The sequence below is a fragment of the Streptomyces sp. NPDC085524 genome (genome assembly GCF_044541755.1).
Lineage (GTDB): Bacteria > Actinomycetota > Actinomycetes > Streptomycetales > Streptomycetaceae > Streptomyces.
Genome location: NZ_JBITTH010000005.1, coordinates 277,722 through 333,239, shown reverse-complemented (window position 1 = coordinate 333,239; position 55,518 = coordinate 277,722). Strand labels below are relative to the sequence as shown.

Genomic DNA, 55,518 nt, shown 5'->3' with positions numbered 1-55,518 from the left:
GTGTGCGTGCAGCCTTCCGCCGTGCAGGGGAAGGTCACGTCGTCGATGTACGGGCGGTGCGGGTCCAGGGCGGACAGGTCCGTGCCCGTCAGCTCGGACAGCTCGGCGCGCGAGCCGACGCAGGTGAGGTGGTTCTCCTCGCAGCGCCAGATCGGGAGCGGGGTGCCCCAGTAGCGGTTGCGGGACAGCGCCCAGTCGATGTTGTTGTTCAGCCAGTCGCCGAAGCGGCCCTGCTTGACCGAGTCCGGGAACCAGTTCGTCTTCTCGTTCTCCCGCAGCATCGCGTCCTTGACGGCGGTGGTGCGGATGTACCAGGACGGCTGCGCGTAGTAGAGCAGGGCCGTGTGGCAGCGCCAGCAGTGCGGGTAGCTGTGCTCGTAGGCGATGTGCTTGAAGAGCAGGCCGCGGGCGTCGAGGTCGGCGGTCAGCTTCTCGTCGGCCTTCTTGAAGAAGACGCCGCCGACCAGCGGGACCTCCTCCTCGAAGGTGCCGTCGGGGCGGACCGGGTTCACGACGGGCAGGCCGTACGCGCGGCAGACCGCGAGGTCGTCGGCGCCGAAGGCGGGGGACTGGTGGACCAGACCGGTGCCGTCCTCGGTGGTGACGTACTCGGCGTTGACGACGTAGTGGGCGGGCTCGGGGAACTCGACCAGGGAGAACGGACGCTCGTACGTCCAGCGCTCCATCTCCTTGCCGGTGAAGGTCTGCCCGGTGGCCTCCCAGCCCTCGCCGAGGGACTTCTCCAGCAGCGGCTGGGCGACGACCAGCTTCTCGGAGTCCTCGCCGCCGGTGCGGCGGACGACGACGTAGGTGACCTCGGGGTGCGCGGCGACCGCCGTGTTGGACACCAGGGTCCAGGGGGTCGTCGTCCACACCAGCAGCGCGGCCTCGCCGGCGAGCGGGCCGGAGGTCAGCGGGAAGCGGACGTAGACCGAGGGGTCGACGACGGTCTCGTAGCCCTGGGCCAGCTCGTGGTCGGAGAGGCCGGTGCCGCAGCGCGGGCACCAGGGGGCGACGCGGTGGTCCTGGGTCAGCAGGCCCTTGTTGAAGATCTCCTTCAGCGACCACCACACGGACTCGATGTACTCGGGGTCCATCGTCCGGTAGGCGTCGTCCAGGTCGACCCAGTAGCCCATCCGGGTCGTGAGCTCGGTGAACGCGTCGGTGTGGCGGGTCACGGACTCGCGGCACTTGGCGTTGAACTCGGCGATGCCGTACGCCTCGATGTCCTGCTTGCCGTTGAAGCCGAGCTCCTTCTCGACGGCGAGCTCGACGGGCAGGCCGTGGCAGTCCCAGCCGGCCTTGCGGGCCACGTGGTAGCCGCGCATGGTGCGGAAGCGGGGGAAGACGTCCTTGAAGACGCGGGCCTCGATGTGGTGGGCACCGGGCATGCCGTTCGCGGTGGGCGGGCCCTCGTAGAAGACCCACTCGGGGCGGCCCTCGGACTGCTCCAGGGTCTTGGCGAAGATCTTGCTCTCGCGCCAGAAGTCGAGGACCCCGTGCTCAAGGGCGGACAGGTCGACCTGGGCGGGTACCGGGCGGTACTGCGGCGGTGTGGTCATGAGGCTGAACTCTTCCTCCGGCGGTGTGTCACTTCCGTCCGGAGGGACGAGAACACCGAGTGCTCCCGCGGTACCACCCTCCTTGGCCCCCGAACGCGCCGGCGACCCCCTCATTGGGGTGCGAAGCCGGTTCTACCGGCCCGGCGGCTCCCTGCGGGATCCGTGCGGGCTTTCTTCCGGCGGCTCCGGGGTGATCCTTCACATCGCGCTCGCCCCCGGGCTCTCACCGTCCCCGGGTCGCTCCTGGCTGCGTCCGACGCTACTCGTCCCCATCCATGCCTCTCGCTGGGCCCAGTGTACGGGCCCGGGGGGCCGTCGGCAGACCGGTTTACGGGGGTCCGCGCGGGTGTCTGCGCGGGGGTCCGCCGGGAGGTTCGTACGGACCCGCCCGCGCGGCCCGCGCAGGCGCCGGGGATGCCCCGAACGGGCTGACGCGTCCGAGGGGATCCAGGTGGGGCGGGTGGGGCGGATTACCGGGCCGCCTGCTGGGCACAACGGATGCAGGTTGGCCTTGACGGAAGCGTGCCCCGTTGCCGCGGGACTGGAGTCGATTTATCGTTCCGGCACGACTCGCGAGCAAAGATCACAGTATGTGAAGGGGCCGCGGCCATGGTGGCGAAAAAGACCGCCGGGAGTACCGCCGGGAGCACTGCCGGGACGGCTGCCGCGACGGCCGCCGCCGGGGAGGCGCCGGCCAGGAAGGCCGCGAAGAAGAGCGCTGCGGCCGGGAAGGCCGCGGCCAAGAAGACCGTGGCCGCGAAGACGGCTTCCGCCGGCAAGGCGGCGGCTGCCACCGCCAGGAACACGCGCGCCGTCAAGACGACGCGGAAGGCCCCGGCCAAGAAGGCCGGAGCCGAGGGGGCGGCGCAGGCCGCGAAGAAGACGGGAGTCCGGAAAGTGGTTGCCAAGAAGAGCACCGGTGCGGCCAGGAAGACGGCCGCGGCCGCCACGAGCGGACTGCCCAAGGTGAAGGTCGCCGCGGTCACCGAACCGGGCGGGCTCGCCGTACGGCCAGGGGAGGACCCCTGGACGCCGGAGGAGGTCGCGGAGGCCCGCAGCGAGCTGTCGGCGGAGATCCTGAGGCTGCGCGCGGAACTGGACGCCTCGGAGGTGGCCATCTCGGGCCTCATGCGGGACTCGGGCGACGGCGCGGGCGACGACCAGGCCGACACGGGCACCAAGAACATCACCCGGGAGTCCGAGCTGGCCCTCGCGGCCAACGCGACCTCGATGCTGGAGCAGACCGAGCGGGCCCTGGAACGCATGGACGCGGGCACCTACGGGCTCTGCGAGAACTGCGGGAAGCCCATCGGCAAGGCGAGGATGCAGGCCTTCCCGCGGGCCACGCTGTGCGTGGACTGCAAGCAGAAGCAGGAGCGGAGGCACTAGGGGCTGTCGTCGAACTCCCGTCGTCGCCCGGAGGGCGGCCGCCGGGCCGGGGCGGGCGGCCGGAATCGGGGCGGGCCGCGGAGGGCGGCCCGACGGCGGCCTGACGTACCCTCGTGTCTGGTCAGCAACCTGGTTCGAGCTAGTTCGAGGGACTCACGTGGCAGAGGCGGAGAGCATCATCGGTACGCCGGAGGTCGGGGACGATGCCCAGCCGGAGACCGCGGAGCCCAGGGGGCGCCGGCGGATCGTCGCGCTGCTCGTCGTGGCGGTCCTCGCCTACCTGCTGGACCTCGGCAGCAAGATGGTGGTCGTGGCGAAGCTGGAGCACCAGCCGCCGATCGAGATCATCGGCGACCTGCTGAAGTTCGAGGCCGTCCGCAACGCGGGGGCCGCCTTCGGCTTCGGCGAGGCCTTCACGATCATCTTCACCTGCATCGCGGCCACCGTGATCGTGGTGATCGTGCGGTTGGCGCGCAAGCTCTACAGCCTGCCGTGGGCGATCGCGCTGGGCCTGCTGCTCGGCGGTGCGCTGGGCAATCTGACCGACCGGATCTTCCGCTCGCCGGGTGTCTTCCGGGGTGCCGTCGTCGACTTCATCGCCCCGGCCCACTTCGCGGTGTTCAACCTCGCCGACACGGCGATCGTGTGCGGCGGCATCCTGATCGTGCTGCTGTCGTTCAAGGGCCTGGACCCGGACGGCACCGTCCACAAGGACTGACAAGGCATACTCGACGGGTGAGTACCAATCCCGAGATCCGCACCCTGCCCGTTCCCGATGGCCTCGAAGGCGAGCGCGTCGACGCCGCCATCGCCCGTATGTTCGGATTTTCCCGAACGAAGGCGGCCGAACTCGCGGCCGAGGGGAAGGTGGCGGTCGACGGAAGCGTCGTCGGGAAGTCCGAGCGCGTGCACGGCGGCGCCTGGCTCGAGGTCGAGATGCCCGCGCCGCCGCGCCCCGTCGAGGTCGTCGCCGAGCCGGTCCCGGGCATGGAGATCGTCCACGACGACGACGACATCGTCGTCATCATGAAGCCGGTGGGCGTCGCCGCCCACCCGAGCCCCGGCTGGACCGGCACCACCGTCATCGGCGGGCTCGCCGCGGCCGGCTACCGGATCTCCACCTCCGGCGCGTCCGAGCGCCAGGGCATCGTCCACCGCCTCGACGTCGGCACGTCCGGCCTGATGGCCGTCGCCAAGTCGGAGCGGGCGTACACCTCGCTGAAGAACCAGTTCCGCGAGCGGGTCGTGGACAAGCGCTACCACGCTCTGGTGCAGGGCCACCCGGACCCGATGAGCGGCACGATCGACGCGCCGATCGGCCGGCACCCCAGCGCGGACTACAAGTGGGCCGTGACCCAGGACGGCAAGGCCTCGGTCACCCACTACGACCTGATCGAGGCGTTCCGCGCGGCCTCGCTGCTCGACATCAAGCTGGAGACCGGCCGCACGCACCAGATCCGCGTGCACATGTCCGCGCACCGGCACCCCTGCGTCGGCGACCTGACGTACGGCGCGGACCCGACGGTGGCGAAGCGGCTGGGCCTGACCCGGCAGTGGCTGCACGCGGTGCGGCTCGGCTTCGAGCACCCGGCCGACGGGCAGTGGGTGGAGTTCGAGAGCCGCTACCCGGCGGACCTGCAGCACGCGCTGGACTTGATCCGCGCGGAGAGCGAGTGACCTCGGCGTCGGCGTCGTCGTCGGTCGGCTTCGAGGTGCGGGTCGCCTCCGGGGAGGCCGACATGGCGGCCTGCTTCGCGGTGCGGACCGAGGTGTTCGTGGTCGAGCAGTCCGTGCCGGAGTCGATCGAGTACGACGCCTACGACGCGGGCGCGGTGCACGTGCTGGCCGTGGGCGCGGACGGGCTCCCGCTGGGCACCGGGCGGCTGCTGCACGGTCCCGAGGTCCTCGCCAAGACCGGTTCGGCGGACGTCGGTTCGCTGGGGCGGCTGGCCGTGCGGAAGGCTGCGCGCGGGCTGGGCGTGGGGGTGGCGCTGGTACGGGCCGTCGAGGCGGAGGCCGTTGTCCTGGGGCTGGCTGCGGTGGATCTTGGTGCGCAGACGCATGCGCTCGGCTTCTACGAGCGGCTCGGGTACGTGGCCTACGGGCCGGAGTTCGAGGACGCGGGCATGCCGCACCGGGCGATGCGGCGCGCCCTGCCGTAACCCTGCGGGTGCCCTGCGGGGCTCGTCCCCTACCCGCCCTTCCACCGTTCCCCGGGGCACCGCCCCGGACCCCGCACGGGCGCTGCGCGCCCGTCGCCTCGAACGCCGGCGTTCGAGGCCCAACCGGAGGCAAACCCGAGCCCCGCCTGGTGATTGAGGCGCGGGGGCCGGGGCGGAGCCCAGGGGGCTTGCGCGGCGGGGCTCAGTCTCCCGCGGCGAGCGGTGCGGCAGGGTGTGGGGGATGGATCAGCTTGCCCTGCTGTTCGTGCTGCTGCTCGGGGCCGTCGTCACCGTGCCGTTCGGGGACCGGCTCGGGCTGCCCGCGCCCGTCCTGATGACCATCGGCGGAGCCGTCCTCGCGCTGGTGCCCGCCGTGCCCAACGTCGACATCCCGCCCGAGTACATCCTGCCGCTCCTGCTGCCGCCCCTGCTCTACGCCTCCGCGCAGCGCACCTCCTGGCGGCAGTTCGCCGCCAACAAGCGGCCCATCTTCCTGCTGGCCGTGGCCCTGGTCTTCGTGACCACCGCGGCCGTCGGCTTCGTCGCGCACGCCGTCGTGCCCGGGCTCCCGATCGCCGCCGCCATCGCGCTCGGCGCGCTCGTCGCGCCGCCCGACCCGGTCGCCGCCACCGCCGTGGCCGGATCGCTCGGGCTGCCCCGCCGGATGGTGTCGATCCTGGAGGGCGAGGGGCTCTTCAACGACGTGACCGCCATCGTGCTGTACCACGTGGCCATCGCCGCCGCGGTCAGCGGGAGCTTCTCCTGGTCGGACGCGCTCGGGGAGTTCGTGCTGTCGGCCGTGGTCGCCGTGGCCGTGGGGCTGGCCCTGGGATGGGCCACCAACCGGCTCATGGGGCGGCTCGACGACGCCACGCTGCAGATCGGTCTGACGCTGCTCGTGCCGTTCGTCTCGTACGTGGTCGCCGAGGAGCTGCGGGGTTCGGGGGTGCTGGCCGTGCTGACGACGGCCCTGTTCCTCGCTGAGTACGCGTCCGACGCCGATGACGTGCTGGGGCGGCTGGCCGGGCACACCTTCTGGGAGGTCGTCGACATGCTGGTCACCGGGGTGGCGTTCGGGCTGATCGGGCTGGAGCTGCACAACGTCATCACCGCGGCGACGGGCCGTCCGCGGGAGCTGGCCGGGTGGGCCGCCGCCGTCGTCGGGGTGGTGGTCGGGGTGCGGCTGCTGTGGCTGCTGCCGGCCGGCTGGCTCGCCAAGCGGCTGCACTCGCTGCGCGACCTCGACGAGGAGATCCCGCTGAGCTGGCGGGAGAGCGTGGTGATGTGGTGGGCCGGGATGCGCGGGGTGGCCTCGGTGGCGCTCGCGCTCGCGATCCCGTTCAAGACGGATGCCGGTGACCCCTTCCCGGCACGGGACGAGATCGTCTTCATCGCCTTCGCGGTGATCATGACGACCCTGGTCTGCCAGGGGCTCACCCTGCCGTGGCTGGTGCGGCGGCTGGGGGTGGAGGCCGACGCGGACGCGGAGGCGGAGAGCCGGCGGCGCCTCGCGATCCGCGCCGCGAAGGCCGCGAAGCGGCGGCTGAAGGAGATCCAGGAGGTCGAGGAGCTGCCGGAGGACCTGGTCGAGCTGCTGCAGCGCCGTGCGTACGACGTGGGGGCCCGGATCAGCCCCGACATGGTCGACGAGGAGCGGCGGGAGGCGTACGCGAAGCGGGTGGAGCGGCTCCGGGACATCCAGCGGATCCAGCGCGAGATGATGTCGGCCGCCCGGCACGAAGTGCTGTCCGCGCGCAGCGAGCCCGGCGCCGACCCGGAGATCGTCGACCGGGTGCTGCGCCACCTCGACGTACGGAGTCTGCGCAGCCCGTAGGCCTCGCGTTCCGCTCAGCTCCGGCGCAGCAGTGCGCGCAGGAGTCGGACGTAGGGGCTCCAGCGGGCGGGGCGGGCGAGGGTGCCGGAGCAGGCGAGTTCCGCGCGGTCCAGGCAGTCCTCCAGCAGGGCGTCGTGCAGCGGGCGGTAGACGAGCGGCCAGGTCAGGCGGGCCGGGCCGGTGACGCGCATCGCGATGGTGTGGTGCAGCACGGTGCGGTCCCCGTCGACCGGCAGCACGGCGAGCTCGTGGAAGCCGTGGAAACCGCGCGGCCCGGTGAAGGCGCAGCGGATCCAGGTGCCGGGGACGTACGCGGTGATCGTGTAGCGGACCGGGCCGTGGCCGCCGGCCGAACCGACCGTCAGGCCGCGGTCGAAGCGCACCGCGGGCCAGTCCGCATGCGGCCAGAGCCGGTCCGCCGGGCCTGCGGAGATCGTGTCGATCAAGGTCCCCACCTCGCTGCTCTTGGCCGTGAGCAGGCGTTCGTGCACGTTGTGGACGGCCATGCGGCCTCCCTCCCCGGGTTATTGGAGATTGTCCTCCAATAATTTGGAGAGTACTCTCTGATTCATGGCCAGACCACCCCGCTTCGACAGCGACCAGATCCTCGATGCCGCCGTCCGCCTCGCGGCCGCCTCCGGACCGGGCGGCGTGACCATGTCCGCCGTCGCCCAGGCGGTCGGCGCGCCCAGCGGATCCGTGTACCACCGCTTCTCCGGACGCCCCGCCCTCCTCGCCGAGGTGTGGCTGCGGACCGTCGAGCGGTTCCAGGAGGGCTGGTTCTCGGCGGTCGACGGCGATCCCGACCCGCGCCGGGCCGCCCGTGCCGCTGCCCGGCACGTGGTCTCCTGGAGCCGCGCCCATCCGCAGGAGGCCTCGCTCCTCCTCCACGGGCCCGAGGAGTTCGGCCGCTCCGAGTGGTCCGAGGAGCACCGCGCCCGGGCGGACGCCGGCAATGCCCGGGCCTTCGCCGCCCTGCGCGGACTCGGCACGGCCCTCGGCGCCGCCGGGGCCGTGGACCGGGAGCGGGTCGCCCTGGCCGTGATCGACCTGCCGCTCTCCCTGGTCCGCCGGCACCTGCGGGCGGACGACGCGATGCCCGCGTACGCCGAGCAGCTCGCGGAGGAGTGCGCCGACGGGCTGATCGAGGTGGGCCCGAAGCCCTAGACCTGGTAGCGGTCCGGGGCGAAGAGGTGGAGGTTCGCCGCGATCCAGTCCGAGGTCCGGCGCAGGCCCTCGGGGAGGGAGACCTGCGGCTTCCACCCCGCCCAGTCGAGGGCGCGCGAGTTGTCCGAGAGGAGCCGGTGGACCTCACTGCCGGAGGGGCGCAGGCGGGCCGGGTCCACCACCACCTCCGCCTCCCGGCCGGAGGCCGTGATCAGTGCCCGGGCCAGGTCGCCGATGGAGATCTCCTGACCCGTACCGAGGTTGACCACCTCGCCCAGCGCCCGGTCGCACTCCGCCACCGCGAGGAAGCCCTCGGCCGTGTCCGTCACGTACGTGAAGTCCCGGGTGGGGGTGGTCGAGCCGAGGCGGACCTCCCGGGCCCCCGCGTGCAGCTGCGCCAGGATCGCGGGGACGACCGCGCGGGCCGACTGGCGCGGCCCGTAGGTGTTGAAGGGGCGCACCACCGTCACCGGGAGTTCGAAGGCGTGGTGGAACGAGAGCGCCATCATGTCCGCGCCGATCTTCGAAGCGGAGTACGGGGACTGCGGCTGCAGCGGGTGGCTCTCGGAGATGGGCGCGGTGAGGGCCGTGCCGTAGACCTCGCTGGTGGAGGTGTGGACCAGGCGGCGCACGCCGTGGCGGCGGCAGGCCTCCGCCACGTTCTGCGTGCCCGTCACGTTCGTCTGCACGTACGCGCCCGGCGAGGCGTAGCTGTACGGGATGCCGATCAGGGCCGCCAGGTGGAAGACGGTGTCGCAGCCCGCCACCGCGTCGCTGACCCGGCCCGCGTCGCGGACGTCGCCCGCCCACATCTCCACCGGGCCGTCGGGGTCGCCGAGGTAGCGGGCCAGGTGGCCCTTCTCGGCGTACGGCTTGTAGTGCACGAAGGCGCGCACCCGCGCGCCGCGCGCCACCAGCAGGTCGACGAGGGTGGAACCGATGAAGCCCTCGGCTCCGGTGACGAGGACGGTGCGGTCGGTCCAGGTGTTCATGCGTGCTCCAGGGTCGGGAGGGGGAGGGGGAAGCCGGCCACGCGGAGGACCTCCGCGGCCAGCAGTTCGGCGGCCCGCGCGTGCGGGCCGGGGTCGGCGGCGCCGGCCATCGCCGACAGCCGGGCCGGGTCGGCCAGCAGCGCGCCGATGAGCCCGGCGAGGCGTTCGGCGGTGGTCTCCGCGTCGGGCAGCAGCAGCCCGGCGCCCGCATCGGACAGCACCCGCGCGTTGTGGGTCTGGTGGTCACCCGGGGCGTACGGGTAGGGGACGAGGACGGCAGGGACGCCCGTCGCCGCCAGCTCCGCCACCGTCGCCGAACCCGCCCGGCACACCACCAGGTCGGCGGCCGCGTACACCAGGTCCATCCGGTCCAGGTACGGCACGGCCCGCGCGATCCGCTGCCCGCCGGACGCGGCGAGGCCGGCCACCGTGTCCGGCAGGGCCGCCGGGCCCGTCTTGACCAGCAGCTGTACGTCGTCCCGCTGCTGCCAGAGCCCGGCCAGCCCGGCCGCGGCCCTGGTCAGCCGGACCGCCCCGAGGCTGCCGCCGTTGAAGACGACCAGGCGGCGCCCGTCGGGCACCCGCAGCGCCCGCCGCGCCTCGGTGCGCAGCGCGGCCCGCTGCGGCCGGGACAGCTCCGCGAGCCCGGACAGGGCCGCGGAGATCGGCATCCCCGTGGTCACCGCCCCCGCCCCGCCCGCCAGGTCCTCCCGGCTGCGGTCGAAGGCCACCGCCACGTGCGGCGTGAGCCGGGCCGCGAACCGGTTGGCCCGCCCCGGCACCGCGTTCGACTCGTGGATCACCGCCGGCAGGCCCGCCAGCCGGGCGCCCAGCACGGCGGGCGCGCTCGGATAGCCGCCCATGCCGACGACGGCGTGCGCACCCTGAGCCCGGATCACGGCCCGGGCCTGCTGCGCCGAACGCAGCAGCGCGGCGGGCAGCAGGTACCGCTTCGCGCCCAGAGCCGGGTCGAAGGGGATCATGTCGACGGTGTGCAGGCGGTAGCCGGCGCCCGGGATCAGCTCGGTCTCCAGACCCCGCTCGGTCCCGATGAACGAGACCGCGGCGCCCGGGACGGCCGCGCGCAGCGCCTCGGCGAGGGCGAGCCCCGGATAGATGTGGCCACCGGTGCCGCCCGCACCGATCACGACGGAGAGTGTGGTTCGAGTGGTCATGGCCGCACACTCCCGGTGTGCCCTAAGAAGGTTCTAAGAGGTTCACATCAGCGGGTTTGGCAGGCTTTGCCTCATGAGCGCGCAGCGGATTCTGGTGGTCGACGACGAGCCCGAGGTACGGGCCGCCGTGGAGGACGGCCTCGCCGTCGAGGGGTACGAGGTGAGGGGCGCGGCGGACGGGCTGGCCGCGCTGTCCGAGGTGGCGGCCTGGGAGCCGGACGCCGTCGTCCTGGACGTGATGATGCCGGTGCTCGACGGGCTCGGGGTGTGCCGGCAGCTGCGCGCGATGGGGGACCGTACGCCCGTACTCGTCCTGACCGCGCTCGATTCCGTCAGCGAACGGGTCGACGGGCTGGAGGCCGGGGCCGACGACTACCTCGTCAAGCCGTTCGCGCTGGACGAGCTGGTCGCCCGGGTGCGGGCGCTGCTGCGGCGGGCCGCGCCCGAGCCGGCCGGCGCCGCCCCGCTCGCCTTCGGGGACCTCGAACTGGACCCGGCGACCCGCACCGGGCGGCGGGGCGGGCGGCCGCTGGAGTTCAGCCGCACCGAGGCCGCGCTGCTGGAGCTGCTGCTGCGGCACCCCGGACAGGTGCTGCCGCGCGAGCTGATCCTGGAACTGGTGTGGGGGCGGGACTTCGGACCGGACTCCAACTCCCTCGCCGTGTACGTCGGCTACCTGCGCCGGAAGCTGGAGGCGGCGGGCGAGCCGCGGCTGGTCCACACCGTGCACGGGGTCGGCTACCGGCTGGACGCGGTGTGAGCGGGGGCCGGCGGCGGCTCGGGGGCGTCTGGCGCAGGCGGCGGCCGCTGCGGACGAGGCTGGCGCTGGCCGTCACCGCGGCGGTGGCCCTGGTGGCCGTCGGGGTGTGCGCGGCCGCGTACCTCGTCGTACGGTCCGCGCTGTACGAGCAGCTCGACCTCAGCCTGACCCAGTCCGCCCGGCTCGCCGCCCAGCGCAACCCGGGCGAACCGCCGGGCACCCTCGCGGGGGAGTGCCGGTTCCTGGCCGCCCCCGCCTGCGCGGAGGTGGTGCCGGCCGACCCGGCCCAGGACCCGCGTCCGCCGGGGCAGCTCCCCGTGGCCCCCGCCGCGCGGGAGGTCGCGGCCGGGAAGCGGGCCCCGTACTACACGGACATCACGGTCGCCGGGCACCCCGCGCGGATGCTCACCACCGACTACGCCAAGGGCCGGGCCCTGCAGGTGGCCCTGCGGGCGGACACCGTCCGGGCGGGGATCGAAGAGGCCTCCTGGTGGCTGCTGCTGACCGCGGCGGCCGGGGTGCTGCTGGCCGCGGTCCTGGGGTACTGGGTGTCCCGGACGGGGCTCGCCCCGGTGACCCGGCTGACCGCGACGGCCGAGCGGATCGCCGCGACCAGGGATCCCCGGCACCGGATCGAACTCCCCCCGCCCCTGCCCGGGGCCCTCGGGAGGGAGGACGAGATCACGAGGCTGGCCGGGAGCTTCAACACCATGCTCGGCGAGCTGGAACAGTCCGTCACCGCGCAGCGGCGGCTGGTCGCCGACGCCTCGCACGAACTGCGGACCCCGCTGACGGCCCTGCGGACCAACGCGGAACTGCTGGCGCGGGCCGACCGGCTGACCGACGCCCAGCGGGAGCGGGCGTCTGCCGCGCTGGGGCGGCAGCTGCGGGAGGTGACGGGGCTGGTCAACGACCTGATCGAACTGGCCCGGGACGAGGAGCCGACGCCGCTGGTCGAGCAGGTACGGCTGGACGCGCTCGTGGAGCGGTGCGTGGAGGGGGCGCGGGCGCACTGGCCGGAGGTGCCGTTCGCCGTGCGGACGGAGGCGGTGGTCGTCGCCGGGGTGCCGGCGCGGCTGAGCCGGCTGCTGTCGAACCTGCTCGACAACGCGGCGAAGTTCAGTCCCGGGGGGCTGCCGGTGGAGGTGGAGCTGGTGGTCCCCGACTCCGGCGTGCCGGAGCTGACCGTACGGGACCACGGGCCGGGGATCGCGGCGGAGGACCTGCCGTACGTCTTCGACCGGTTCTACCGGGCGGGGGCGGCGCGGGCCCTGCCGGGGTCGGGGCTGGGGCTGGCCATGGCGCGGCAGATCGCGCGGGCGCACGGTGCGGAGCTGGTCGCGGAGGCGGCTGCGGGGGGCGGGGCGCTGTTCCGCGTGCGGTTCGGTGCGGGTGGCGGCTGAGCGCCCCGCCCGGGGCTCCGCCCCGCACCCCGCGCCTCAAACGCCGGCGGGGCTGGATTTCGGCTGCTGCCGTCTGCGCCCTCCGGCCCGTCCGGCGTTTGAGGACCGGGGGTCCGGGGCGGAGCCCCCGCCGGGTCCGGGCGGAGCCCGGGGAACGGTGGAAGGGCGGGGCGGGGAGCGGCTCCGCGCAGCGGCACCCCGGGGCGGCCCGCACGCGAGGGGGCCGCCGGGGCCGGGCGCGCGGCGGGGCACCTCCTCGGCCGTCGAACGTTTCCAGGGGTCGGAGGGTGGAGGGCGGTTGCGTTCGACGCCCTGCGGGGGCGCCCGGCCGCACACCCGGCCCCGGCGGTGCGGGGTCAGGTGCCCGGGGTGGGGTCGGGGGCCAGGCGGGGGAGGGCGTCGGGGTGGTGGGTGGCGAGCCAGGAGATCAGGCGTTCGCGGATCGTGCAGCGCAGCGTCCAGACGTCGGCCGCATCCTTCGCGGTGGCCGTCGCCCGGATCTGGATGGTGTGGGGTGTGGTGTCCGTCACCACCAGGGCCCAGGCGCGGCCGTCCCACTCCGGGATGCCGGGCAGGAGCGCCTCCAGGTGGTCCCGCAACAGCGGCACCGGCGCGCTGTGGTCGAGGTGGAGGAAGACCGTCCCGGTCATCTCCGCGCCGCCGCGGGACCAGTTCTCGTACGGCTTGCTCGTGAAGTACGACACAGGCATCGTGATGCGGCGCTCGTCCCAGGTGCGGACGGTGAGGAAGGTCAGGGTGATCTCCTCGACCGTGCCCCATTCCTTGTCGACCACCACCGTGTCGCCGATGCGGACGGTGTCGCCGAAGGCGATCTGGAGGCCGGCGAAGATGTTGCCCAGCGAGGACTGCGCCGCGATGCCCGCCACGATGCCGAGGACGCCCGCCGAGGCCAGCATCGAGGCGCCGACCGCCCGCATCTGGGGGAAGGTCAGCAGCATGCTCGCGACGGCGACCACGATCACCACCGCGCTGACCACCCGGTGGATCAGCGTGACCTGGGTGCGTACCCGGCGGACCCGGGCCTCGTCCGCGGTCGCCGCGGCGTACCGCGCGTACACCGAGTCGACGGCGGCCGTCACGACGCGGACCGCCAGCCAGGCCACCGAGGCGATCAGCACCAGGTTGAGGAAGCTGCCGACGGCGAAGGCGTGGTCGGGAAGGATCCCGGCCTGCCGGTAGGCACCCCTGAGCAGCGAGGCGCAGAGCACCACCTGGAAGGGCAGGCGGCAGTGGCGCAGCAGGCCCCAGAGCGGGGTCTCGGGGTGCCGGGCGGCCATCCGCCGGAGCACCAGGTCGGCCGCCCAGCCCGCGATCAGGGTGACCGCCAGCGAGCCGCCGATGACCGCCGCGGGACGCAGAACGCTCTCGATCTCCATGGGGGAGAACGTATCGGGAAGGCACCCCGGCGAACTGGCACGATGGGGGCATGAACATCATGCTTTTCCACTCGACGTACGGGCTGCGGCCCGCGGTGCACGCGGCGGCCGACCGGCTGCGCGCGGCCGGGCACCAGGTCCAGGTGCCGGACCTGTTCGAGGGGCGCACCTTCGAGACCGTCGAGGAGGGCATGGCCCACCGGGACGAGATCGGCCGTGACGAGCTGCTCAAGCGCGCGGTGCTGGCCTCCGCGCCCCACTCCGACCAGGGTCTGGTGTACGCGGGCTTCTCCTTCGGCGGTTCCGTCGCCCAGCACCTGGCGATGGCCGACGAGAAGGCGCGCGGCCTGCTGCTCCTGCACGGGACGGCGGACCTGGAGGAGGACGCGGCGGTGGACGAACTGCCCGTCCAGCTGCACATCGCGGACCCGGACCCCTTCGAGCCGCACGACTGGCTGACCGCCTGGTACCTGCGGATGCAGCGGGCCGGGGCCGACGTGGAGGTCCACAGCTACCCGGGCGCCGGGCACCTGTTCACCGACCCGGGGCTGGACGACTACGACGCCGAGGCCGCCGAGCAGACCTGGAAGGTCGCGCTGGCGTTCCTGGATTCCCTGTAGGAAAGAGGGTGCGGGGCACGGGCCGGCGTTCGCCGGTCCGTGCCCCGCACCGTGTTACGCGGCTGGGGTTCAGCCCGCCCGGTAGGCGGTCCAGCTGCTGCTCATGCGGGCCACCTGGCCGGCGGTGAACTGGTACATGCAGGAGTCGTACGTGTAGTCCATGAAGTTGTGGATCGGGTCCGCGCCGGGCTTGCTGGCGCAGCTGTCACGGCCGGTCGGGCACTCGTAGGCCGCGCTCTTCTCGGCCGGGGTGTCGGAGACGTAGTCGCCGTTGCCGTTACAGCCGCCCTGGAAGGTGTGGTAGAGCCCCATCCAGTGGCCGACCTCGTGGGTCGCGGTGTCGCCCTCGTTGTAGTTGGTCGCGGAGCCGCCCGGCAGGGAGGTGTCGAGCACGACCACGCCGTCCATGTTGGGGGCGGAGTTGTAGGAGCTCGGGAAGGTCGCCCAGCCGAGCAGTCCGCCGCCGAGGTTGGCGGTGTAGAAGTTCAGCGCGCCGGCGCCGCCCTTGCGCAGGGTGGTCTTCATGTCCTTCTCGGCCTGGGAGCCGGAGGTCAGGTTGTACCAGGTGGCGTTGTCCGTGTAGTCGGTGGCCGCCAGGGTGAACTGGAAGTTCGTGTTCACGTTCCCGGTGCCCTGGCCGCCGTAGGCGGCGTTGAGGACCGCCAGCTGGTTGTTGATCTGGGTGGACGTCAGCTTTCCGGTGGTGCCGGAGTGCACCACGTGGAAGTACACCGGGATGGTCGTGACGGCGGCCTCGGCGCCGGCCAGGCCGCGCTGCGGCTGGTTCTTCAGGGCCTTGTCGAGCTTCGCCTTGAGGTCGGCGTCCATGGCCTTGGCCTGGGCGTCGGTGAGCTCGTTGGGCTCGGCCGCGTGCTGCTCCTTGGGGCGGGCGGTACGGGCGTTGGCGGCGACGCCGGAATCCTGGGCGCACGCCTCGGCGGGGGTCTTGGCGGCGGCCAGGGTGGTGGGGGCGGCGAGCGGGGTGAACGCCAGGGTTCCGGCCAGCACCGCCGTGCCCATCAGGCGGCGGCGAAGAAGGGGGGATATGCGGGCAACAGCGCGCACGTGTGCTCCTCGCGTGGGGGGTTTGGCGTGAAGACGATCTCTCCACGTTGGCGGGAAGCTTATGTGTTCATGACATGCAGGGGTCAAGACCCTTACGTAAAAGATTTGTTGCTTGTCATGACAGGGGGGCGCCTGGTCTGCACCAGACGCCCCTCTGTGGCGTAAAATTGACGGTCAGTCAGTTAATTTGTCCGGAAAGTCTGTGGAGCCGGCCGGATCAGCGGACCGGCTGCCACACCCGCTCCACCTTCTGGGTCCCGTTGAGCGTCCGGTACGAGCGCTCCCACGCGGACGTGGCGTCCTGGCGCCGCTTGTCCGAAACGGCGTAGTAGTCCATCTGCGAGCGCTCGGCCGTCACGTCGAGGACGCCGTAGCCGTGGGAGTCCATGTCCAGCCACTTCACGTGCCAGTTGGCGGCCTTGATGGCCGTCTCCGCCACCAGCGAGGCGGTGTCCGCCGGTACGTGCAGGATGTCGTCGATGTTGTCGGAGGTCACCGAGGTGACGACGAACTCCGTGGCGGCCGTGCCCGAACCCGGGTACGTGGCCATGTTGACCGGCACCTCGTTCGCCCACGCCATGTGGATGTCGCCGGTCAGGAACACCGTGTTCTTGATGTTCCGGTCCTTCAGGTGGCCGAGCAGTTCCTTGCGGTCGTCCGTGTACCCGTCCCACTGGTCCACGTTGATCGCTATGCCGCCTTCGGGCAGGCCCAGGAGCTTCGTCAGGGGCCCCAGCAGGTGCGCGGGCAGCGAGGCGAAGGCCACCGGCGAGATCATCACCGAGGTGCCGACCAGCTTCCAGGTCGCGTTCGAACCCGCGAGACCCGCCTTCAGCCAGTCCAGCTGGGCGCGCCCGGTGATGGTGCGCTCCGGGTCGTCCACCGAACCGCTGCCGACCTTGACCTGCTGCGAGCGGAACGAGCGCAGGTCGAGCAGGTGCAGGTCGGCGAGGGTGCCGAAGCGCAGCCGCCGGTAGACGGTGCCCGCGATGGAGGCGCGTACGGGCATCCACTCGAAGTACGCCTGCTTGGCGGCGGCCGCGCGGGCCGCCCATTCGCCCTCGGCGCCGGGCGCGTGGTTCTCGGCGCCGCCCGCCCAGGCGTCGTTCGCGAACTCGTGGTCGTCCCAGATGGCGACGATCGGGTGCGCGTGGTGCAGGGCCTGGAGGTCGGCGTCCGTCTTGTAGTTGCCGTGCCGGGTGCGGTAGTCGGCGAGCGAGACGATCTCGTGCTTCGGCTCGTGCTGGCGCACGACGTACTTCGCCTCGGGGTAACCCCCGGTCTGGTACTCGTAGATGTAGTCGCCCAGGTGCAGGATCGCGTCCAGGTCGGTCCGGGCGGCCAGGTGGCGGTACGCGGAGAAGTAGCCGGACTCCCAGTTGGCGCAGGAGACCACGCCGAAGCGGACCCCGGCCGTGGTGACGTCGTGCCCCGGGGCGGTCCGGGTGCGGCCGGCCGGCGAGACGGCGGTGCCGGCGGTGAACCGGTACCAGTACGCGGTCTGCGGCTGGAGCCCGCGCACGTCCACCTTGACCGTGTGGTCCGTGGCCGCGCTCGTGGAGACCTCGCCGCCGGCGACGATCCGGGAGAAGGCCTTGTCCGCGGCCACCTCCCAGCTCACCGACGTGGCCGGGCCGAGCCCGGAGCCGGGCACGGCCTCCGGCGTCGGGGTGACGCGGGTCCACAGCAGGACCCCGTCGGGCAGCGGGTCGCCGGAGGCGACGCCGTGCAGGAACGCGGGTGCGTTCGCGGCGGCGTGGGCGGCGGGGGCGCCCAGCGCGGCGGCCACCGGGGCGAGGGCGGCCGTGGCGGCCGCGGCGAGAACGACCGTTCGGCGGCGGGGGTTTGCCGCGCCGGCGGAGCGCTCGGAGGAGGAATCGAGAAGACTGGTCACGGATGATCACATTACTGACGGGTAGACCGTCTGGACCATCCCCCGAAAGGCAACGGACGGGCGAACTCCGGGAGTTCACCCGCCCGTCTTGCCGGAGATCATCCGGAAATCATCCGCAAAATGATCCGGATCAGCCGGCGATGGCCTTGTCGATCGCCGCCGTGAACTGGTCCGCCGTCTGCGGGGTCTCGATCTTCTTTCCGTCCATCTTCAGGGTCGGAGTGCCCTGGACGCCGCTCTTGTCGAAGACCTTGGACATCTCGATCGCCCACCGGTCGTAGGTGCCGCCCTCGACGGCCTTCTTGAACTCGGCGTTGCCCTTGAGCGCCGGGACCTGGTCCGCGACCTTCAGCAGGTAGTCGTCCTTCGCGAACTTGTCGTCCTTCTCCTCCGGGTGGTTCGCCGCGGAGTACAGGGCCGACTTGTACTCGAGGAACGCCTCGGGGCTGACGTTCAGGGCCGCGCCCAGCGCGCTCAGGGCGTTCTTCGCGCCGGTGCCGCCGAAGCCCTTGTCCAGGAAGGTGGCGCCGATGAACTGGATCTTGTACTTGCCGGCGTCGACGTCCTTCTTGATCTGCGCGCCGGAGGTCTGCTCGAACTGCGCGCAGACGGGGCAGCGCGCGTCCTCGTAGAGCTCCAGGGTCTTCTTGGCGTCCGCCTTGCCGATGACGACGGTCGTGCCGTTGTCCCCGGTGGTGTTCTTCGGCGCGACCAGCGCCGCGTCGGCGGCCTTCTCCCACTCCGAGGGCTGGTTCGCCTTGACGACCGCGTAGCCGATGCCGCCGGCCAGCGCGAGGGTGGCGACGACGGCGCCCGCCACGATCACCTGGCGGCGCGCCTTGTCCTTCTTGGCCTGCTTCTCGCGCTCGATGCGCAGCTTCTCGCGGGCCGCTGCCTTGTTCGCCTGGCTGTTGCGTGCACTCATCGTGATCTCCGTGGGGTGTGACATGGGAAGGGGTGGACTGCCGTACCTACGTCAGGCGCGTGCGAACGCGCCCGGTACGGGAGGCCCCCGCCGTCCCACGGAGTGCGCGGGGAACCGCGTACGGGCCACCGCGCCCGGGAGCGCCGGCCGCCCCTGCCGCGGCTTCGCCCGCCCCGACGCCGCCGCCCCGGCCCCGGTCAGGAGCAGCGGCCGGAACGCGAAGGCGGCCACCGCCCGCAGCATCCGGCCCAGCGCCCGCTCACCGCGGTGCAGCCACGCGGCGGCCAGCAGCCCGACCGAGACGTGCGCGCCGAGCAGCACCCAGGGGGCCCACGGACCGGGCGACGCGAGCAGCGCGGCCGGATCGGCGGCGGGCCCGGTCATCTCGGTCAGCGGCCCGCCCACCGGGGCGCCGCCGCACAACGCGTCCAGGCCCAGCGCGCGCAGCGGGCCCGCGACCGGGCCACCCGCGGGGCCGTAGCAGACGTGCTGCCCGGAGGTGAAGACGGTGTCCGCGGCCAGCTCCAGCGGCACGAGCAGCCCGGCGATGGGGCCGAAGCCACGCCGGCGCCCCGCGAGCGCGTAGGCGATCGCGAAGACGGCGGCGAAGGCCCCGCCCACCAGCACGGGCGGCAGCGGGACCCGGGACATGAGGACGTGCGAGCCGGCCGAGAGCAGCACGACGAGCGCGCTGAACAGCGCGGCCCGCAGCCCCCGGAGTCTCACCCCTGATATGTCCATCGCCGCGAGTCTGTCACGTGAGTCTGTGAAAGCGGGCCGCAGGTGGGCACTACGGCGTGATACGGCCGTTGCGGAAGAGGTCCACGAAGATCTGGTGGTCCGAGCGCGCCCGGGCCCCGTAGGCGTGGGCGAAGTCGACGAGCAGCTCGGCGAAGCCCTCCTCGTCGGCGGCGATCGCCGCGTCGATGGCCCGCTCGGTGGAGAAGGGCACCAGCGACTGGCCGCTCTCGGCCTCGTCGGCCGAGGCGTGCATGGTGGCGGTGGCCCGGCCGAGGTCCGCGACGACCGCCGCGATCTCCTCCGGGTCGTCCAGGTCGGACCAGTCCAGGTCCACCGCGTACGGGGAGACCTCGGCCACCAGCTGCCCTGCGCCGTCCAGCTCCGTCCAGCCGAGCCACGGGTCGGCGTGCGCCTGCAGGGCCCGCTGGGAGATCACCGTGCGGTGGCCCTCGTGCCGGAAGTACTCCCGCACCGCCCGGTCGGTGATGTGCCGGGAGACGGCCGGGGTCTGCGCCTGCTTGAGGTAGATCACGACGTCGTTCTCCAGGGCGTCGCTGTGCCCCTCCAGCAGGATGTTGTAGGAGGGCAGCCCGGCCGAGCCGATGCCCACGCCCCGGCGGCCCACGACGTCCTTGACCCGGTAGGAGTCCGGGCGGACCAGGGACTCCTCGGGGAGGGTCTCCAGGTACCCGTCGAAGGCGGCCAGCACCTTGTAGCGGGTGGCCGCGTCCAGCTCGATGGCCCCGCCGCCCTCGGAGAAGCGGCGCTCGTGGTCGCGGATCTCGGTCATCGAGTCCAGCAGGGAGAAGCGGGTGCGGGAGCGGGCGTCGCGCAGGGCGGTCAGCAGCGGGCCCTCGGCGGTGTCCAGGGTGAAGGAGGGCACCTCCTCGTGCTTGGCGCCCGCGGCCAGCTGGTGGATGCGCTCGCGGTAGGCGGCCGCGTAGGTCCGCACGAGGGCGCCGATCTGCTCGTCGCTGAGCGCCTTGGTGTAGCCGATCAGGGCGACGGAGGCGGCGAAGCGCTTGAGGTCCCAGGTGAAGGGACCGACGTAGGCCTCGTCGAAATCGTTGACGTTGAAGATCAGCCGGCCGTTGGAGTCCATGTACGTGCCGAAGTTCTCGGCGTGCAGATCGCCGTGGATCCACACCCGGCCCGTGCGGTCGTCCAGGTAGGGCCCGCCGTGCCGCTCCCGCTCCAGGTCGGAGTAGAAGAGGCAGGCCGTGCCCCGGTAGAAGGCGAAGGCCGAGGCCGCCATCTTGCGGAATTTGACCTGGAAGGCGGCGGGGTCGGCGGCGAGCAGCTCACCGAACGCGGTGTCGAACACATCGAGTATCTGCTCGGCGCGCTGCTCGTCGGTCGTCTCGGGAACCGCCATGGCGGATGCCTCCTGGTGCACGGGGTGGTACGGGTTCTGACCGACTGGACGTCGATCACGTGTTCCTGGTTCTGCAACGCCCGACCGTATCTTTCCGTGCCCCGGAAGTGTCACCCGTGGGACGTAGGATTCATAGCTGCCGCCCCTCTCGCCCCCGGAGGCCCCCACCGTGTCAAAGACGCCGTTCACGCACCTGCACGTCCACACCCAGTACTCGCTGCTGGACGGTGCCGCGCGGCTCAAGGACATGTTCGCGGCCTGCAACGAGATGGGCATGACGCACATCGCCATGTCCGACCACGGCAACCTGCACGGGGCCTATGACTTCTTCCACACCGCGCAGAAGTCCGGGATCACGCCGATCATCGGCATCGAGGCGTACGTGGCTCCCGAGTCCCGGCGCAACAAGCGGCGCATCCAGTGGGGCCAGCCGCACCAGAAGCGGGACGACGTCTCCGGTTCCGGCGGTTACACGCACAAGACGATCTGGGCGGCGAACGCCACCGGGCTCCACAACCTCTTCCGGCTGTCCTCCGACGCCTACGCCGAGGGCTGGCTCACCAAGTGGCCGCGCATGGACAAGGAGACCATCTCCAAGTGGTCGGAGGGCCTGATCGCCTCCACCGGCTGCCCCTCGGGCGAGCTCCAGACCCGGCTGCGCCTCGGCCAGTTCGACGAGGCCCTGAAGTCGGCCTCCGAGTACCAGGACATCTTCGGCAAGGACCGGTACTTCCTGGAGCTGATGGACCACGGCATCGAGATCGAGCGCCGGGTCCGCGACGGCCTGCTGGAGATCGGCAAGAAGCTCGGCATCCCGCCGCTGGTGACGAACGACTCGCACTACACCTACGCGAGCGAGGCCGGCGCCCACGACGCCCTGCTCTGCATCCAGACCGGCAAGAACCTCTCGGACCCGGACCGCTTCCGCTTCGACGGCTCCGGCTACTACCTGAAGTCCACGGACGAGATGTACGCCATCGACTCCTCGGACGCCTGGCAGGAGGGCTGCGCCAACACGAAGCTGGTCGCGGACCAGATCGACACCGAGGGCATGTTCAAGTTCCGGAACCTGATGCCGAAGTTCGACATCCCGGAGGGCCACACCGAGGTCAGCTGGTTCCGCGAGGAGACCATGCGCGGCATGCACCGCCGCTACCCGGGAGGCATCCCGGACGACCGGATGAAGCAGGCCGAGTACGAGATGGACACGATCATCTCGATGGGCTTCCCCGGCTACTTCCTCGTGGTCGCCGACTTCATCATGTGGGCCAAGAACCAGGGCATCGCAGTGGGCCCCGGCCGAGGCTCCGCGGCCGGCTCGATCGTCGCGTACGCCATGGGCATCACCGACCTCGACCCCCTCACCCACGGTCTGATCTTCGAGCGCTTCCTGAACCCCGAGCGCGTCTCCATGCCCGACGTCGACATCGACTTCGACGAGCGCAGGCGCGTCGAAGTGATCCGGTACGTGACCGAGAAGTACGGCCAGGACAAGGTCGCCATGATCGGTACCTACGGCACCATCAAGGCCAAGAACGCGATCAAGGACTCCGCGCGGGTCCTCGGCTACCCGTACGCCATGGGCGACCGCCTCACCAAGGCCATGCCCGCCGACGTCCTCGGCAAGGGCATCCCGCTCTCCGGCATCCTCGACCCCTCGCACCCCCGCTACGGCGAGGCCGGCGAGATCCGCGGGATGTACGAGAACGAGCCCGACGTGAAGAAGGTCATCGACACCGCCCGCGGCGTCGAGGGCCTGGTCCGCCAGATGGGCGTCCACGCCGCCGGCGTGATCATGTCCAGCGAGACGATCACCGACCACGTGCCCGTCTGGGTGCGGCACACCGACGGCGTCACCATCACCCAGTGGGACTACCCGAGCTGCGAGTCGCTCGGCCTGCTGAAGATGGACTTCCTCGGCCTGCGCAACCTCACGATCATGGACGACGCCGTCAAGATGGTGAAGGCCAACAAGGGGATCGACATCGACCTCCTGGCCCTGCCGCTCGACGACCCCAAGACCTTCGAGCTGCTCGGCCGCGGCGACACCCTCGGCGTCTTCCAGTTCGACGGCGGCCCCATGCGCTCCCTGCTGCGCCTGATGAAGCCCGACAACTTCGAAGACATCTCCGCCGTGTCGGCCCTCTACCGGCCGGGCCCGATGGGCATGAACTCGCACACGAACTACGCCCTGCGCAAGAACAAGCAGCAGGAGATCACCCCGATCCACCCGGATCTGGAGAAGCCCCTCGAAGAGGTGCTCGCGGTCACCTACGGCCTGATCGTCTACCAGGAGCAGGTGCAGAAGGCCGCCCAGATCATCGCCGGCTACTCGCTCGGCGAGGCCGACATCCTGCGCCGCGTGATGGGCAAGAAGAAGCCCGAGGAGCTGGCGAAGAACTTCACCATCTTCCAGGAGGGCGCCCGTAAGAACGGGTACACCGACCAGGCCATCCAGGCCCTCTGGGACGTCCTGGTGCCCTTCGCCGGCTACGCCTTCAACAAGGCGCACTCCGCCGCGTACGGCCTGGTCTCCTACTGGACCGCCTACCTCAAGGCGAACTACCCCGCCGAGTACATGGCAGGGCTCCTCACCTCGGTCAAGGACGACAAGGACAAGTCCGCGATCTACCTGAACGAGTGCCGCCGCATGGGCATCAAGGTGCTCCCGCCGAACGTGAACGAGTCGGAGCCCAACTTCGCCGCCCAGGGCGACGACGTGATCCTCTTCGGCCTCACCGCCGTCCGCAACGTCGGCCAGAACGTCGTCGAGTCGATCATCAAGACCAGGAAGGCCAAGGGGAAGTTCTCCTCCTTCCCCGACTTCCTCGACAAGGTCGAGGCCGTGGTCTGCAACAAGCGGACCGTCGAGTCGCTGATCAAGGCCGGCGCCTTCGACGAGATGGGCCACACCCGCAAGGGCCTCGTCGCCCACCACGAATCCATGATCGACAACGTGGTGGCGGTCAAGCGCAAGGAGGCCGAGGGCCAGTTCGACCTGTTCGGCGGAATGGGTGACGAGGACGGCAGCGACGAGCCCGGCTTCGGGCTCGACGTGGAGTTCTCCGACGTCGAGTGGGAGAAGTCCTACCTGCTCGCCCAGGAGCGCGAGATGCTCGGCCTCTACGTCTCCGACCACCCGCTCTTCGGCCTGGAGCACGTGCTCTCCGACAAGACCGACGCCGGCATCTCCCAGCTCACCGGCGGCGAGCACTCCGACGGCGCCGTCGTCACCATCGGCGGCATCATCTCCGGCCTCCAGCGCAAGATGACCAAGCAGGGCAACGCCTGGGCCATCGCCACCGTCGAGGACCTGGCCGGCTCCATCGAGTGCATGTTCTTCCCCGCGACCTACCAGCTCGTCTCCACCCAGCTGGTCGAGGACACCGTCGTCTTCGTCAAGGGCCGCCTCGACAAGCGCGAGGACGTCCCGCGCCTCGTCGCGATGGAGATGATGGTCCCCGACCTCTCCTCGGCCGGCACCAACGCACCCGTGGTCCTCACCATCCCGACCGTCAAGGTCACCCCGCCGATGGTGACCCGTCTGGGCGAGATCCTGCGCCACCACAAGGGCAACACCGAGGTGCGGATCAAGCTCCAGGGGCCGCGCACCACCACCGTGCTGCGCCTCGACCGGCACCGCGTCCAGCCCGACCCGGCCCTCTTCGGCGACCTCAAGGTGCTGCTCGGACCGTCCTGCCTGGCCGGATGAGGCCGTAGGCGCACACGCGCGAGGGCCTGCCCGGTCGCCCGGGCAGGCCCTTTTCCGTCACTGAGCGCGCCGAACGCGCCGTGTGCGCGCCGGCCGGGCGTCAGTTGTGGCCGAACTTCTTCTGCTTGCTCTTGTGGGCCATGTCCATCGGACTCGGCGACGGATTCACCGACTCGCCGGACTCCATGGAGCTCTTCGACGGGTCCTGCGAAGAGCGGGCCTGCTGCTTCGACGGCTGCTTCTGGTTCTTGTTCTTGGCCATGGGGGGAGCCTCCGTGAGGGTCTAGGGGCCAGGACCGCCTTCACACTCACACAGCGCCAGAAACCGCGCATTTTGGATCATTACTGCGCGTAGCCGGTAGAACCAAAACTTCCGCCACGCCGATGATCGAGTTCCGGCCGTCAACACCCTTGCAGTCGGGCAGACTCGGGGGACCCGCCGAAGAACACAGAGGATTCCCCAGGGAAGAGGTGGAACGCGTGGACCGCTGCGTCGTCCTGGTGGACGCCGGCTATCTGCTGGGCGCCGCCGCGAGCCTTCTCGCAGGGGAGCCCTCGCGCTCCCGCATCACCGTCGACCACGCCGCCCTCATCCAGGGACTGCGCGAACGCGCCGAAGCCGACACGGAGCAGCCCCTGCTGCGCATCTACTGGTTCGACGGTGCACCCGACCGGGTGCCGCAGCCCGAGCACCGGCGGCTGCGCGTCATGCCCCGCGTGACCGTCCGGCTCGGCGCCCTGACCCGCAGCGACGGCCGCTGGGCGCAGAAGGGCGTCGACGCGGCCATGCACGCCGAGCTCACCGAACTCGCCCGCAACCGGGCCTGTTCCGACGTGGTCCTGGTCACCGGCGACGGAGACCTGCTGCCCGGCCTGATGTCCGCCAAGGAACACGGGGTCGCCGTCCACCTGTGGGCCGTACAGGCCGCCGACGGGGACTACAACCAGTCCGAGGACCTCGTGGCCGAGGCCGACGAACGCCGCGTCCTCGACCGGGCCTGGATCACCCGGGCCGTCCGCGCCAAGGACCTCGCCGGGCTCTGCGCCCCGCCGACCGCCCCGCGCCCCGACATCGCCGCGATCCTCTCCGCCCCGCTGCCCGAGGCCGCCCTCGCCGAAGCCGCGCGCAACGGCACCGCCGCCGGGGACGAGGAGGCCGAAGGGGTTCCCGTACCGGCGCCGGCCACCGGCGGCAAGACCGTACCCACGCCCAAGGACCTCGCCGGCGCCCTGCGGGCCCCCGGCCAGCAGGGCGGGCCGCCGCCGGTCGCGGCCGCCCACCCCGGCGTCGCACAGCCGGCCGGCAGCGCCCTGCGCTGGTCCTCCGACAAGGGCTGGATCGACCGCGCCGGACCCCTCGGCGAGCCCGCCGAAACCGCCTCGCTCCCCACCCTCGCCCAGCTCACCAGCGCCGAGCAGCGCTGGGCGGACCGCGAGGAGGACATCACCACCGTCGGCGGTGACCCGTTCGAGGTGGGACAGGTCTTCGCCCGGCGCTGGATGGAGCGCCTCCCCGAGACCGTGCACCTGCAGAAGCTCGCCACCATGTACCCGCGCATCCCGCACCGCATCGACGGCGAGCTGCTGCGCTACGCCGCCCGGTTCGGGCTGCTCGCGCACAAGGACGACCAGATCGACGAACACGACCGTTACGCCATCCGGGCCGGGTTCTGGCGGGAGATCGACGTGCGTGCGGCGGCCGAACACGTGGTCGCCGTACCCGCGGCGGGACCGGTCGGACTCACCCTGGGACCCGCGGGCGCGGCGACCCCCGCCGCCGAGTAGCGCCGGAAGCCGCGTAGGCTGCTCCCTCGTGAGTACGGGCACGGCGCAACACCAGAGCAGTACGGCGGCAGCCGCGGGAGGGCCCGCCGACGTCGTGTGCGCGGTACGTGACCTCGTCAAGACGTATCCGGCGGTACGAGGCCGGCGCGGGGCCCCCGCCCTGCCCGAGACCCGCGCCAACGACGGGATCACCCTGGACGTGCGGCGCGGCGAGGTCTTCGGGCTGCTCGGCCCCAACGGCGCCGGCAAGTCCACCCTGGTACGCCAGCTCACCGGACTGATGCGCCCCGACGCGGGCGGCGTCACCCTCCTGGGCCACGACGTGGTGCGCCACCCCGAGCGCGCGGCCCGGCTCCTCGCCTACCTGGGGCAGGAGTCCACCGCCCTCGACGAGCTCACGGTGTCCCTGGCCGCCGAGACCACCGGGCGGCTGCGCGGACTGCCGCTGCGGGCGGCGCGCGCCGCCCGCGACGAGGTCCTCGAGGAGCTCGGGCTGACCGGGATCGCCGGCCGGCCCCTGAAGAAGCTCTCCGGCGGGCAGCGGCGCCTCGCCTGCTTCGCCGCCGCACTGGTGGGGGAGCGGCCGGTGCTCGTGCTCGACGAACCCACCACCGGGATGGACCCCGTGGCCCGGCGGGCCGTCTGGGCGGCCGTCGACCGGCGGCGCGCGCAGCACGGCGCGACGGTCCTGCTGGTCACCCACAACGTCATCGAGGCCGAGACCGTCCTCGACCGGGTCGCCGTCATCGACCAGGGCAGGGTCATCGCCTGCGACTCCCCGGCCGGGCTGAAGGCCACCGTCTCGGGCGAGGTCCGCCTCGAACTGGTGTGGCGCGAATCCGCTCCGCTGGGAGTGCCGGAGGTCGCGGCGCTGCGCGAGCACGCGGCCGAGTCCGGGCGGCGCTGGGTGCTGCGGCTCGGCCCGGACGAGGCGCGGGCGGCCGTCGCCGCGGTGACCGGCGGGCCGGCCTTCGCCTCGCTGGACGACTTCACGCTGGCCACGCCGAGCCTCGAGGACGTGTACCTCGCGCTCGGCGGGAAGACGAAAGGGCTGGTGAAGCAGTGAGCGACAGTCCGGCAGGCACTGCCTCTCCGATCACCGCCCCGCCGGCCGCCGAGCCGGTCACGAGCCCTCCGGCCTCCGCCGCACAGGCCGAGTCCGTGCCGGGCTCCCTCCGGCAGGCCGCCGCCGCGCCGCTGGCCGCGAGGGCCGGGTTCCTGCCGGCGCTGGCCGCCGTGTACCGGGCGCAGCTCTCCCGGGCCCGCGTGGCACGCATCCCGCTGCTCTTCGTGGCCACCTTCCAGTCCGTCGGCATCATGATCCTGATGCGGGGTGTGGTCGACGGCGGCTCGGAGGCCCGTGCCGTCGTGGCCGGCTCCTCGGTGCTCGTCGTCGCCTTCGTAGCGCTGAACCTGCTCGCGCAGTACTTCGGGCAGCTGCGGGCGGGCGGCGGGCTCGACCACTACGCCACCCTGCCGGTGCCGCCCGCCTCGGTGGTGCTGGGCGCGGCCGCCGCGTACGCCTCCTTCACCCTCCCGGGAACGCTGGTCACGGCGGTCTTCGGGTGCGTGCTGTTCGGGCTGCCGATGGGCGGGCTGTGGATCCTGGCGGCGGTGGTGCCGCTGGCCGGGGCCGCGCTCGCCGGGCTCGGAGCGGCGCTGGGGCTGCTCGCGCCGCGGCAGGAGCTGGCCACGCTGGCCGGGCAGCTCGGCATGTCGGCGGCGCTGCTGCTGGGGGTGCTGCCGCCCGAGCGGATGCCGGACGTCATCGTGTGGGCCCGGGACCTGCTGCCGTCCACCTACGGGGTGGAGGCGTTCGCGCGTACCTTCGCGGCCGAGCCGGACTGGGCCGCCGTCGCCCTCGACCTGGGGGTGTGCGGGGCCGTGGGCGTCCTCTCGCTGGCCGTCGCCACCTGGGCGTACCGGCGGGCCGCGGTCCGCTGACGCCGGTGGCGCCCGCGCCGGGCACACCTGGCACGATGTGGGGGTGACCGAAGCCGTGACCCCTCCGTCTCCCGCCGACCCGCCGTCGCTCCCGCCCGAGAAGCCGGGCGCAGGCGCGGGCATCACCCCGGCCGACGTCCGCGACGGGGCCGTCGTGGCCCTGGCGGTCGGCGTGGCCGGTGTGCTCCTCGCCGTGCTGTGGGCGTGGCTGGCGCCGCGGGTGCAGTACGTCTCCAACGGGGAGGCCGTCTTCCTGCGCAACAGCGAGAGCGAGGCGCGGATAGGGACCGACGGGACGTTCTTCCTGCTGGCGGCCGGGCTGGGCGCGCTGAGCGCCGTCGGCACGTTCCTGTGGCGGCGGGCGGGCGGCGTGCCGCTGGTCATCGGGCTCGCGGTGGGGTCCGTCTTCGCCGGGCTGGTGGGGTGGCGGCTGGGGCTGGTCCTCGGCCCGACGTCGGACCTGGTCGCGGCGGCGCGGGCGGCGGGCAAGGGGGTGCCGTTCGACGCGCCGCTGCAGTTGCTGGCGCACGGGGTGCTGCTGGTGTGGCCGATGGCCGCGGTCCTGGTCCACCTGGGCCTCACGGCCCTGTGGACCCCCCGCGACCCGGACCCGTCCCCGGAGTGGTCCGTCTACCCGCTGCCGCACGTCCACGCGGACCCGAAGCCGCCGGTCGCCTGACCCTGGTCGCCTCCGGGGCCGGAAATGCCGCTGCGCCGCCGGAGGCAGACCAGCCCCTCCGGCGTTTGAGGAGCGGGGGTTCGGGGGCCGGCCCCCGACAGCGGCGCCGCAGACGGGTACGGGCAGGCCCCGGCAGAACCAGTGGCGCGCCGCAGGCTACGGGCGGGCCACCGGGGCGACGGTTGCCGACGTGAGGGTGGCGAGGTCCGTCGGGGAGAGTTCGACCTCCAGGCCGCGGCGGCCGGCCGAGACGCAGATCGTGGCGTGCCGCGAGGCCGACGCGTCCAGGACCGTCGGCAGCCGGCGCCGCTGCCCCAGCGGCGAGATGCCGCCCCGGACGTAGCCCGTGGTGCGCTCCGCCAGCGCCGGGTCGGCCATCGCGGCCCGCTTCCCGCCGACCGCCGCGGCCAGCGCCTTCAGGTCCAGCGAGCCCGACACCGGGACCACCGCCACCGTCAGGCCCCCGTCCACGTCCGCGACCAGCGTCTTGAAGACCTGCTCCGGCGAGACGCCGAGCGCCTGCGCCGCCTCCTCGCCGTACGAGGGGTGCGCCGGGTCGTGCTCGTAGGAGTGCGTGGTGAAGGGCACCCCGGCCGCCGTCAGGGTGACGATCGCGGGGGTGCCGGCCGCCTGCTTCGCCTTCTTCGCCATCGGTCCGCCGTCAGTTCGGGCTCGTCGGCGAGCGGGTCAGGTCCACCGCCGGGAGCGACGGGAGGTGGCGGATCACCGCGGTCTCGGTACGCAGGAGCTTCAGCTCCTCCGCGAGGCGGGTCGCCGTGTCGGGGGCCTGCAGCAGCCGCTGCTTGGCCGGGATGTCCAGCACCGCCGCCGCTGCCACCAGGTAGGAGACCACCGACGGCTCGTCGGGGAGCTCCGCGCCCGTCAGGGACCGCTCGCGCGCCCCGGCCAGCCGCTTCTGGTAGGTGCGGAAGGCCCGCAGCACTCCCTCGGCCAGTGCGCCCGCGCCGTCCCCCGCGTCCTCGGGGAGCTCCTCCAGCTCGGCCACCAGGAACGGGCCCGACGCGTCCACCGAGAGCAGGCGTACGCGGGTCGTGCCCGTCGCCAGGACCTCGAAGCTGCCGTCCTCCCGCTCCCGGATCGTCGCCGCGTCCGCGATGCAGCCCACCCGGTGGAAGGCCTGGATCGGGTCCGCGCCGAAGCCCGCGGCGGGGCCCCGCTCGGGGACTGCCGTCTGGTCCGGCAGGCCGGGCGCGGTCGGGGCCACCTCCCGGCCGTCACGGATCGCCACGACGGCGAAGCGGCGCGGTTCGTCCGAGCTCCCCTTGAGCAGCTCTCGCATCATGGCGCGATAACGCTCCTCGAAGACGTTCAGCGGGAGGACGAGTCCCGGGAACAGCACCGAGTTCAGCGGGAAGAGAGGCAGGCGAACGGTGGTCACGAGGCACAGGGTAATGGCCGCGGGGCCGGACCCGTCACCCCCGCCTCAGCAGCCGGGAGGCGCCCGCCGCCACCGTCGTGGCCAGGATCCACCCCAGCAGGATGAGGGCGGTGGCCCCCCACTGCCAGCCGTCCGTGACCTTCCACTGGTCCTGCTGGCCCAGATCGATCACGGGGAGCAGCAGGTCCAGGGCGTACAGGGCGGCGTTCCACTGCGGGTGTTCGTCGGCCTTGATCGGCGGCGGATCGAGCTGCGAGAACAGCAGCGTGCCCGCCGCCCACAGCACCGCCATCCACAGCGCGGCCCGGCCCGGGCGGTACCCGTAGACCACCGTCCAGTCCTGGAGGTACCCCCACGCCTTCTGCCCCGCCGGAAGGGTGGCCCGGCGCCGCCGCTGCTTGGCCAGGAGGACCTCGCGGGCGTCCGCGTCCTCGCCCCCGGCCCGCAGCACGGCCGCCAGCCGCTCGTACGGCTCCGGCGAGTACTCGGGCGTCGCCGCCTCCAGCCACTCCAGCCGGCGCGCGAGCGGGAAGTGGCCGCGGGGCGCGAGGTTCTCGTAGACGAAGCCCTCGATCGACACGCCGCCCGGGCCCGGCCAGCTCGTGGAGGTGTCCACCAGCTTGACCACCTTGGCCCCCGACACCACCACCCGCCCGCGCTCCGGCCGCTCGCCCACGAAACGGAACTCGGGCGTCTGGATCCGGCGCAGCGACAGCTCCTGGTCGGAGGCGAACAGGAACCGAGCCCCGTAGAAGTCGACGGCGTCCCCGAAGCGGCCGTCGTCCAGCCGCAGCCCGCCCCGGCACTCGAAATGCTGCGCCCGCCGGCCGCGCACCGGCGTCGGCCCCAGCCCGTACGGCGGAGTGGAGGAGGCCGAGCCGGTGGCGTAGTCCAGGGAGATCGACGTCAGGTACAGGGTGCGCTCGACGGTCAACTGCGGCGCGTTCAGCGCGTACCGGCCGTTCGGGTTGCGCAGCCGGGCCCCGCGCATGTTCATCGAGACGCCGACCTTCGCGCCGCGCAGGCTCACCTCCCCGTACGTCTCCAGCAGCTCGCCCTGGAAGTCCTGCGCGACCGACATCCCGTCGGCGGCGATCGCCCGCCCCTTGGAGTCGCGCTGCACCACGGCCTGGCTGATCAGCAGGTCCGTGCCGATCTGCGCGTCGGTCAGCCGGATCCCGCGCGCCACCCGGCAGCGCGGCAGGTGCAGGTCGCCCTCCGTGTGCAGGCGCGCCGCCTCCAGCCGCGGTATCGCGCAGTTGACCAGGCGCAGCGTGCCGAACCGGGCCTCGGACAGCTGGACCTCGCTGTCGAAGCGGCAGGACTGGAGCTCCACGTACGGGCCGACCACGCCGCCGGACAGGTCCAGCCGCCCGACGATCCGCACCCCGCGCAGCTTCAGCGAGGCCACCCGGCCAGGCACCGGCGGCGGTCCGTGGAGCAGCAGCAGCGCCACCACCCCTGCGCGGACGCTGCGCCGGGGGCCCCACACGTGGTCCGCGTGCGGGTCGTCCCGGCCGGCGGTGCGCTCGCTCAGATCGCAGACGCTGCCCGTGCGGAACGCCTCCCACATGCGGTGCTCGGCGGCGGAAAGATCCGCCGGTTCCTCGCCCGCGCGTGCCTCGGTCATGGCGGCCCCCCTCCGCTCGTACCACGTGGAGATCAAAGCTATCCGGGGCTGTGGCGTCCGGGGCGTGTATCAGCCAGTGATACGGGCGAACGGTGGATCGGGGCGGTCTGAGAGAATTGGGGGGTGATCTCTCGTATCGACCTGCGCGGTGACGCCCTCCCCGAGGGTGGCGCCCTGCGCGATCTGCTGCCCCGTGCCGAGTTCGACGTAGAAGCTGCCCTGGAGAAGGTGCGGCCCATCTGCGAGGACGTCCATCATCGTGGCACGGCGGCGCTGATCGAGTACGCGCAGAAGTTCGACGGGGTGGCGCTGGAGCAGGTCAGGGTGCCTGCGGAGGCCCTCAAGACCGCCCTCGACGAGCTCGACCCGGCCGTCCGCGCCGCCCTCGAGGAGTCGATCCGGCGCGCCCGGATCGTGCACCGGGGCCAGCGCCGCACCGAGCACACCACCCAGGTGGTCCCCGGCGGCACCGTGACCGAGAAGTGGGTTCCGGTGGAGCGCGTGGGGCTGTACGCCCCGGGCGGCCGCTCGGTGTACCCGTCGTCCGTCGTCATGAACGTCGTACCGGCCCAGGAGGCGGGTGTCGGCTCGATCGCGCTCGCGTCCCCGCCGCAGAAGGAGTTCGGCGGCCTCCCGCACCCGACGATCCTGGCGGCCTGCGCGCTGCTCGGCGTGGACGAGGTGTACGCGGCCGGCGGTGCCGTCGCCGTCGCGATGTTCGCGTACGGCACCGAGGACTGCCTGCCGGTGAACATGGTCACCGGGCCCGGCAACATCTGGGTCGCCGCCGCCAAGCGCTACTTCACCGGGAAGATCGGCATCGACACCGAGGCCGGCCCCACCGAGATCGCGGTCCTCGCGGATTCCACGGCCGACCCGGTGCACGTCGCCGCCGACCTGATCAGCCAGGCCGAGCACGACCCGCTGGCCGCCGCCGTCCTCGTCACCGACTCCGAGGAGCTCGCGGCCGCCGTCGAGCGCGAGCTGGAGCCGCAGGTCGCGGCCACCAAGCACGTCGAGGACCGGATCAAGCCCGCCCTGGCCGGCAAGCAGTCCGCCATCGTGCTGGTGCGTGACCTGGAGGACGGCCTCAAGGTCGTCGACGCGTACGGCGCCGAGCACCTGGAGATCCAGACCGCCGACGCCGCCACCTGGGCCGCCCGCGTCCGCAACGCCGGTGCGATCTTCGTCGGCCCCTGGGCACCGGTCTCCCTCGGCGACTACTGCGCCGGGTCCAACCACGTGCTGCCCACCGGCGGATGCGCCTGCCACTCCTCCGGCCTGTCCGTGCAGTCCTTCCTGCGCGGCATCCACATCGTCGACTACACGCGCGACGCCCTCGCCGAGGTCACCCACCACGTGGTCACCCTCGCCGAGGCCGAGGACCTGCCCGCGCACGGCGCGGCCCTCAAGGCGCGCTTCGGATGGAAGGTTCCCCAGGCGTGACCGGCAACCCCTCTGTGTCCCCGTGGGACGAACTCCCCATCCGCGAAGAGCTCCGCGGCAAGACCCCCTACGGCGCCCCGCAGCTCGACGTGCCCGTCCAGCTCAACACCAACGAGAACCCGTACGAACTCCCCGAAGAGCTCGTCCGGCGCATCGCCGAGCGCGTGGCCGACGCCGCCCGCACCCTCAACCGCTACCCCGACCGGGACGCGGTGGAGCTGCGCACGGAGCTGGCCGCCTACCTCACCCGTACGGCCAAGCACCCGGTCGCACGCGAGAACGTCTGGGCCGCCAACGGCTCCAACGAGGTCCTCCAGCAGCTGCTCCAGACCTTCGGCGGCCCCGGCCGCACCGCGATCGGCTTCGAGCCCTCGTACTCGATGCACGCGCTCATCGCGCGCGGCACCGGCACGGGCTGGATCTCCGGCCCGCGCCGCGAGGACTTCACCATCGACCTCGAGGCGGCGGAGCAGGCGATCGCCGAGAACGCCCCCGACGTCGTCTTCATCGCCTCGCCGAACAACCCCACGGGCACCGCCGTCGAGGCGGAGACCGTCCTCGCGATCTACGAGGCCGCGCAGGCCGCCAAGCCCTCCCTGGTCATCGTCGACGAGGCCTACGTGGAGTTCAGCCACCGGGACTCGCTGCTGCCCCTGATCGAGGGCCGCCCGAACCTGGTGATCTCCCGGACCATGTCCAAGGCCTTCGGCGCCGCCGGACTGCGCCTGGGCTACCTGGCCGCGCACCCCGCCGTGGTCGACGCCGTCCAGCTGGTGCGCCTGCCGTACCACCTGTCGGCCGTCACCCAGGCCACCGCGCTGGCCGCACTGGAGCACACCGACACCCTGCTCGGTTACGTCGAGCAGCTCAAGGCCGAGCGCGACCGACTCGTCATCGAGCTGCGGGCCATCGGCTACGAGGTCACCGAGTCCGACGCGAACTTCATCCAGTTCGGCAGGTTCGAGGACTCCCACACCGCTTGGCAGAAGATCCTCGACCAGGGCGTCCTGGTCCGGGACAACGGAGTGCCGGGCTGGCTGCGGGTCACCGCGGGCACCCCGGCCGAGAACGACGCGTTCCTGGAAGCGGTTCGCGCACTGAAGAAGGAGCAGCACGCATGAGCCGCATCGGACGGGTCGAACGGACCACGAAGGAGACCTCGGTCCTCGTCGAGATAAACCTCGACGGCACCGGCAAGGTCGACGTCTCGACGGGCGTGGGCTTCTACGACCACATGCTCGACCAGCTCGGCCGCCACGGCCTCTTCGACCTCACGGTCAAGACGGACGGCGACCTGCACATCGACAGCCACCACACCATCGAGGACACCGCACTCGCGCTCGGCGCCGCCTTCAAGCAGGCCCTCGGCGACAAGGTCGGCATCTACCGCTTCGGCAACTGCACCGTGCCCCTGGACGAGTCCCTCGCCCAGGTCACCGTCGACCTGTCGGGCCGCCCCTACCTCGTGCACACCGAGCCCGAGAACATGGCGCCGATGATCGGCGAGTACGACACGACGATGACCCGGCACATCCTGGAGTCCTTCGTCGCGCAGGCCCAGATCGCCCTGCACGTCCACGTCCCCTACGGCCGCAACGCCCACCACATCGTGGAGTGCCAGTTCAAGGCGCTGGCGCGGGCCCTGCGCTACGCCGCCGAGTTCGACCCGCGCGCCGCCGGCATCCTTCCGTCCACGAAGGGCGCCCTCTAGCGTGAACGGGCTCAACACGATCCTGATCGTCGTCGGCCTCTTCCTGGCTGGCGGCGTCTACTCCTTCCAGAAGCAGCAGATGCCCAAGTCGGTCGTCATCCTGCTCGCCATCGGCTCCGTGATGTGTCTGGCCGCCGGAGTCCTGCGAATCCAAGGAATCTGGGAATGAGCGCAGCCACCAAGAACGTCGTCGTCTTCGACTACGGCTTCGGCAACGTCCGCTCCGCCGAGCGCGCCCTCGCCCGCGTCGGCGCGAACGTCGAGATCACCCGCGACTACGACAAGGCCATGGACGCCGACGGACTCCTCGTCCCCGGCGTCGGAGCCTTCTCCGCCTGCATGCAGGGCCTGCGCGACGTCCGCGGCGACTGGATCATCGGCCGCCGGCTCTCCGGCGGCCGTCCCGTCATGGGCATCTGCGTCGGCATGCAGATCCTCTTCGAGCGCGGCATCGAGCACGGCATCGAGACCGAGGGCCTGGACGAGTGGCCCGGCACGGTCGGCCCGCTCAAGGCCCCGGTCGTCCCCCACATGGGCTGGAACACCGTCGAGGCCCCGGAGGACAGCCAGCTGTTCGCCGGCCTGGACGCCGACGCCCGGTTCTACTTCGTGCACTCCTACGCGGCGCACGAGTGGAGCCTGGAGGTCACCAACCCGCTGATCCGCGCCCCCAAGGTCACCTGGGCCACCCACGGCGAGCGGTTCGTCGCGGCGGTGGAGAACGGGGCCCTGTGGGCCACCCAGTTCCACCCCGAGAAGTCCGGAGACGCCGGCGCCCAGCTCCTCACCAACTGGATCGAGACCCTGTGATGACCGCTACGCCGAAGACCCTGGAACTCCTGCCCGCGGTCGACGTCCGCGACGGCCAGGCCGTCCGCCTCGTCCACGGGGTGTCCGGCAGCGAGACCTCCTACGGCTCCCCGCTCGAGGCGGCCCTCGCCTGGCAGCGCTCGGGCGCCGAATGGCTGCACCTGGTCGACCTGGACGCCGCGTTCGGCACCGGCGACAACCGCGCCCTGGTCGCGGAGATCACCCGCGCCATGGACATCAAGGTCGAGCTGTCCGGCGGCATCCGCGACGACGCCTCGCTCGCCGCGGCCCTCGCCACCGGCTGCACCCGCGTCAACCTCGGCACCGCCGCCCTGGAGACCCCGGAGTGGGCCGCCAAGGCCATCGCCGAGCACGGCGACAAGATCGCCATCGGCCTCGACGTCCGCGGCACCACCCTCAAGGGCCGCGGCTGGACCAGCGAGGGCGGCGACCTCTACGAGACCCTCGCCCGCCTGGACTCCGAGGGCTGCGCCCGCTACGTGGTCACCGACATCGGCAAGGACGGCACGCTCACCGGCCCCAACCTGGAGCTGCTGAAGAACGTCTGCGCCGCCACCGACCGGCCCGTCGTCGCCTCCGGAGGCATCTCCTCCCTCGACGACCTGCGGGACCTGTCCGCGCTGGTGCCGCTGGGCGTCGAAGGCGCGATCGTCGGCAAGGCCCTGTACGCGAAGGCCTTCACCCTGGAAGAAGCACTGAAGGTGGTCTCCGCATGAGCAACGCCTCCGACGTACGCCGGATCTCCTCCGGCGGCCCCTACGAGGACGTGATCGCCTACTCCCGGGCGGTCCAGCTCCCCAACGGCCTCGTGCTCGTCTCCGGGTGCACGGCCGCCGACGCCGGCGGCCCGTACGACCAGGCCGTCAAGGCCTTCGAGGTCGCCTTCAAGGCACTGGCCGAGGCCGGCCTCGGCCCCGAGGACGTGGTCCGCACCCGCATGTACCTGACGCACGCGCGGGACGTGGACGAGGTGGGCCGCGCCCACAAGACCCTCTTCGACACCGTCCGTCCCGCCGCCACGATGCTCATCGTGTCCGGCTTCGTCGACCCCGCGATGGTCGTCGAGGTGGAGGTCGAGGCGTACAAGGGAGAGACGGCATGACTCTCGCCGTACGGGTGATCCCCTGCCTGGACGTCGACAACGGCCGGGTCGTCAAGGGCGTCAACTTCCAGAACCTGCGCGACGCGGGCGACCCGGTCGAGATGGCCAAGCTCTACGACGCCGAAGGCGCCGACGAGCTCACCTTCCTCGACATCACCGCGTCCTCCGGCAACCGCGAGACCACGTACGACGTGGTGCGGCGCACCGCCGAGCAGGTCTTCATCCCGCTGACCGTGGGCGGCGGCGTCCGTACCGCGGACGACGTGGACAAGCTGCTGCGCGCCGGAGCGGACAAGGTGGGCGTCAACACCGCCGCCATCGCCCGCCCCGAGCTCATCCAGGAGATCGCGGAGCGCTTCGGCCGGCAGGTCCTCGTCCTGTCCGTGGACGCGCGGCGCACCGCCGCCGGCTCCTTCGAGGTCACCACCCACGGCGGCCGCAAGGGCACGGGCATCGACGCCGTCGAGTGGGCCCACCGGGCGGCCGAACTGGGCGCCGGGGAGATCCTGTTGAACTCCATGGACGCGGACGGCACCAAGGACGGCTACGACACGGAGATGATCGAGGCCGTACGCAGGCACGTCACGGTCCCGGTGATCGCCTCGGGCGGGGCCGGCAAGCTGTCGGACTTCGCCCCGGCGGTGGCGGCGGGCGCGGACGCGGTGCTGGCCGCCTCGGTGTTCCACTTCGGCGACCTCCGCATCTCCGAGGTCAAGGGCGCCCTCCGCGAAGCGGGCCACCCCGTCCGCTGATCCTCCGGGGGCGGGTGCGGGTTCCGCTGCGCGGAGCCGGTCCCCGCCCCGCCCTTTCTCCGTTTCCCGGGGCTCCGTCCCGGACCCCGCTCCTCAGACGCCGGAGGGGCTGGATCTGCCGTCAGATGCCCAGTTGCGCGGTGGTCAGCTTGGCCACCGCCTCCTTGTCGCCGTCCAGGGTCACCGCGGCAGCGGCCTGGCGGCCGAAGCAGAAGAGGGTCAGCTCGCCCGGCTCGCCCGTCACCGTCACCACCGGGACGCCCTTGCGCGCCACGGCCGTGCGGCCGTCCGGGCGGCGCAGGACCAGGCCCACCGGGGAGCGGCGGCCCGTCAGGCGGGCCAGCTTCTCCAGGCGGGACCAGAGCGCGTCCGCGAACACCGGGTCCAGCTCGCGCGGGGACCAGTCCGGCTGGGCCCGCCGGACGTCCTCCGAGTGGACGTAGAACTCCACCGCGTTCGCCGCCTCGTCGATCTGCTTCAGCGCGTACGGCGACAGCCTCGGCGGCCCCGTCCTGATCAGCTGGACGAGCTCCTCGTACGGCTTGGCCGCGTACTCCGCCATCGCCCTGTCCAGCCGGTCCCTCAGCACCTTCAGCACCAGGCCGCCCGCCGCGTCCGGACGCCGCTCGCGGACCACCACGTGCGCCGCCAGCTCCCGGCACGTCCAGCCGTCGCACAGCGTCGGCGCCTCCGGCCCGGCGGCTTCCAACAGGTCGGCCAGCAGCAGACGTTCGCGCTTCGCATGGGTAGACATGCGGGCCAGCCTACGGCCGGAACTCGCCCACTGCCCGCTCATCAGGCGGACAGAGATCCATTTCCCGTCCCGTCTCGCGGCACAATGGCACGCATGAGTAAGTCCTCCCTCGATCCCGCCGTCGCCGCTCGCCTCAAGCGCAGCGCCGACGGCCTGGTTCCGGCCATCGCCCAGCAGTACGACACCGGCGAGGTGCTCATGCTCGGCTGGATGGACGACGAGGCGCTGCACCGCACCCTGACCACCGGGCGCTGTACGTACTGGTCCCGCAGCCGGCAGGAGTACTGGGTGAAGGGGGACACTTCCGGCCACTTCCAGCACGTGAAGTCGGTCGCCCTCGACTGCGACGCCGACACCCTGCTCGTCAAGGTCGACCAGGTCGGAGCCGCCTGCCACACGGGCGCCCGCACCTGTTTCGACGCCGATGTCCTTCTGCTGGCCGAATAGCCGGATAGGGTCCCACGCCATGGATCTCGACACCTTCCGCAAGCTCGCGGCCGACCGCCGCGTCATCCCCGTGAGCCGCAGGCTTCTGGCCGACGGGGACACCCCGGTCGGGCTCTACCGGAAGCTGGCCGCGGAGCGCCCCGGCACCTTCCTCCTGGAGTCCGCCGAGAACGGCCGCTCCTGGTCGCGGTACTCCTTCGTCGGCGTGCGCAGCGACGCCACCCTGACCGTCCGGGACGGGCAGGCCCACTGGATCGGCACCCCGCCCGTCGGCGTGCCCACCTCCGGGGACCCGCTCGACGCCCTGCGCTCGACCATCGAGGTCCTGCACACCCCCCGCGACCTCGCGGGCGGGATGCCGCCCTTCACCGGCGGCATGGTCGGCTACCTCGGCTACGACATCGTGCGCCGCCTGGAGCGCATCGGCGACCACACGGCCGACGACCTCGAACTGCCCGAGCTGACCATGCTGCTCACCTCGGACCTGGCGGTGCTGGACCACTGGGACGGCACGGTCCTGCTGATCGCGAACGCCATCAACCACAACGACCTCGACACCGGCGTGGACGAGGCCTATGCGGACGCCGTGGCCCGGCTCGACGCCATGGAGGCCGACCTCGCGCGGCCCGCCCCCTACACCCCGGCGCCGCTGCCCGCCTCCGAGCTGCCCGAGTTCTCGGCGCTGTGGGGCGGCGAGAAGTACCAGGCCGCGGTCGAGGACGTCAAGGAGCGGATCCGGGCCGGCGAGGCCTTCCAGGTGGTGCCCTCCCAGCGGTTCGAGACCCCCTGCAAGGCTTCCGCGCTGGACGTCTACCGGGTGCTGCGGGCCACCAACCCCTCCCCGTACATGTACCTCTTCCGCTTCGAGAACGGCTTCGACGTCGTCGGCTCCAGCCCCGAGGCGCTGGTCAAGGTCGAGGACGGGCGGGCCATGGTCCACCCCATCGCCGGCACCCGGCACCGCGGGGCCACCCCGCAGCGGGACAACGACCTCGCCGACGAGCTGCTGGCCGACCCCAAGGAGCGCGCCGAGCACCTGATGCTCGTGGACCTGGGCCGCAACGACCTGGGCCGGGTCTGCGAGCCGGGATCGGTGGAGGTCGTCGACTTCATGTCGATCGAGCGCTACTCGCACGTGATGCACATCGTGTCCACCGTCACCGGCCGGGTGGCCGAGGGCAAGACGGCCTTCGACGTGCTCACCGCCTGCTTCCCGGCGGGCACCCTCTCCGGTGCGCCCAAGCCCCGCGCCATGCAGATCATCGAGGAGCTCGAGCCCTCCCGGCGCGGGCTGTACGGCGGCTGCGTCGGCTATCTGGACTTCGCCGGGGACTCCGACACGGCCATCGCCATCCGCACCGCGCTGCTGCGCGACGGCACGGCGTACGTCCAGGCCGGCGCCGGAGTCGTCGCCGACTCGGTGCCCGAACTGGAGGACCTGGAGTGCCGCAACAAGGCGGCCGCGGTGCTGCGTGCGGTCGGAGCGGCGAACCGCCTCCACGGGGCGTGAGGCCGTAGGGGATAGTGGGGTACGTGAGTGCCGTACCCCCGCCCCGAACCGACGCCGTCCCCGAGCCGGAGCACGAGCCTGGGCACGAGCCTGGGCACGAGCCGGAGCGCGAGCCCCGGTCCGAGGCCCCGGACAGCCGCAGCAGCCGCCGCAGCGTGGCCGTCGCGCTGCTGCTCGGCACGCTCGGCGCCACCGTCGTCCTCCTCGCCTCCGGCCGGGTCTGGGCCCGGGGCACCACCGCCTTCGCCGGTGACTCGCTCCGGCTGACCGCCGACGGGCAGGCCGTCACCGGGCTGCCCGCGGCCCTGGCCATCGTGGGGCTCGCCGCCCTCGTGGCCGTCTTCGCCGTGCGCGGCAGGAGCCGGCTGCTGGTCTCGGGGCTGCTGGCGCTCAGCGGCCTCGGTGCGGCGCTGTCGGCGGTCCTCGCCGCCGACGGCCGCAGCGCCCTCGACGCGGCCGCCGCCCGGACCACCGCGGACACCGCGGCGAAGGCGGCGGGACTGACCCATACGGCCTGGCCGTACGTCACGGCCGCCGGCGCGGCCCTCATCCTGATCGCGGGCCTGCTGGCCCTGCGCTTCGGCCGGAACTGGCCGGCGATGGGCGGCCGCTACGAACGCGACGGCAGCCCGCGCCCCCGCAAGGCCGCCGTGGTGGATCCGGACCGGCCGGAGGATCTGTGGAAGGCTCTGGACCGGGGCGAGGACCCGACCTCCGACCAGGGGCGCTGACCGGCACTCCGACCCCACCCCCGTGAGCGCGGCCCCGGCCGGGTGCGGGACAATGTCACCGAGCGTTCGACACAGACCGCGCTTTCTACCAACACAGCATCGCGGCAGAGCAACGAGGAGCAACTCATGGCGGGCACTAGCCACGGACACACCCCGGCCGCCTGGACCGGTGTCATCATCGCCTTCATCGGTTTCTGCATCTCCGGCGCCTTCATGGTGCTCGCGAACCCGTGGGGCTTCTGGGCCGGTCTGGTCGTCGTCGCGATCGGCGGTGTCGTCGGCATGGCGATGTCGGCCGCGGGCCTGGGCATGCCGAAGGCCGAGCACAAGGACCTCGCCGATGTGATCGCCGCCGCCAAGGTCCCCGCCAAGGTCTGACCGGTACCGGGGAACGGAAAGGCGCGGCCCGTCGGGCTGCGCCTTTTGCCGTGCTGCGGCTCCTGCGGAGATCGGAGACAATCGGCGGGTGGACGCCTCCCGCACCCCCGATGCCGTACCGCAGTCCGCCCCGCCGGGCCTCCCGGCCTCCCGGGCCCGGCGGCTCGCCGTTCCGGCGGTCACCCTGGCCGGGGCCGTCGCGGCGTTCGCGTACGTGGGCGCAGTGGATCCCAACGAACCCGGCCACTACCCGGTCTGCCCGCTGTTCCGGCTGACCGGAATCCTGTGCCCCGGTTGTGGCGGTCTGAGGAGTGCACACGCGTTCGCCCACGGCGATCTGCCGACAGCATTCGGGGCAAATGCCCTGGCCGTCGTCGGCTACTTCGTCTTCGCCGGATTCACCGCCCTGTGGCTGGTTCGCGCCTATCGGGGCGGACCCGTGCCGCGGATCACCCTGAAGTCGCTGCAATGGTGGGGGCTGGGTGCCGCGGCCCTGGTCTTCGCCGTAGTCCGAAATCTTTCTTTCGGCTCCGCGCTGGCCCCCTGAGGCCCGTACGGAGCCGACATGAAGCCTTGATTCCGAATGTCCAGTTACTGGGACGGCGTCAACCGCGTGCGGAGTGCAACGCCACCTGCGGATACCATTTGATTGCCGACCTCGCAGTGGTACGTGTCTGCCAGGCGGCCGACCGTCATCGACCCGGAAGGGGGCCGCTCGCGTGAGTGTGCTCGACGAGATCATCGAAGGGGTCCGCGAAGACCTTGCCGAACGGCAGGCCCGCGTGAGCCTCGACGAGCTCAAGGAGCGTGCCGCCAAGGCGCCCCAGGCCAAGGACGGCGTCGCCGCCCTCCGCGGCGACAGCGTCAAGGTGATCTGCGAGGTCAAGCGCTCCAGCCCGTCCAAGGGCGCGCTGGCCGCGATCGCCGATCCGGCCGGACTCGCCGCGGACTACGAAGCAGGCGGTGCGGCGGTCATCTCCGTCCTCACCGAGCAGCGCCGGTTCGGCGGCTCGCTGGCCGACCTGGAGGCCGTCCGCGCCCGCGTGGACATCCCGATCCTGCGCAAGGACTTCATCGTCACGGCGTACCAGCTCTGGGAGGCCCGCGCCTACGGCGCCGACCTCGCGCTGCTGATCGTCGCGGCCCTGGAGCAGGAGGCGCTCGTCTCCCTCATCGAGCGGGCCGAGTCCATCGGCCTCACCCCGCTCGTCGAGGTCCACGACGAGGAGGAAGTGGAGCGCGCGGTCGCCGCCGGCGCCCGGATCATCGGCGTCAACGCCCGCAACCTCAAGGACCTCAAGGTCGACCGTTCCACCTTCGAGCGCGTCGCCCCCGAGATCCCGGACCACATCGTCAAGATCGCCGAGTCCGGCATCCGGGGTCCGCACGACCTCATCGCCTACGCGAACGAGGGTGCGGACGCCGTCCTCGTCGGCGAGTCCCTGGTGACCGGCCGCGACCCGAAGGCGGCCGTGGCCGACCTCGTCGCCGCCGGAGCCCACCCCGCCCTGCGCCACGGGCGGAGCTGACCCGTCCCCATGACCCACAACCCGCCCACCGTCAGTACGCAGACCGCGCCGCCGGCACCCCGCCGCAGCCCGGTCGGCGTGCCGACGGCGCACGCGCCCCTGGCGCGCGGCTGCCGCCCCCGCGGCTGCCGCGCCCCGGCCCGGCGGGTGCACGGGCGGCGGGTCCGGTACGTGATCGGCTCCGAGCCCGGTCAGGTCAACGGCATGCGATGGCGTCCCGGAGACGCGCCGTAACGAGGGCCGCCGCGGCCCGGTACGCGAGACGTACCGCGCCGCGCCACACCCTCGTACGGCCTGCGCCCCGGGCCGGCCGGCCCCGGGCGCGGTCTCCTCGTCCCGACACACCAGCGGTCCCCGAGTAGGGCACGTGTGTCGCGGGCGGGCGGCGCAATACGGTGAACCCACTCGTCGCATTCCGTAGGAGCACCGGCATGTCCAGCCAATACTTCATCCCGGACCCGGAGGGTCACGTTCCGAACGCCGAAGGCTACTTCGGCGACTTCGGAGGCAAGTTCATCCCGGAGGCGCTCGTCGCCGCCGTGGACGAGGTCGCCGTCGAGTACGACAAGGCCAAGGGCGACCCGGCCTTCGCCGCCGAGCTGAACGACCTGATGGTCAACTACACCGGCCGGCCGAGCGCCCTCACCGAGGTTCCCCGGTTCGCCGAGCACGCGGGCGGCGCGCGGATCTTCCTCAAGCGCGAGGACCTCAACCACACCGGCTCGCACAAGATCAACAACGTGCTGGGCCAGGCGCTGCTCACCAAGCGCATGGGCAAGACCCGCGTCATCGCCGAGACCGGAGCCGGCCAGCACGGCGTGGCCACCGCCACAGCCTGCGCCCTCTTCGGCCTCGACTGCACCATCTACATGGGCGAGATCGACACCCAGCGCCAGGCCCTCAACGTGGCCCGCATGCGCATGCTGGGCGCCGAGGTCATCGCGGTGAAGTCCGGCTCCCGCACCCTGAAGGACGCCATCAACGAGGCGTTCCGCGACTGGGTCGCCAACGTGGACCAGACCCACTACCTCTTCGGCACCGTCGCCGGCCCGCACCCCTTCCCGGCCATGGTCCGCGACTTCCACCGCGTCATCGGCGTCGAGGCCCGCCGCCAGATCCTGGAGCGCGCCGGCCGGCTGCCCGACGCCGTCGCGGCCTGCGTCGGCGGCGGCTCCAACGCCATCGGCCTCTTCCACGCCTTCATCCCGGACGCCGACGTCCGCCTCGTCGGCTTCGAGCCCGCCGGGCACGGCGTCGAGACCGGCGAGCACGCGGCCACGCTGACCGCGGGCGAGCCCGGCATCCTGCACGGCTCCCGCTCCTACGTCCTCCAGGACGAGGAGGGCCAGATCACCGAGCCGTACTCCATCTCGGCCGGCCTGGACTACCCCGGCATCGGCCCGGAGCACTCCTACCTCAAGGACTCCGGCCGCGGCGAGTACCGCGCCGTCACCGACGACGCGGCGATGCAGGCCCTGCGCCTGCTCTCCCGCACCGAGGGCATCATCCCGGCCATCGAGTCGGCCCACGCCCTCGCCGGCGCGCTGGACCTCGGCAAGGAGCTGGGCAAGGACGGCCTGCTGGTCGTCAACCTCTCCGGCCGCGGTGACAAGGACATGGACACGGCAGCCCGCTACTTCGGGCTGTACGACGGCGAGAGCGCCGAGGGGGAGTCGAAGTGAGCAACGCCAGCGAAAAGACCGGGCGCATCCAGCTGCTGAGCGACACGCTCGCCAAGGCCAAGTCCGAGGACCGCGCCGCCCTCGTCGCCTACCTCCCGGCCGGCTTCCCGACCGTCGACGGAGCCATCGAGGCGGTCAAGGCCGTCATCGCGGGCGGCGCGGACGTCGTCGAGATCGGCCTCCCGCACAGCGACCCGGTCCTGGACGGCGCGATCATCCAGACCGCCGACGACATCGCCCTGCGCGGCGGAGTCAAGATCGCCGACGTGCTGCGCACCGTGCGCGAGGCCCACGAGGCGACCGGGGCCCCGATCCTGGTCATGACGTACTGGAACCCCATCGACCGCTACGGCGTCGAGCGGTTCACCGCCGAGCTGGCCGAGGCGGGCGGCGCCGGCTGCATCCTGCCCGACCTGCCGGTCCAGGAGTCCGGGCTGTGGCGCGAGCACGCGGAGAAGCACGGTCTGGCGACCGTCTTCGTCGTGGCCCCCAGCAGCAAGGACGAGCGCCTCGCCACCATCACCGCGGCCGGCTCCGGCTTCGTCTACGCCGCCTCCCTCATGGGTGTCACCGGCACCCGCGAGTCCGTCGGCAACCAGGCACAGGACCTCGTCCGGCGCACCCGCGCCACGACCGAGCTCCCGGTCTGCGTGGGCCTCGGCGTCTCCAACGCCGTCCAGGCCAAGGAGGTCGCGGGCTTCGCCGACGGCGTGATCGTCGGCTCGGCCTTCGTGAAGCTGCTGCTGGACGCACCGGACGAGGCGGCCGGGCTGGCCGCCGTACGGGCGCTGGCGGGCGAGCTCGCGGCCGGCGTACGCAGGAACTGACGTCATGCGCACGCCTGAGCGGGTTCTGTAGTCCGATCGGGTGGAAGTGGGGGCGGGGAGGCACGCGAGTGCCTCCCCGCTTCGTTTGGCCGAACGTGAGCGAGAAGAACGACGGTGCGAACCGCGATGCGACGAAACGATCGGCCCGGGAGCGACTCCAGCTGGAGCGCGAGCGGCAGAAGACCCGGGACAAGCGCCGGCGGACCCTCATCGTGGCGGCGGCGGTGGTCGGCGTACTCGGCCTGGCGACCGTCGTCGGCGTGATCGCGGCCAACACCGGCAAGGGCGACAAGGCCGCCAAGGCGGGCCCGGTGGTCGCCCCGTCGGGGGCCACGGGCAAGGACGCGCTCGCCATCCAGACGGGCAAGGACGGGGCCAAGCACACGCTGATCGTGTGGGAGGACTTCCGCTGCCCCGCCTGCAAGGCCTTCGAGGACAACTACCGCGACACCATCCACGAGCTGCAGGCCAAGGGCCTGCTCAACGTCGAGTACCACCTCGTCACCCTCATCGACGGGAACATGCGCGGCACCGGCTCACTGAACGCGGCGAACGCGGCGGCCTGCGCCCAGGACGTCGGCAAGTTCACCGCGTACCACGACGTCCTCTTCCAGAACCAGCCGCAGGAGGTCGACGACGCCTACGCCAAGAACGCCAAACTGCTGGAACTGGCGGGCAAGGTCGACGGGCTGGACACCCCCGAGTTCCGCGCGTGCGTCGAGAACGGCACCCACAACAGCTGGGTGGCCAAATCGCACGAGGCCTTCCGCGCCGGCAAGTTCCGGGGCACCCCGACCGTGCTGCTGGACGGCAAGGACATCTTCTCCGACCAGACGAACCCGATCACCCCGCAGAAGCTGAAGGAGCAGGTGGAGGGCACGGCCGCGGGCTCCGGCGGCGGCGCCGCCAAGGCGTCCCCGTCCGCCTCGGCCCCGGCTTCCGGCGCCTCCTCGCCCTCCCCGTCCGCGGGGGCCAAGGCGAAGGGCTCCTCGAAGACGGGCTCGCCGACGGCCGGCGGGACGGCCAAGGGGTCCGGTACGGGCGCGGGCGCGGGCACGGGCACGAGCACCGGAACCGGGGCAGAAGAGGACTGAGTCACCCACCGGGCCATGTGAGGATTTGGTTTCGGCTTGCCGGGCGGGTTGCGGTCCGTACCGCCCGGCAGGGTAGCGTCATGACTGCCATGGACATTGCTTACATCCCCAGCCCGTCGACCGGCGTGATCCATCTCGGACCGATCCCGCTGCGCGGCTACGCGTTCTGCATCATCATCGGCGTCTTCGTCGCCGTCTGGCTCGGCAACAAGCGGTGGGTCGCGCGCGGCGGAAAGCCGGGCACGGTCGCGGACATCGCCGTGTGGGCGGTGCCGTTCGGCCTTGTCGGCGGTCGCCTCTACCACGTGATCACCGACTACCAGCTCTACTTCGGCGAGGGCCGCAACTGGGTCGACGCCTTCAAGATCTGGGAGGGCGGCCTCGGAATCTGGGGTGCGATCGCGCTGGGCGCGGTCGGAGCCTGGATCGGCTGCCGGCTGCGCGGCATCCCGCTGCCGGCCTGGGCGGACGCCCTGGCCCCCGGCATCGCGCTGGCCCAGGCCTGCGGACGCTGGGGCAACTGGTTCAACCAGGAGCTCTACGGCCGCGCCACCGACGTGCCGTGGGCGCTGGAGATCAGCGAGGGCCCGAACCGGGTCGCCGGCACCTACCACCCGACCTTCCTGTACGAGTCGCTGTGGTGCGTCGGCGTCGCGCTCCTGGTCATCTGGGCCGACCGGCGCTTCACGCTCGGACACGGGCGGGCGTTCGCGCTGTACGTGGCCGCGTACTGCTCGGGCCGCGTGTGGATCGAGTACATGCGCGTCGACGAGGCGCACCACGTGCTGGGCCTCCGGCTGAACGTGTGGACCTCGATCGTGGTGTTCGTGGCGGCCGTGGTGTACCTGGTGCTGTCCGCGAAGCTGCGGCCGGGGCGGGAGGAGATCGTCGAACCGGACGCCTCCGGTGCGGAGGGTGACGCCGAGTCCGAGTCCGAGTCCGGGGACGAGTCCGAGGGCAAGGCCTCGGGCACCGCTGCCGCCGCCGTCGAGGACAAGCCGAAGGCGGCCGTGCTGACGAAGGAAGCGCCCGCCGCGCTCGAGGCCCCGGCTCCGGAGGCCGGGAAGAGCTGACCCGTACGGTCCGGAAGGGGGCGTCGCGCATGCCGCGGCGCCCCCTTCCGCGTACCCGGGCCGGGTGTGTGCCGCCGCGCGGGAGCGGTCCCCTACCCGCCCCTTCCACCGTTCCCCGGGGTTCCGCCCCGGACCCCGCTCCTCAAACGCCGGAGAGGCTGGATGGGCGCCGACCGGGCTGGATTGCCAGCAGGGCCATTTCAGCCCGGCCGGCGTTCGAGGACCGGGGGTCTCAGAGGGGGGCGACGCGACGGGACAAGGAGAGGGTGCGGTGGGCGGCGGCCACCACGGCCGGGTCGATGAAGCGGCCGTCCGGGAGGGCCTGGGCCCCAGGGGTGGCACGGGCGGCGGTGACGATCTCCTCCGCGGCCGTCACTTCCTCCGGGCCCGGGAGATAGGCACGCTCGATCACCGGCAGCTGGCGGGGATGAATCGCCGCCCGGCCGAGGAAGCCCAGGGCACGCCCCCGCGCGCACGAGACGGCGAGCGCCTCCAGGTCCCGGATGTCAGGGAACACGGACTGGGCCGGGGGCGCCAGCCCCGCCGCCCGGGCCGCGACCACGACACGGGAGCGCGGCCAGTCCAGCCCCGCCTCCCCGCAGACGCCCAGATCGGCGCGCAGGTCCGCTTCGCCGAGGGACAGCCCGTGCAGGGCCGGGTGCGCGCGGGCGATCTCGTAGGCCCGCTCCACCCCCAGCGCCGATTCCAGCAGCGCGTGCAGGCCGACGCCGCCGGTGCGGTCGGCGACGGCGGTGATCTGCTCCGGGGCGCTGATCTTCGGCAGCCGGAGTCCCGCGAGGCCCCGCAGGCCGGCGAGGGCCGTGAGGTCGGCGCCGCCCCACGGGGAGTCGAGGGCGTTCACCCGGACGTGGACGGGGACCGGGGGCCGCTCGCCGAGCAGTTCGGCGGTGGCGGCGCGGGCGTACTCCTTGCGGGAGACCGGAACCGCGTCCTCCAGGTCCACGATCACCGCGTCCGCCCCGCGGTCGAGGGCCTTGGCGACCACCTCCGGCCGGTCGCCGGGTGCGTACAGCCAGGTAAGGATCACAGAGCCCGCTCCTCGCGCAGAGCCTTGATCTCGGTCGCCGACAGGCCGAGCTCGGTCAGGACGGCCTCGGTGTCGGCGCCGTGCGGGCGGCCGGCCCAGCGGATCCCGCCGGGGGTCTCGGACAGCCGGAAGAGGACGTTCTGCATCCGCAGCGGCCCCAGCTCCGGGTCCTCGATCTCCGTGAGCGTGTCCAGGGCCGCGAACTGCGGGTCGGCCATCACGTCCCTGACGTCGTAGACCTGGGCGACGGCCGCCTCGGCGTCCTCGAAGGCGGCGACGACCTCCTCCGCCTTGTGGCGGGCGATCCAGCCGCCGACCGCCTCGTCGAGGACCTGCGCGTGCGCGGCCCGGCCGGTGCCGGTCGTGAACCAGGGCTCGGCGATCAGCTCGGGCCGGCCCACCAGCCGCATGACCCGCTCGGCGATGGACTGGGCCGACGTGGACACCGCCAGCCAGCGGCCGTCGGCGCTGCGGTACGTGTTGCGGGGGGCGTTGTTCGTGGAGCGGTTGCCGGTGCGCGGCTGCACGTAGCCGAGCTGGTCGTACCAGATCGGCTGCGGGCCCAGCACGGTCAGGATCGGCTCGATGATGGCCAGGTCCACGACCTGCCCGTGCCCGGTGCGGTCGCGGCCCGCGAGCGCGGTCATCACGGCGTACGCGGTGGTCAGCGCGGCGATCGAGTCGGCGAGCCCGAAGGGCGGCAGGGTCGGCGGCCCGTCCGGCTCGCCGGTGATGGCGGCGAAACCGCTCATCGCCTCGGCGAGGGTGCCGAAGCCGGGGCGGCGGGCGTACGGGCCGTGCTGGCCGAAGGCCGTGACGCGGGCCAGGACGAGGCGCGGGTTGGCGGCCGACAGCTCGGGCCAGCCCAGGCCCCACTTCTCCAGGGTGCCGGGGCGGAAGTTCTCGATCACGACGTCGGCGGTGGCGGCCAGGCGGAGCAGGGTGTCGCGGCCGCCCGGGGTGGACAGGTCGAGGGTGATGGTCCGCTTGTTCCGGCCGAGCAGCTTCCACCACAGGCCGACGCCGTCCTTCGCGGGGCCGTGCCCGCGCGACGGGTCGGGGCGACCGGGGTGCTCGACCTTGACGACCTCGGCGCCGAAGTCCCCGAGGAGGGTGGCCGCGAGCGGGCCGGCGAAGAGGGTGGCGAGGTCGAGGACGCGCAGTCCTTCCAGGGGGCCGGTCCCCCCGGGGGCCGCGGCGGTCATGCGGCGCCCCCGGCCAGGGCGAAGGCGTCGGTCTCCGCGCGGGCGGGCATCGAGTCCTGGGCGCCGGGCCGCTGGACGGAGAGGGCGGCGGCGCACGAGGCCCAGCGCAGCGCCGCCGGCACGGGCCGTCCCTCGCCCAGGGCCACCGCGAGGGCGCCGACGAAGGTGTCCCCGGCGGCGGTGGTGTCCACGGCGCGCACCCGGGGCGCGGGCACGGACAGCGGCTCCCGGCCGCGCGCCGCGTACAGGGCGCCGGCCGAGCCGAGGGTGATCACCACCTCGGGCACGTCCTCCAGCAGGGCACCCGCCGCCTGGACCGGATCGGTGAGGCCGGTGAGGGCGGCGGCCTCGTGCTCGTTGGGGACCAGCAGGTCTACGGCGCCGAGGAGCCCGGCGGGCAGCGGCTGGGCGGGGGCCGGGGTGAGGACCGTACGGACGCCGTGGGCGCGGGCGCAGAGGGCTCCGGCGAGGACGGCGGCCAGGGGCAGTTCGAGCTGGAGGAGGAGCGAGCCGGCGCCGGCGATCCGGGCCTCGTCGCCCGCCTCCAGGCCCGTGACGAGGGCGTTCGCGCCCGGGATGACGATGATGCTGTTGGCGCCCTCGTCGTCCACGGTGATGTGGGCGGTACCGCTGGCGCCCTCGACGGTGCGCAGGCCCGCCGTCTCCACCCCGGCCGAGGCGAGCGCGGAGCGCAGCCGTACGCCGAACTCGTCGGCCCCGACCGCGCCGATCATCACCACCTCCCCGCCGCAGCGGGCGGCGGCGACGGCCTGGTTGGCGCCCTTGCCGCCGGGGACGGTGCGGAAGGACCTGCCCGTGACGGTTTCGCCGAGGCGGGGGGCCTTGGGGACGTAGGCGACGAGATCCATGTTGGTACTGCCGAGCACGGCGATGGCCGTCATGAGCGTGCTGCCTCCTGTGCGGTGAGGTGGGCGAGGGTGTCGAAGCCGATGCCGTCGAAGCCGGGGACGGTGGTCGCGAGGCGGTTCTTCAGGGGGGCCGACCAGCGGTGCGGGACCTCGCCGGAGACGAGGGCGGCGAGGGCGCCGGCGGTGGCCCCGTTGGAGTCGGTGTCCCAGCCGCCGGAGACGGCCCGGCAGACGGAGTGGCCGAAGTCCCCGTCGGCGTGGGTCAGGGCGGCGGTGATCAGCGCCGTGTTGGGCACGGCGTGGACCCAGTGGTAGTGCCCGTAGCGGGCGTGCAGCCGGTCCACGACGAGGTCGAAGTCGGCGTCCTCCCCGGCCGCGCGGATGCCGAACCGTACGGCCTCGGCGAGGCGTGAGCGGGGTGGTACGAACTCCAGCCCGGCCCGCAGCGCGGTGTGCACGTCGGCGCGCCCGGTGGCGGCGGTGGCGGTGGCCGCGGCGACGAAGACGGCGGCGTAGATCCCGTTCGCGGTGTGGGTGAGGACGGCGTCCCGGTACGCCTGGGCCGCCGCGGCGGCCGGGTCGCCGGGGTTGGTCCAGCCGTGGACGTCGGCGCGGATCAGGGCGCCGATCCACTCGCGGAACGGATTGTGGTGGGTGGCGGTCAGCGGGGGTTCCAGACCGTGCAGGAGGTTGCGGTAGGCGACGCGCTCGGCGGTGAAGGTCCGGCCCGCGGGCAGCTCGTCCAGCCAGAGCCGGGCGACGTCGGCGGTGGTGAAGCCCTTGCCGTGCCGTTGGAGGAGGAGCAGGCCGAGGAGGGGGTAGTTGAGGTCGTCGTCCTCGGGCATGCCGTCGATGTTCTCGGCGAGGGAGGTGGGGGCGGAGCGGCGGTTCCAGGGGTGGGCGGCGAGGACCTCCGGCGGGACGCGGCGGGCGGTGAACCAGTCGTCGAGCGGCCAGTTGCCGGCGGCGCGGGCCAGGGCGCGGATGCCGTGCAGCGGCAGCTTCTCCACGGGCTTCCCGAGCAGGCACCCGACGGCCCGGCCGGTCCAAGCGGCCTCCAGGCGGGCCGGGTACCCGGCGGGCGGCCCGGCGGGGGCCGGGGGGAGGCCCCCGGGCCAGGTGGCGCTGACGGCGTCCCAGGAGTGCGGTTCGTCGGGGGCGAGGGGGGAGGGGAGGGCGGCCAGGTCGTCCAGGAGGCGGGCGGCCAGGGCGCGGAGTTCCGGCGGGGCCGGGGTGGGGGAGGCGCCGGCCCGGGCGGGGGCCGGGTGGCCGCCCGCCGCCAGCCAGGTCCGGCGCGCGGGCCCGGCGTCCCGGCCGTCCTCCGCGGCCTGCCGCAGCTCGTGCCCGATCAGGTCCTCGGGCTGCGCCCAGGTGAGCCGTACGGGGTCCCGGCGGTCGGTGTCGCCACAGGGCGCTGCAGCCGTCACCGGGGGGCCGTGAGGGCGGCGAAGGCCGAGGCGTGGGCGGTGCGGCGGTCGCGGTCGCGGGCGTAGATCTCGCGGGTCACCGCGGCCAGCGACGCGGCCGGGGCGTGCAGGTCCAGGCGGCTGGATTCCGCCACCTGCTTCGCCCAGGCCGGCGGGACCACGGCCTCGCCGCCCAGGGCCCCGGCGATCGCGCCCGCCATGGTGGCGATGGAGTCGCAGTCCCGGCCGTAGTTGACGGCCCCGAGCACGGAGGTCTCGTACGCCCCGTCCGCGATCAGCAGCATGCCGAGCGCGATGGGGAGCTCCTCGATGGAGTGCAGGCGGGAGGGGCGCCGCGCGCCGAGGGAGGGGGCGCGGTAGTCGGGGCCCACCGAGTCGTACGGGGCGACCGCGGCCCGCAGCGGGGCCAGGGCCGACTCGAAGTCGCGGTGCCGGGAGGCGGCTTCCGTGACGGCGGCGATCGCGGCGCGGGTGCCGTCCTTCGCCAGCGCGAGGGCGGCGTCCACCACCGAGGAGGCCGTCGCACCGGGCAGACACGCGGCCGCCACCGCGGCCGCGAACACACCCGCCGCCTCCCGTCCGTACGAGGACTGGTGCGCGCCCGCGATGTCCAGCGCCTCCGCGTACGCCCCGGCCGGGTTGCCCGCGTTGGCGATGCCGACCGGCGCCATGTACATCGCCGCACCGCAGTTGACGATGTTGCCGCTGCCCGCCTCGCGGGGGTCGACGTGCGCGTAGTGGAGGCGGGTGACGATCCACTTCTCGGCCAGGAAGATCCGCTGCAGGGGGAGGGCCTCGGCCTCCAGTTCCGGGATCCAGCGGGGGTTGGTCATCAGGTCCGGGACCAGGTGCTCGGCGACGGCGTAGGCGTCGAGGTGGTCCCGCACGGTCTCGTAGACCCGTACCAGCGCATGGGTCATCAGGGTGTCGTCGGTGACGTGCCCGTCGCCCTTGTGGTACGGGGCGATGGGGCGGGCCGTGCGCCAGTCCTCGTGCCAGGGGCCGACGATGCCGTGGATGCGGCCGCCGTGCCGTTCCACGATCTGGTCCGGGGTCCAGCCCTCCACCGGGCCGCCGAGCGCGTCGCCTACGGCGGCCCCGACGAGTGCGCCGGCGGCCCGGTCCTCCAACGTGAGCGTCATGTCCGAATCATCCCTTGGGTGTTGGGGCGGGGGTGGGGATTGGGCGAGGTGAGTTCCGTACGGGTGAGGAGGGCCGCGAGTTCGACGAGGTCCGTGCCGGCCAGGCGGGGGAGGGCGCAGCCGGACAGGGTGCGGCAGGCCTCGCGCCAGGCGGCGGGGATCGAGTCGCCGCCGCCGAGTGCGCCGGTGAGCGCTCCGGCGAGGGCGGGGGCCGAGTCCGCGACGCGGGAGAGGCAGGCCGCGGCCGGGACGGCCTCGGTCACCTTGCCGCGGGCGGCGGTGGCGAGGGCGAGGGCCACGGGCACGGTCTCGGCGGCGGCGATCCCGTAGCTGTAGACGTGGTCGACGATCTCGTGCTCGAGGGTGGGGACGATGGCGAAGGCGCCGCCGTCGGTGTGGGCGCGGGCCAGCTTGACCGCGTGGCGGGCGTTGCGGCCGATCTCGGTGGCCTCGGGGAGCTGGGCGAGCGCGGCGTCGACGGCGGCGTCCACGTCGGGGGTGGCCAGCGCGGTGGCGAGGGCGGCGGCCATGGCGCGGGCGCCGTGGACCCCGTCGCCGTCCTGGGTGTAGCGGGCGTCGAACTCGGCGAGGTCCGCCGCCGCGCGGGGGTCCCCGGGGTGGACCACGGCCAGGACGCAGGCGCGTACGCAGGCGGCGTCGTCGAAGTAGTGCGGGTTGTCGTGGCCGGTGGCGGGCGGGCGCAGGCCGGTGGCGAGATTGCCGAGGCCGGCCCGGACGGAGATCCGGGCGCGGAGGGGGAGCACGGCGGACTCGACCTCCGGCGCGCGTTCCGCGGCGGCCGCGACCTCGCTGGCGAGGGCGTTCCAGGCGAGGTCGATGGCCGCGCGCATCCTTCTGGACCGGCTGAGGTCGGAGAGGAGCACGCCGGCGGCGGTGAGCACGGACTCGGCGACGAAGGCCGCCCACTCGGCGTCGTCGGACGGGCCGAGGCGCAGCGGCTCCGGCGGCTGGTTCAGAGCGATGGGGACGGGGAGGGTGGTGGTGGCGTTCTGCTCGGCGAAGGTGTCGAGCTCGCGGGTGAGGCGGCGGGTCCACTCGGGCATGCGGCTCGCGCGGTGGCGGGCCGCGGGCCACCCGGCGGCGTCGCCTGCGGCGAGCCCGAGGAGGAGGCCCTCGATCCGGCGGGCTCCGGCCGGCTGCCCTGCCGGTTGCCCTGCGGGCGCCTCGGCGGGGGCCGGACCGGGGCTCCGCCCCGGACCCCGCTCCTCAAACGCCGGAGGGGCTGGAATGCGGCTGCTGCCGTCGGCAACCTCAGCCTCGCCAGGGGGCGCCTCCCGGCGGTAGCCGGGGGAGCGTGAGGCGCGGGGCTCGGGGCGGAGCCCCGACGGGGTCTGGGGCGGAGCCCCGGTCTCGGGAAGGGGCGGGGTGGGGGAGAGGCCCCGCGCAGCGGTACCCGCGCGCGGCGCGGCCGGCGGCCGGGGCTCCGGGGCAGGGGCGGCCGGGTCCGGGGTGTCCGGGGTGAAGGGGGGCGGGGTCATCGGGGGGCCTCGCATTCCGGGGTGAGGAGGTCCGCGATGTCCAGGACGTGGTAGCCCCGCATCGAGGGGAGGCAGCTGCCGCGGACCGGCCCGATGGCCGAGGACCAGTCGGCGGGGATCGCCGCGGCGCCGGACAGGGCCCCGGCCAGCGCGCCCGCCACCGCCGCCGTGGTGTCGGCGTCGCGGCCCATGTTGACGGCCGTGAGGACGGAGGAGGGGAAGTCGCCGCGGCAGGCGGCGAAGGCGCCGAACGCGAGGCCCACCGCCTCGGGGGCCAGGTCCGTCCACGGGTAGCCGCCGATGACCACCGCCGAGCGGACCGCGCGTTCGCCGCGCGGGGCGGCCGTCACCGCGCGGCGCAGCGAGCGGGCCGTCCAGGAGTCGGAGGGGATGACGGAGAGGGCCGCGGAGATGACGGAGGCGGGGGAGCCGCCCGCCATGGCCGCGGCGACCCCCGCGGCGACCGCCTGGCCTCCGTAGATGCCCTCCCCGTCGTGGCTCACCGAGCCGTCGATGGAGACGAGGCGGGCCGCCTCCGCGGGGCGGCCGGCCGCGAAGACGCCGAACGGGGCCGCCCGCATGGCGAGACCGTCCGACCACGCGTGCCGGTGCTGGGCCGAGATGGGGGCCGCCAGACCGCGGCGGAGGTTCTCGAGCGTGCCCCGCTCCGAGAACCCGGCGCCGCGGAACGGGCCTTCGTCGAGGTCCGCGATCCAGTGGTGCCAGGCCCGTTCCACGTGGGAGACGGTGAGCGCCGACCCGTGCCGGGCCAGCAGCAGCCCGGAGAAGATCGCGTATTCGGTGTCGTCCGTGCCCGCCGGGTCGTCCGACACGAAGCCTTCGATCCGGCC

General features: G+C 72.9%; 55 protein-coding genes (2 of these 55 running past the window's edge). 33 read left to right on the top strand and 22 right to left on the bottom strand.

Going from position 1 to position 55,518, the window contains the following annotated elements:
• Nucleotides 1–1,562, bottom strand: partial view of an isoleucine--tRNA ligase gene (gene ileS, locus ACIGFK_RS10275; protein WP_400051211.1) — the start only. 1,597 nt of this gene lie to the left of the window's left edge; only the first 1,562 of its 3,159 coding nucleotides appear in the window; the start codon lies at nt 1,560–1,562; the stop codon falls past the left edge of the window.
• A gap of 609 nt (nt 1,563–2,171) precedes the next feature.
• Between ileS and ACIGFK_RS10270 the strand changes: the two genes are divergently transcribed.
• The 5 genes from ACIGFK_RS10270 (at nt 2,172) to ACIGFK_RS10250 (ending at nt 6,947) form a co-directional block, all read left to right on the top strand.
• Nucleotides 2,172–2,951, top strand: a complete 780-nt coding sequence (locus tag ACIGFK_RS10270; protein WP_376660995.1) for a TraR/DksA family transcriptional regulator — start codon at nt 2,172–2,174, stop codon at nt 2,949–2,951.
• A 157-nt stretch (nt 2,952–3,108) separates the two neighbouring features.
• Nucleotides 3,109–3,669, top strand: coding sequence for a signal peptidase II (gene lspA, locus ACIGFK_RS10265; protein WP_376660996.1), 561 nt, complete (start codon nt 3,109–3,111; stop codon nt 3,667–3,669).
• Nucleotides 3,670–3,686: 17 nt separating this feature from the next.
• A complete protein-coding gene (locus ACIGFK_RS10260; protein WP_400051209.1) occupies nt 3,687–4,628 on the top strand; it encodes an RluA family pseudouridine synthase in 942 nt (313 codons plus the stop codon).
• A gap of 62 nt (nt 4,629–4,690) precedes the next feature.
• On the top strand, nt 4,691–5,113 hold the full coding sequence (locus ACIGFK_RS10255) for a GNAT family N-acetyltransferase (RefSeq protein WP_386471940.1): 423 nt from the start codon (nt 4,691–4,693) through the stop codon (nt 5,111–5,113).
• 241 nt (nt 5,114–5,354) lie between these two features.
• Entirely contained in the window at nt 5,355–6,947 is a 1,593-nt protein-coding gene (locus ACIGFK_RS10250; protein ID WP_400051207.1) for a Na+/H+ antiporter, read from the top strand.
• A 14-nt stretch (nt 6,948–6,961) separates the two neighbouring features.
• Here ACIGFK_RS10250 and ACIGFK_RS10245 read toward each other — a convergent pair whose 3' ends face one another.
• Nucleotides 6,962–7,453, bottom strand: a complete 492-nt coding sequence (locus ACIGFK_RS10245) for an SRPBCC family protein (RefSeq protein ID WP_400051206.1) — start codon at nt 7,451–7,453, stop codon at nt 6,962–6,964.
• 64 nt (nt 7,454–7,517) lie between these two features.
• On the opposite strand from ACIGFK_RS10245, the gene ACIGFK_RS10240 reads away from it, so the two are divergent.
• Nucleotides 7,518–8,114, top strand: coding sequence for a TetR/AcrR family transcriptional regulator (locus ACIGFK_RS10240; RefSeq protein ID WP_376661000.1), 597 nt, complete (start codon nt 7,518–7,520; stop codon nt 8,112–8,114).
• Here ACIGFK_RS10240 and ACIGFK_RS10235 read toward each other — a convergent pair.
• Both ACIGFK_RS10235 and ACIGFK_RS10230 read right to left on the bottom strand, forming a co-directional pair.
• Nucleotides 8,111–9,106, bottom strand: coding sequence for an SDR family NAD(P)-dependent oxidoreductase (locus ACIGFK_RS10235; RefSeq protein WP_400051203.1), 996 nt, complete (start codon nt 9,104–9,106; stop codon nt 8,111–8,113). The two genes, ACIGFK_RS10240 and ACIGFK_RS10235, sit on opposite strands and share 4 nt — an antisense overlap.
• Nucleotides 9,103–10,281 carry a UDP-N-acetylglucosamine--N-acetylmuramyl-(pentapeptide) pyrophosphoryl-undecaprenol N-acetylglucosamine transferase gene (locus tag ACIGFK_RS10230; protein ID WP_400051202.1) on the bottom strand — a complete coding sequence of 393 codons (1,179 nt, stop codon included), beginning with the start codon at nt 10,279–10,281 and terminating at the stop codon, nt 9,103–9,105. Before ACIGFK_RS10230 ends, ACIGFK_RS10235 begins: the two co-directional genes overlap by 4 nt.
• Nucleotides 10,282–10,354: 73 nt before the next feature.
• Between ACIGFK_RS10230 and ACIGFK_RS10225 the strand changes: the two genes are divergently transcribed.
• Both ACIGFK_RS10225 and ACIGFK_RS10220 read left to right on the top strand, forming a co-directional pair.
• Nucleotides 10,355–11,041 carry a response regulator transcription factor gene (locus ACIGFK_RS10225; RefSeq protein WP_376661003.1) on the top strand — a complete coding sequence of 229 codons (687 nt, stop codon included), beginning with the start codon at nt 10,355–10,357 and terminating at the stop codon, nt 11,039–11,041.
• Nucleotides 11,038–12,444 (top strand): sensor histidine kinase, encoded by a 1,407-nt coding sequence (locus ACIGFK_RS10220; RefSeq protein WP_376661004.1) that lies wholly within the window; start codon nt 11,038–11,040, stop codon nt 12,442–12,444. Before ACIGFK_RS10225 ends, ACIGFK_RS10220 begins: the two co-directional genes overlap by 4 nt.
• A gap of 356 nt (nt 12,445–12,800) precedes the next feature.
• Here the strand turns inward: ACIGFK_RS10220 and ACIGFK_RS10215 are convergent, their stop codons facing one another.
• Nucleotides 12,801–13,835, bottom strand: a complete 1,035-nt coding sequence (locus ACIGFK_RS10215) for a mechanosensitive ion channel family protein (RefSeq protein WP_376661403.1) — start codon at nt 13,833–13,835, stop codon at nt 12,801–12,803.
• Between the two features lie 56 nt (nt 13,836–13,891).
• Between ACIGFK_RS10215 and ACIGFK_RS10210 the strand changes: the two genes are divergently transcribed.
• The gene (locus tag ACIGFK_RS10210) at nt 13,892–14,461 is read left to right on the top strand and encodes a dienelactone hydrolase family protein (RefSeq protein ID WP_376661395.1); all 570 of its coding nucleotides are present in this window, start codon (nt 13,892–13,894) and stop codon (nt 14,459–14,461) included.
• 69 nt (nt 14,462–14,530) lie between these two features.
• Here the strand turns inward: ACIGFK_RS10210 and ACIGFK_RS10205 are convergent, their stop codons facing one another.
• The 5 genes from ACIGFK_RS10205 to ACIGFK_RS10185 form a co-directional block, all read right to left on the bottom strand.
• Nucleotides 14,531–15,481 (bottom strand): zinc metalloprotease, encoded by a 951-nt coding sequence (locus tag ACIGFK_RS10205; RefSeq protein WP_376658714.1) that lies wholly within the window; start codon nt 15,479–15,481, stop codon nt 14,531–14,533.
• A gap of 262 nt (nt 15,482–15,743) precedes the next feature.
• Nucleotides 15,744–17,420: an alkaline phosphatase D family protein gene (locus ACIGFK_RS10200; protein ID WP_400051199.1), complete on the bottom strand. Its 1,677-nt coding sequence runs from the start codon at nt 17,418–17,420 to the stop codon at nt 15,744–15,746.
• 130 nt (nt 17,421–17,550) lie between these two features.
• A complete protein-coding gene (locus tag ACIGFK_RS10195; protein WP_376658711.1) occupies nt 17,551–18,345 on the bottom strand; it encodes a DsbA family protein in 795 nt (264 codons plus the stop codon).
• 51 nt (nt 18,346–18,396) lie between these two features.
• Nucleotides 18,397–19,086, bottom strand: coding sequence for a hypothetical protein (locus ACIGFK_RS10190; RefSeq protein ID WP_376658710.1), 690 nt, complete (start codon nt 19,084–19,086; stop codon nt 18,397–18,399).
• A gap of 49 nt (nt 19,087–19,135) precedes the next feature.
• Nucleotides 19,136–20,461 (bottom strand): DUF2252 domain-containing protein, encoded by a 1,326-nt coding sequence (locus ACIGFK_RS10185; RefSeq protein WP_386469151.1) that lies wholly within the window; start codon nt 20,459–20,461, stop codon nt 19,136–19,138.
• Between the two features lie 169 nt (nt 20,462–20,630).
• Here ACIGFK_RS10185 and dnaE point away from each other — a divergent pair, with 169 nt between their 5' ends.
• On the top strand, nt 20,631–24,173 hold the full coding sequence (dnaE, locus tag ACIGFK_RS10180; protein ID WP_376658708.1) for a DNA polymerase III subunit alpha: 3,543 nt from the start codon (nt 20,631–20,633) through the stop codon (nt 24,171–24,173).
• 100 nt (nt 24,174–24,273) lie between these two features.
• On the opposite strand, the gene ACIGFK_RS10175 is transcribed toward dnaE, so the two are convergent.
• Nucleotides 24,274–24,435 (bottom strand): hypothetical protein, encoded by a 162-nt coding sequence (locus ACIGFK_RS10175; protein ID WP_376658707.1) that lies wholly within the window; start codon nt 24,433–24,435, stop codon nt 24,274–24,276.
• Nucleotides 24,436–24,644: 209 nt separating this feature from the next.
• Between ACIGFK_RS10175 and ACIGFK_RS10170 the strand changes: the two genes are divergently transcribed.
• The 4 genes from ACIGFK_RS10170 to ACIGFK_RS10155 all read left to right on the top strand — a co-directional run bounded on the left by ACIGFK_RS10170 (nt 24,645) and on the right by ACIGFK_RS10155 (nt 28,581).
• Nucleotides 24,645–25,958, top strand: a complete 1,314-nt coding sequence (locus ACIGFK_RS10170; protein WP_386469154.1) for an NYN domain-containing protein — start codon at nt 24,645–24,647, stop codon at nt 25,956–25,958.
• Between the two features lie 94 nt (nt 25,959–26,052).
• Nucleotides 26,053–27,024, top strand: a complete 972-nt coding sequence (locus tag ACIGFK_RS10165) for an ABC transporter ATP-binding protein (protein ID WP_376658713.1) — start codon at nt 26,053–26,055, stop codon at nt 27,022–27,024.
• The gene (locus tag ACIGFK_RS10160; RefSeq protein WP_376658705.1) at nt 27,021–27,902 is read left to right on the top strand and encodes an ABC transporter permease; all 882 of its coding nucleotides are present in this window, start codon (nt 27,021–27,023) and stop codon (nt 27,900–27,902) included. Before ACIGFK_RS10165 ends, ACIGFK_RS10160 begins: the two co-directional genes overlap by 4 nt.
• 43 nt (nt 27,903–27,945) lie before the next feature.
• Nucleotides 27,946–28,581, top strand: coding sequence for a hypothetical protein (locus ACIGFK_RS10155; protein ID WP_400051195.1), 636 nt, complete (start codon nt 27,946–27,948; stop codon nt 28,579–28,581).
• Between the two features lie 156 nt (nt 28,582–28,737).
• Here the strand turns inward: ACIGFK_RS10155 and ybaK are convergent, their stop codons facing one another.
• The 3 genes from ybaK to ACIGFK_RS10140 are packed head-to-tail and all read right to left on the bottom strand — an operon-like array spanning nt 28,738 to nt 31,610.
• Nucleotides 28,738–29,232, bottom strand: coding sequence for a Cys-tRNA(Pro) deacylase (gene ybaK, locus ACIGFK_RS10150; RefSeq protein WP_400051193.1), 495 nt, complete (start codon nt 29,230–29,232; stop codon nt 28,738–28,740).
• Nucleotides 29,233–29,242: 10 nt separating this feature from the next.
• Nucleotides 29,243–29,980, bottom strand: a complete 738-nt coding sequence (locus ACIGFK_RS10145) for an LON peptidase substrate-binding domain-containing protein (protein WP_376658702.1) — start codon at nt 29,978–29,980, stop codon at nt 29,243–29,245.
• Nucleotides 29,981–30,014: 34 nt separating this feature from the next.
• Nucleotides 30,015–31,610 carry an oxidoreductase gene (locus ACIGFK_RS10140; protein ID WP_386469163.1) on the bottom strand — a complete coding sequence of 532 codons (1,596 nt, stop codon included), beginning with the start codon at nt 31,608–31,610 and terminating at the stop codon, nt 30,015–30,017.
• Between the two features lie 123 nt (nt 31,611–31,733).
• On the opposite strand from ACIGFK_RS10140, the gene hisD reads away from it, so the two are divergent.
• From hisD to hisF, 8 genes are read left to right on the top strand one after another with little or no spacing between them, the layout of a single operon-like run.
• Nucleotides 31,734–33,056, top strand: coding sequence for a histidinol dehydrogenase (hisD, locus tag ACIGFK_RS10135; RefSeq protein ID WP_376658700.1), 1,323 nt, complete (start codon nt 31,734–31,736; stop codon nt 33,054–33,056).
• A complete protein-coding gene (locus tag ACIGFK_RS10130) occupies nt 33,053–34,177 on the top strand; it encodes a histidinol-phosphate transaminase (RefSeq protein ID WP_376658699.1) in 1,125 nt (374 codons plus the stop codon). The genes hisD and ACIGFK_RS10130 overlap by 4 nt, the downstream gene beginning before the upstream one ends.
• Nucleotides 34,174–34,767 (top strand): imidazoleglycerol-phosphate dehydratase HisB, encoded by a 594-nt coding sequence (gene hisB / locus ACIGFK_RS10125; protein WP_030707279.1) that lies wholly within the window; start codon nt 34,174–34,176, stop codon nt 34,765–34,767. The genes ACIGFK_RS10130 and hisB overlap by 4 nt, the downstream gene beginning before the upstream one ends.
• Before the next feature lies 1 nt (nt 34,768).
• The gene (locus ACIGFK_RS10120) at nt 34,769–34,936 is read left to right on the top strand and encodes a hypothetical protein (protein WP_376658698.1); all 168 of its coding nucleotides are present in this window, start codon (nt 34,769–34,771) and stop codon (nt 34,934–34,936) included.
• A complete protein-coding gene (hisH, locus tag ACIGFK_RS10115; RefSeq protein WP_376658697.1) occupies nt 34,933–35,577 on the top strand; it encodes an imidazole glycerol phosphate synthase subunit HisH in 645 nt (214 codons plus the stop codon). The genes ACIGFK_RS10120 and hisH overlap by 4 nt, the downstream gene beginning before the upstream one ends.
• Nucleotides 35,577–36,314 (top strand): bifunctional 1-(5-phosphoribosyl)-5-((5-phosphoribosylamino)methylideneamino)imidazole-4-carboxamide isomerase/phosphoribosylanthranilate isomerase PriA, encoded by a 738-nt coding sequence (priA, locus tag ACIGFK_RS10110; RefSeq protein WP_376658696.1) that lies wholly within the window; start codon nt 35,577–35,579, stop codon nt 36,312–36,314. Before hisH ends, priA begins: the two co-directional genes overlap by 1 nt.
• Nucleotides 36,311–36,700, top strand: a complete 390-nt coding sequence (locus tag ACIGFK_RS10105) for a RidA family protein (protein WP_376658695.1) — start codon at nt 36,311–36,313, stop codon at nt 36,698–36,700. Before priA ends, ACIGFK_RS10105 begins: the two co-directional genes overlap by 4 nt.
• Nucleotides 36,697–37,452: an imidazole glycerol phosphate synthase subunit HisF gene (gene hisF / locus ACIGFK_RS10100; protein WP_376658694.1), complete on the top strand. Its 756-nt coding sequence runs from the start codon at nt 36,697–36,699 to the stop codon at nt 37,450–37,452. The genes ACIGFK_RS10105 and hisF overlap by 4 nt, the downstream gene beginning before the upstream one ends.
• Before the next feature lie 121 nt (nt 37,453–37,573).
• On the opposite strand, the gene ACIGFK_RS10095 is transcribed toward hisF, so the two are convergent.
• Complete coding sequence (locus ACIGFK_RS10095; RefSeq protein WP_386469172.1) at nt 37,574–38,206, bottom strand: TIGR03085 family metal-binding protein; 633 nt, start codon at nt 38,204–38,206, stop codon at nt 37,574–37,576.
• 84 nt (nt 38,207–38,290) lie between these two features.
• Between ACIGFK_RS10095 and hisI the strand changes: the two genes are divergently transcribed.
• The 11 genes from hisI (at nt 38,291) to lgt (ending at nt 47,477) form a co-directional block, all read left to right on the top strand.
• Complete coding sequence (gene hisI, locus ACIGFK_RS10090) at nt 38,291–38,653, top strand: phosphoribosyl-AMP cyclohydrolase (RefSeq protein WP_376658692.1); 363 nt, start codon at nt 38,291–38,293, stop codon at nt 38,651–38,653.
• 19 nt (nt 38,654–38,672) lie between these two features.
• Nucleotides 38,673–40,163: an anthranilate synthase component I gene (locus tag ACIGFK_RS10085; RefSeq protein WP_376658691.1), complete on the top strand. Its 1,491-nt coding sequence runs from the start codon at nt 38,673–38,675 to the stop codon at nt 40,161–40,163.
• A 14-nt stretch (nt 40,164–40,177) separates the two neighbouring features.
• Entirely contained in the window at nt 40,178–40,894 is a 717-nt protein-coding gene (locus tag ACIGFK_RS10080) for a TIGR02234 family membrane protein (protein WP_386469176.1), read from the top strand.
• 126 nt (nt 40,895–41,020) lie between these two features.
• Nucleotides 41,021–41,272: an HGxxPAAW family protein gene (locus ACIGFK_RS10075; protein WP_376658689.1), complete on the top strand. Its 252-nt coding sequence runs from the start codon at nt 41,021–41,023 to the stop codon at nt 41,270–41,272.
• Nucleotides 41,273–41,360: 88 nt separating this feature from the next.
• Nucleotides 41,361–41,819: a DUF2752 domain-containing protein gene (locus ACIGFK_RS10070; protein ID WP_400051187.1), complete on the top strand. Its 459-nt coding sequence runs from the start codon at nt 41,361–41,363 to the stop codon at nt 41,817–41,819.
• Between the two features lie 172 nt (nt 41,820–41,991).
• Nucleotides 41,992–42,801, top strand: coding sequence for an indole-3-glycerol phosphate synthase TrpC (gene trpC, locus ACIGFK_RS10065; RefSeq protein WP_376658687.1), 810 nt, complete (start codon nt 41,992–41,994; stop codon nt 42,799–42,801).
• Nucleotides 42,802–42,810: 9 nt separating this feature from the next.
• Nucleotides 42,811–43,035 (top strand): tryptophan biosynthesis modulator TrpM, encoded by a 225-nt coding sequence (gene trpM, locus ACIGFK_RS10060; protein WP_376658686.1) that lies wholly within the window; start codon nt 42,811–42,813, stop codon nt 43,033–43,035.
• A 197-nt stretch (nt 43,036–43,232) separates the two neighbouring features.
• Nucleotides 43,233–44,483 carry a tryptophan synthase subunit beta gene (gene trpB / locus ACIGFK_RS10055; RefSeq protein WP_376658685.1) on the top strand — a complete coding sequence of 417 codons (1,251 nt, stop codon included), beginning with the start codon at nt 43,233–43,235 and terminating at the stop codon, nt 44,481–44,483.
• A complete protein-coding gene (gene trpA, locus ACIGFK_RS10050) occupies nt 44,480–45,310 on the top strand; it encodes a tryptophan synthase subunit alpha (RefSeq protein ID WP_376658684.1) in 831 nt (276 codons plus the stop codon). Before trpB ends, trpA begins: the two co-directional genes overlap by 4 nt.
• Before the next feature lie 95 nt (nt 45,311–45,405).
• Nucleotides 45,406–46,404: a thioredoxin domain-containing protein gene (locus ACIGFK_RS10045; RefSeq protein ID WP_386469183.1), complete on the top strand. Its 999-nt coding sequence runs from the start codon at nt 45,406–45,408 to the stop codon at nt 46,402–46,404.
• 89 nt (nt 46,405–46,493) lie between these two features.
• The gene (gene lgt / locus ACIGFK_RS10040) at nt 46,494–47,477 is read left to right on the top strand and encodes a prolipoprotein diacylglyceryl transferase (RefSeq protein ID WP_376659803.1); all 984 of its coding nucleotides are present in this window, start codon (nt 46,494–46,496) and stop codon (nt 47,475–47,477) included.
• 232 nt (nt 47,478–47,709) lie between these two features.
• Here lgt and ACIGFK_RS10035 read toward each other — a convergent pair whose 3' ends face one another.
• The 7 genes in view from ACIGFK_RS10035 to ACIGFK_RS10005 are tightly spaced (each overlapping or abutting the next) and all read right to left on the bottom strand, a layout consistent with a single transcriptional unit that may run on beyond the window.
• Nucleotides 47,710–48,525, bottom strand: a complete 816-nt coding sequence (locus ACIGFK_RS10035; protein WP_376659789.1) for an HpcH/HpaI aldolase/citrate lyase family protein — start codon at nt 48,523–48,525, stop codon at nt 47,710–47,712.
• Entirely contained in the window at nt 48,522–49,730 is a 1,209-nt protein-coding gene (locus ACIGFK_RS10030; RefSeq protein WP_376659790.1) for a CaiB/BaiF CoA transferase family protein, read from the bottom strand. Before ACIGFK_RS10030 ends, ACIGFK_RS10035 begins: the two co-directional genes overlap by 4 nt.
• A complete protein-coding gene (rbsK, locus tag ACIGFK_RS10025) occupies nt 49,727–50,632 on the bottom strand; it encodes a ribokinase (protein ID WP_386469189.1) in 906 nt (301 codons plus the stop codon). Before rbsK ends, ACIGFK_RS10030 begins: the two co-directional genes overlap by 4 nt.
• A complete protein-coding gene (locus tag ACIGFK_RS10020) occupies nt 50,629–52,026 on the bottom strand; it encodes an ADP-ribosylglycohydrolase family protein (RefSeq protein WP_376659792.1) in 1,398 nt (465 codons plus the stop codon). Before ACIGFK_RS10020 ends, rbsK begins: the two co-directional genes overlap by 4 nt.
• Complete coding sequence (locus tag ACIGFK_RS10015) at nt 52,023–53,168, bottom strand: ADP-ribosylglycohydrolase family protein (RefSeq protein ID WP_376659793.1); 1,146 nt, start codon at nt 53,166–53,168, stop codon at nt 52,023–52,025. Before ACIGFK_RS10015 ends, ACIGFK_RS10020 begins: the two co-directional genes overlap by 4 nt.
• Nucleotides 53,165–54,667, bottom strand: coding sequence for an ADP-ribosylglycohydrolase family protein (locus tag ACIGFK_RS10010; protein WP_376659794.1), 1,503 nt, complete (start codon nt 54,665–54,667; stop codon nt 53,165–53,167). Before ACIGFK_RS10010 ends, ACIGFK_RS10015 begins: the two co-directional genes overlap by 4 nt.
• Nucleotides 54,664–55,518, bottom strand: partial view of an ADP-ribosylglycohydrolase family protein gene (locus ACIGFK_RS10005; protein WP_376659795.1) — the 3' portion only. Its footprint extends 132 nt past the window's final position; only the last 855 of its 987 coding nucleotides appear in the window; its start codon lies beyond the right edge, outside the window; it ends in the stop codon at nt 54,664–54,666. The genes ACIGFK_RS10010 and ACIGFK_RS10005 overlap by 4 nt, the downstream gene beginning before the upstream one ends.

Excerpts from the sequence above, each read along its gene's own strand:
- hisF (WP_376658694.1), top strand. The coding sequence starts at position 36,697 with ATGACTCTCGCCGTACGGGTGATCCCCTGCCTGGACGTCGACAACGGC.
- ACIGFK_RS10010 (WP_376659794.1), bottom strand. The coding sequence starts at position 54,667 with ATGACCCCGCCCCCCTTCACCCCGGACACCCCGGACCCGGCCGCCCCT.
- trpM (WP_376658686.1), top strand. The coding sequence starts at position 42,811 with ATGACCCACAACCCGCCCACCGTCAGTACGCAGACCGCGCCGCCGGCA.
- ACIGFK_RS10030 (WP_376659790.1), bottom strand. The coding sequence starts at position 49,730 with ATGACCGCCGCGGCCCCCGGGGGGACCGGCCCCCTGGAAGGACTGCGC.
- ACIGFK_RS10015 (WP_376659793.1), bottom strand. The coding sequence starts at position 53,168 with ATGACGCTCACGTTGGAGGACCGGGCCGCCGGCGCACTCGTCGGGGCC.
- ACIGFK_RS10195 (WP_376658711.1), bottom strand. The coding sequence starts at position 18,345 with ATGAGTGCACGCAACAGCCAGGCGAACAAGGCAGCGGCCCGCGAGAAG.
- ACIGFK_RS10075 (WP_376658689.1), top strand. The coding sequence starts at position 41,021 with ATGGCGGGCACTAGCCACGGACACACCCCGGCCGCCTGGACCGGTGTC.
- lgt (WP_376659803.1), top strand. The coding sequence starts at position 46,494 with ATGGACATTGCTTACATCCCCAGCCCGTCGACCGGCGTGATCCATCTC.
- ACIGFK_RS10245 (WP_400051206.1), bottom strand. The coding sequence starts at position 7,453 with ATGGCCGTCCACAACGTGCACGAACGCCTGCTCACGGCCAAGAGCAGC.
- ACIGFK_RS10270 (WP_376660995.1), top strand. The coding sequence starts at position 2,172 with ATGGTGGCGAAAAAGACCGCCGGGAGTACCGCCGGGAGCACTGCCGGG.
- ACIGFK_RS10225 (WP_376661003.1), top strand. The coding sequence starts at position 10,355 with ATGAGCGCGCAGCGGATTCTGGTGGTCGACGACGAGCCCGAGGTACGG.
- ACIGFK_RS10210 (WP_376661395.1), top strand. The coding sequence starts at position 13,892 with ATGAACATCATGCTTTTCCACTCGACGTACGGGCTGCGGCCCGCGGTG.
- hisH (WP_376658697.1), top strand. The coding sequence starts at position 34,933 with ATGAGCGCAGCCACCAAGAACGTCGTCGTCTTCGACTACGGCTTCGGC.
- ACIGFK_RS10235 (WP_400051203.1), bottom strand. The coding sequence starts at position 9,106 with ATGAACACCTGGACCGACCGCACCGTCCTCGTCACCGGAGCCGAGGGC.
- rbsK (WP_386469189.1), bottom strand. The coding sequence starts at position 50,632 with ATGACGGCCATCGCCGTGCTCGGCAGTACCAACATGGATCTCGTCGCC.
- ACIGFK_RS10240 (WP_376661000.1), top strand. The coding sequence starts at position 7,518 with ATGGCCAGACCACCCCGCTTCGACAGCGACCAGATCCTCGATGCCGCC.
- ACIGFK_RS10255 (WP_386471940.1), top strand. The coding sequence starts at position 4,691 with ATGGCGGCCTGCTTCGCGGTGCGGACCGAGGTGTTCGTGGTCGAGCAG.
- trpB (WP_376658685.1), top strand. The coding sequence starts at position 43,233 with ATGTCCAGCCAATACTTCATCCCGGACCCGGAGGGTCACGTTCCGAAC.
- ACIGFK_RS10140 (WP_386469163.1), bottom strand. The coding sequence starts at position 31,610 with ATGACCGAGGCACGCGCGGGCGAGGAACCGGCGGATCTTTCCGCCGCC.
- ACIGFK_RS10095 (WP_386469172.1), bottom strand. The coding sequence starts at position 38,206 with ATGTCTACCCATGCGAAGCGCGAACGTCTGCTGCTGGCCGACCTGTTG.
- ACIGFK_RS10185 (WP_386469151.1), bottom strand. The coding sequence starts at position 20,461 with ATGGCGGTTCCCGAGACGACCGACGAGCAGCGCGCCGAGCAGATACTC.
- ACIGFK_RS10205 (WP_376658714.1), bottom strand. The coding sequence starts at position 15,481 with ATGGGCACGGCGGTGCTGGCCGGAACCCTGGCGTTCACCCCGCTCGCC.
- ACIGFK_RS10250 (WP_400051207.1), top strand. The coding sequence starts at position 5,355 with ATGGATCAGCTTGCCCTGCTGTTCGTGCTGCTGCTCGGGGCCGTCGTC.
- hisB (WP_030707279.1), top strand. The coding sequence starts at position 34,174 with ATGAGCCGCATCGGACGGGTCGAACGGACCACGAAGGAGACCTCGGTC.
- ACIGFK_RS10230 (WP_400051202.1), bottom strand. The coding sequence starts at position 10,281 with ATGACCACTCGAACCACACTCTCCGTCGTGATCGGTGCGGGCGGCACC.
- ACIGFK_RS10105 (WP_376658695.1), top strand. The coding sequence starts at position 36,311 with ATGAGCAACGCCTCCGACGTACGCCGGATCTCCTCCGGCGGCCCCTAC.
- priA (WP_376658696.1), top strand. The coding sequence starts at position 35,577 with ATGACCGCTACGCCGAAGACCCTGGAACTCCTGCCCGCGGTCGACGTC.
- ybaK (WP_400051193.1), bottom strand. The coding sequence starts at position 29,232 with ATGGCGAAGAAGGCGAAGCAGGCGGCCGGCACCCCCGCGATCGTCACC.
- ACIGFK_RS10085 (WP_376658691.1), top strand. The coding sequence starts at position 38,673 with ATGGATCTCGACACCTTCCGCAAGCTCGCGGCCGACCGCCGCGTCATC.
- ACIGFK_RS10175 (WP_376658707.1), bottom strand. The coding sequence starts at position 24,435 with ATGGCCAAGAACAAGAACCAGAAGCAGCCGTCGAAGCAGCAGGCCCGC.
- ACIGFK_RS10190 (WP_376658710.1), bottom strand. The coding sequence starts at position 19,086 with ATGGACATATCAGGGGTGAGACTCCGGGGGCTGCGGGCCGCGCTGTTC.
- hisI (WP_376658692.1), top strand. The coding sequence starts at position 38,291 with ATGGCACGCATGAGTAAGTCCTCCCTCGATCCCGCCGTCGCCGCTCGC.